This is a genomic window from Curtobacterium herbarum (assembly GCF_016907335.1).
GTDB lineage: Bacteria > Actinomycetota > Actinomycetes > Actinomycetales > Microbacteriaceae > Curtobacterium > Curtobacterium herbarum.
Genome location: NZ_JAFBBT010000001.1, coordinates 3,405,256 through 3,462,368, shown reverse-complemented (window position 1 = coordinate 3,462,368; position 57,113 = coordinate 3,405,256). Strand labels below are relative to the sequence as shown.

Below are 57,113 nucleotides of genomic sequence, written 5' to 3'. Positions count from 1 at the left end.
CGCGCACGCGCTCGACGTGTAGGTGTACTTCAACAGTTCTCCTTTCCGAATCGAAAGGTCGCCGTCTGACTGCTCGCTGGTCAGAGGCCGCCCCCTCCCGCTGTGTCAGGGCCTGTTGCTCCTCTACCTGCTCGACCAGGCGCGGGTCAGTGAGGGTCTCACCGTGCTGATGCACACGAGTCACAATGGAATCGATCGACGGTGAGAGCGACAGATTCGGCAGGAGCGGTCGCGGGATCCAAACGGTGCGCCGGATGTCCGGTACGGGCACCCCGTTCTTGTGCATGCAGGGTGCGGGAGCGGCTTGGGTACCACCCGGACGACCGCAGTGAGCAACTACACCGAGCCAACTCGACACAGGCAAACGTCACGGTCTCGTTCCCAGCCGTAGTAGGAGGGGGCTGAGGTCGCTCGTACCCACGATTCGCTGCGATATCGCCAGAGCAATACCAGATCGTCCGGTCATCAGTCCCTCATTCCAAAGCTCGAGGTTGGTTGCATCAACTGCGCGTCGTCCGCTCAGCGTTGCAACAAGCGCTGCCAACATCCCGTCCGAGAGACTCGCTGGGTAAACCGACTCAGAGTGTTGTTCACCGACGCCCGCGAGTAGAACGTTTAGAGCAGTCATCCGGCCAGCCATCCCGTGGCACAAGCTCGTGTTCGTGACCACCGGCAGGTCTGCGACGAAGCGCAGCGCGTCGATTCGGCGTGACTCTGAATCGAATGCGCCGTAATCGAAACGGGCGAGGACGATGCCTTCCGCTCCATGGCACCATGCTTGCATCGGGGGGTCGCCGGCGACGGCGGCCGATCGGCGGTCGGACCAATGCTGTTTGGCCGAGTCCCACAGCGCGTCTTGGCTTCGCTTCGCGCCGACGAAGAGCTGAGAGGCGTGGGCCTTCCGCTCAGCGGTCTTCGCGACCGACAAGTACCGCGCAGCAGCCCATTCCACGCCAGCCACGCCGTGGCTGGCTCCTCCGAGCCAAGTCTTGGCCCACTCGTTGTCCCAGACGAGTCCTTCGGTGCCCTCGTCGCGACGGGACCTCCGGAGTAGTTCCTCCACGCTGGCATCACAAACGACGACTCCCAGCTCACGTGACACGAGGCCCACCCGGAGGAGCTCCGAGAAAACGAGGAGGCACCCGGCAGCGCCGCCGATGACGTCTGGTTCGACATCCGTGCTCAGTTTGTCGAGGCACATCGATGCAATGCGGTTGATCGCACTTCGTCCAACTGTCTCAGTCATGAGCCCGAGTTGAATACCGGCACCGATAGCGAAAGCGATCCCCGCGATGCCGCCGAAAGCTCCCGAGTCGACTGAAGCGACCTTGTCTTCCGTGCATACAGCGATGATGTCGGCCTGTAGATCCGCAGCGAGCTTGAGTGCCTGCGGAGAGCCGCTGCCTGCTCCATGAACGGCGGCAGCGAGGTAGACGCCCGCCACTCCGCCGTACAGGCCGTGGTCAGACAATGCCACCGACCACCTGTTGTTCATGGCACGGCCCACGTTCATCCAAGCGCTCGGCGCTACGGCAGCTCGCGACTCTCGGATCTCGCCGAAGACATCATCAAGGAGACGAAGGGTCGCGCTGTGATCCACGTCTTCGTCGCGCAGGAGTTCGTGCAGGTCAATGTAACGCCCGACTTCGGTCTGCGCCGCGGATCCAAATGCTGCGATGCACTTGGCAATAGCATCACGGTGACGGTGACTGTTTGCGTTCCAGTCCCGAAGCTCAGCGGTGCGCTCAAGTGCGGTCGCGAGCCCTGAGGCGAGTGGGATGTCTCCGACCGGCCCGGGGAGGGAGTGGTCGCGTGGATCGCAGTAGTAAGCCGGGATCTGCATACGGTAGAGCGCGTCGACTTCCCTCTGGAGGAAAGCGTCATCGCCGTACGGTGCCACAACGTGAAGCTGATCGCCGAGAGTCTGACGAGCCAGTCCCGAGTCCACGAGGCATCGTGGATGAGTGGCCTTGAATTGCGACTCAAAGTAGACCTGCGTCGGGCGAACGACCACGCGTGTGTGGCCGTCGTACTCATACATCGCCGATACAAGCTCAGGTAGATTCGCCCGAAGGTCGGCTGAGCAACGTTCGAACCCGTCGAGCACGGCGTCCAGGTTAGCGGCAACGCCGCTCGCTACATCGGCGGTCCGCTGGTCCTGAGTAACGCCCTCCCGACGGCCGACTCGAACGACGTCAGTGCAGTCATCCGTGACCACCATGCTGAACAACCCTGAGACGTCGCCGTCGATCGCGCCGATTGCGCCGATATTCACCCCTTCTACGTCAGCATTCGAAGCGATACGCTGCGGAAGAATTCCTGTCGTGAGTACAGAACTGAGCTGGTTCGTTCGAAGGCTGTTGTCACCCGGGTTGTTCGCGGGAACCGAGTTGAGGATGCACTCGAGGTCAATCCCTACCAGACAGCCTTGATAGGGCAAAAGGTTCTCCCGGTGGAGGTCCCGCGTGGCCGTGAAGTACGCGAATGCGATCCACGCACCAGCCGCTGTGTAGTGCGCGCGCCCAAAGCCAGTGTTCTTGTCTGCTTCGAGCCAAGGGGACCAGTGGTAGGTCCCGCGATCGAGAACGGTAGCCACTCTGACCAAATCCTGGACGCCTGCACTGAGTAGACTGGTCAAGCGGGTCATGAAGAGTTCAGGTGCCGCAGACCGCGGCTTGTACATCGCCACGTGCCCGTCCGAGAATCGGACACGGCACGCCCGTGCTCCACCGTCATGAGGATCGCCGAGCGGGGTGATATGGCTCACCTCGGGCACGATGTCCGTGCCGAACATTTCCGACAATCCGGCCGCGTCAGCCTCAGCCGCTGCCACGATCCGCTCGAAAAGCGCCGCCGTAGCGGATGTGACAGCCGTGATGCGCTCGTGCAGCACGGGGTACTTGGAATACAGATACTTCCGGTATTCCGGCAGCACTGCGCCCTCGAAGTAGGAGCGGTACCGCTTCTGTGCCGAGTCACCGACGAGCACGCCGGCGATCCGTGCGATGTTGATCTCGACGCAAATCGTTTGTGCGATCCCTGACGCGAGTTCTTCGCCTACGGTCGCCAGCACGCCTTCAACGAGCAAGGGCGTACTCCCCGCTCCGCGGTCCAGTAGTTCGCCAGCGAAGTGTTTCGCGAGACGGTAGCAATCCTCGTAAAGACCAGATGCAGTCTCATGGTCCACCACGGGGTCTGCATCGACGAATATTCCGGGTGGCGTCATCCGCGAACGGACACGCCACCCGGAATCAGTGGTCTGCTGCGAGTGACTCGATGGCTTGCCGGTCAGCACCCGCACACTCTCTGCGTGCCGACGCAAGGCGCGACGGTGCCACAGACAGTGGTCGTTGGATCACATCCGCTCGGATCGGTAATCGCGCTTTCAAAGACGCATCCGCTCGGCATGAACGCGAATTCTTCCAGGCGATCGACAGGGCTGGGCGATTGCCCGTCCTCGATGTCGGCCCCGGAGAGCCATGCTTCGGAAATGGTTGCAGCGTCCATTCCTGTCCCCTTCTTTCAGTTGTCGGGCGACCCCATGCCCGCCCCACGCGCAGGCTATAGGTCTACCGCCTCGTCACTCAACCAAACTGGTAGTGTCCTCAGATTGCGAACGGACGGCATCGACGTACAGAGGAAGTACGGCGAGATGGACGTACGTCGGGTCGGACGGACAGACATATTGACGTGATCGATTGTGACGCCGGAGATCACATGCGTCGGAGATCGCAAGGCTGTGGTCGGGAAGACGTTCGTCGCGCCCGGTCGCGCGCCCGGGAGAAAACCCGCGGCCACTCTCGTCGGTGGCCCGGTGCGCAGCATTGATCGGAGCGGTGTGCATGTACGCCAGGACGCACGCCAGCAAGTGGCCAGCGATGAGGACGAAGGTGATCGAAGGCATGCCCCACGCGAACACCTGCCCACGTCGGATCTGACTCCCACTTCTTGCCTGCCGCAACCGGGGTCAGTCGCCGGGGAGACCGATCTTCGAGCCGCGGGGGTCGTTGTTCCGACGCGGCGGTGCCTCGACGACCGGGGCCGGCTCGAGCGCAAGGGCACGGCGGCGTGCGGCGTCGGACCGCCCGATGTTCGTCACCGCCGTGATGAAGGTGGCCGACTGCAGCAGCATGAGCATCGGGGGCCAGAACAACACGAACGGGGAGTCGAGCGAGCCGAGGCCGGACAGCAGCGCTCCCGCCCAGACCAGCGCCCAGGTGATCGGCAGCAGGACGAACCGGGCCGCGAGGGCGACGGACGGTCCGACGGTGCGCTCGGCCCGGGCCAGGATCTCGTCGCGGTCCTCCGGGAGCATCGCCGGAGCACGGGCGGCGAACTGCCGTGCGATGCGCTCATCGCGGCGCCAGTCGCCGGTCCCGGTCCCGGCGGCGGTGCCTCGGAGGTCGAGATCCCGACGGTGGACCCGGAGGAACACTCCGACCAGGCACCCGAGTGCGGCCGCCAAGCAGACGATCGCCAGGAGGCGTAGGGGCCACGGCCCGTCGAAGATGCCCCAGAGCAGATCGGCGACGACCATGACAGTGCCCGAGACGACGGCGACCGTGCCGGTCACGACGGTCCGGCGTCGGAGCCGGGCCGGGTCGAGGAACTCCGACCGCCGTGTGCGGGCGATGCGCCAGCCGGTCGAGAACGCGTTGCCCATGCGGTCATCCTGCCCGGTCGCCGGGGAACGCGGAACGGCCGACCCTGGAGGAGGGCCGGCCGTTCCGGTGGTGGGGCTGCGGCTACTCTCCGGCGGTCAGGACCGCGGCGGCCGGGTCGAAGTCCTCCGGCAGCGGCGGGATCGCGTCGACGGACGAGGTGATCTCGACTGCCGAGCCCGACTCGGCGGCGTCGCGGATGCCGAGCAGCACGTCCAGGACGTGCAGGGCCACGGCACCGGAGGCGCGTTCCGGTCGGTCCTCGGCGATCGCGCGGGCGAGCTCCACGACTCCGGTGCCACGGCCCCAGGTCGAACCGACGGCGGGCAGGGTCTCGGGCTCGTCGTGCCCGTAGCGCCAGAGGGTCGACTCACCCTCGAACGTGTTCGGGTCCGGCAGCGAGATCGTGCCGAGGGTGCCGTTGATCTCGACGAAGCCCATCCGCGGCAGCGCGTGCTGGAACGAGAACGTCGACTGGGCGGACTGCCCGCCGGCGAACTCGATGAGCGCGGCGTGGTGGGTCGGGACCTCGACGGGGAAGGTCTCGCCGGCACGGTCACCAGACGCGATCGTGCGGCGGTCGAGCGACTTCGATGAAACGGCCTGCACGCGCGAAGCGGTGCCGAACGCGTGCACGAGCGTGGTCACGTAGTACGGGCCCATGTCGAACAGGGGACCGGCACCGGTGGCGAACAGGAAGTCCGGGTTCGGGTGCCACGCCTCGGGTCCGGGCACGTGGAACAGGGTCGTCGCGGTGAGCGGCTCGCCGATGTCCCCGCGCGCGATGGCCCGCAGTGCGGTCTGGATGCCCGCGCCGAGCACGGTGTCCGGAGCGGTCGCGACGCGGAGGCCCTTCGCCTGCGCCGACGCGAGCACGGCCGCTGCCGAGTCGTGGTCGGTGGCGATCGGCTTCTCGCTCCACACGTGCTTGCCGGCGTCGATGATCTGCTGGTCGACCTCGGCGTGCACGGCCGGGATCGTCAGGTTGATGACGATCTGCACGTCGTCACGGGCCAGGAGCTCGTCGACGCTGCCGGAACCGGCGACGCCGTACTTCTCGGCCTGCGCGGCGGCCCGGTAGAGCAGCACGTCGGCGACGAAGCGGACCTCGACGTCGGCGAACTGGGTCAGGTTCTCGAGGTACTGCGTGGAGATGTTCCCCGCGCCGATGATGCCGATGCCGGTGCGGCTCACTTGTCGTTGTCCTTCAGCCAGGTGAGGGACTCGGTGATGCCCTCGAAGACGTCGCCCTTGTACGCGTCGAACTCGACGACGCGGATGGCCTGCGGCGCCGCGGCGAGGATGCCCGCAACGTCGACGTCGCCCTGGCCGGCCGGGGTCTGGTTCTCGAAGGCGCGCTGCAGGGCCTCGGGCACGATGAGGGCGCTCTCGGACGAGGGCAGTGCGGTGCGGATGTCACCGTCGACCTTGCCGTCCTTGACGTGGATGGCGACGACGCGGTCGCCGAGGCCACGGAGCACGGCAGCGGCGTCCGCGCCACCGACGGTCGCCCAGAACGTGTCGACCTCGAGGACGGTCTCCGGCGCGAGCTGCTCGACGAACAGGTCGTAGACGGTGCGGCCGTCGACCTTGTTCGTGAACTCCCACTGGTGGTTGTGGTACCCGAACTGCAGGCCACGGGACGCGGCCTCGGCGGTGAGGACGTTGACGCGCTCGGCGATCTTCGCGACGTCGTCGGCGGTCTGCCAGCGGTCGGTCGGGATGAACGGGTCGATGACGGTGTGGATGCCGAGGCGCTCCGCTGCGTCCCAGATCGGGGCGGTGTCGTCGGCGTCGATCACGGCGACGTGCCCGGAGGGGGCCTTCAGGCCGGTGGACGCGAACGCACGCTCGAGGTCGGTGGCGCGCTCGACGAACGCGTAGGGCTCGACGTTCTCGTAGCCGATCTCGCGGACCCGGGCGATGGCCTGGTCGAGGTCTTCGGCGATCGCATCGCGCAGTGAGTACAGCTGCACAGAGGTGGTGGGCATTGCAGAGGCTCCTTCGATCCTGACGTGGTGTGCGGCCGACGGAGACACTGCTCCACGGCGAGACGATCCGACGCTACCGCAGAAACCACCCGCTGTGTAGTTTTCATCCCTGTGTGACGTGATCCGTGCCTCCAGGACCGTCGTACGGTTGCCTGGTGACCGCCGCGACGACCCGCACCTTCCGCACGCCCGTCGGCCGGATCGTCGGCCACCGCGACGGCGGTGTGGTCCGCGCACTCGGGATCCCGTACGCCCGCGCCGAGCGGTTCGGGCGACCGCAGCCGGTGCCGCCGTTCACGGCGGACTTCGTCGCCGACACCCCCGCGCCGGTGCCGCCGCAGCCGGCGACGCCGGTGCTCGAGGAGCTCATCCACCCGATCGAGGCCCAGGTGTCCGAGGACTGCCAGGCCCTGTCGGTGACGGTGCCCGCGGACCTCGGCGAGGACGAGCTGCTGCCCGTGATGGTGTGGATCCACGGCGGGTCGTACGTCGTCGGCGGCGGGGACATCCCGATCCACGACCCGCGGGCGCTCGCCGAGGAGCAGCGGGTCGTCGTCGTCGCGGTCACGTACCGGCTCGGCGTGCTCGGGTTCCTCGGCGACGGGGAGCGGGTGCCGGCGAACCTCGGGCTGCTCGACCTGGTCGAGGCGGTGCGCTGGGTGCACGCCAACATCGCGGGGCTCGGCGGCGATCCGGAGCGCATCACCCTGTTCGGGCAGTCGGCCGGCGGTGACGCGATCGCGCACCTCATGGTCGCCGAGGGCACGGCCGGGCTGTTCCAGCGGGCCATCGTGCAGAGCGCGCCGCTCGGGCTCTCACGCCGGCGGGCGCGGATGAACCGAGCGATGCTCCGCGCGGTCGGCACCGTCACACCGGGCACCGCGCTGGACGACGTGCTCGAACTGCAGGCGGCCGCCGAGAAGGTGGCGCTGCCGTACGGACTGCGCGGTGGGATGCCGTTCGGCACGCAGTACGGACACGCGCCGCTGCCCGCGGAACGGGACCTGGCGGACGCGTGGCGCCGCGCGGCCCCGCACGTGGAGGTGCTCATCGGGTCCGCCACCGACGAGGCCGCCCTCTACGTGCCGATGATCCCGGGCCTCCCGGCCGTCGCGCGCACCCGGGTCGGGCGGGCGCTGCTCCGCTGGTGGCTCGTCCGCCCGCTCAGCGAGGTCATCTACGGCCGTGACGCCCGGGCCTTCGCCGCCCGACACCGCGCCGCCGGCGGTCGGGCCGTCGTCTACCGGCTGCACCGCGGGGTGACCGTCCGGCCGACGGGGGCGGTGCACATGAGCGACGTGCCACTGCTGCTCGGCGACCGGGCGGCGTGGGCCGGCAGCCGGTTCGTGCCGGAGCAGGACTGGGCGGCGGTGGAACGCCGCGGGCCGGGACACCGGGCGATCTGGGCGGAGTTCGCGCGTACCGGACGCATCACCGCGGCCGACGACGAGACGCTGACGTTCGACCGGGGCTGACGTTCGACCGGAGCCGAGCACTCGCGGCCCGGCGACGGGCTCGGCCCCACCCCTCGAACTGGCGGTCGCGCCACCGGGGCCCGGGCCGGATGATCGTCCTCATGCCCGCGCCCGACGTCGACCTCCGTCCCCGTGTCGTCCGGGCGGCGATCGAGGCCTTCCGCCGGTCCGACTTCCACGCCGTCGGACCCGCCGAGGTCGCCGCGCTCGCCGACCTCACCCCGCAGGACGTCACCGACGCCTACCCGGTGTGGGAACTGCTCGTCGTCGCCGTCATGAACCGCTGGAACAACGGCGACCGTCAGGCACTCTGGCCGATCGCCGAAGAGCAGGGCGCTGCCGCGTACCTGCGCGCCCGGCTGGAGTCCGGGCTCGCGGACCCGGGGCTCGTCCGCATCCGGATCGCGACGCTCAGTGCTGCCTCGGCGCCGACCCACCCCGCGGCCGGCTGGTTCCGGAGTCAGTACGTCCGGTCGTTCGAGGACATCACCCTCGCCCTGGTGCGGGACGTCGTCGCCGGTCGCGAGCCGCACGGCACCTCACCCCGGCACGCGGCGGAGCAGCTGGTCGCCCTGTACGAAGGGCTGCAGATGCAGTCGATGATGCGCGACGACGGCGACCTGCTGTCGGGGTGGGATCGAGCCGTCGCCCGGATGCGCGCCGGGTGGGGCGCGGTCGCACTCGTCTGACACGCGCGTGGACGCGCCGTCGTCCGAGCGCTCCACGACCCGGCGATGCCCCATGATCAGGCTCGTCGCGCTACGGTCGAGGGTCGCCTGGCCACCGCGCGCCCGTGCACCTGACCACTGATCTGGAGGACCCATGTCCGGCAGCACGTTCGGAGAACTGTTCCGCGTCACCAACTTCGGCGAGTCACACGGTCCTGCGGTCGGCTGCGTGGTCGACGGATGCCCTCCGGGCATCCCCCTGACCGAAGCGGACATCCAGCACGACCTGGACCGGCGGCGTCCCGGGACCTCCCGGCACGTCACCCAGCGGCGGGAGCCCGACCGGGTCGAGATCCTGTCCGGCGTCTACGAGGGTCGGACGACGGGCACGCCGATCGCGCTGGTGATCCGGAACGAGGACCAGCGCAGCAAGGACTACGCGGACCTGCTCGACACCTTCCGGCCGGGCCACGCGGACTACACGTACTGGCGCAAGTACGGCCTGCGCGACCCTCGCGGCGGCGGGCGCTCGTCCGCCCGACTGACGGCGCCGATGGTCGCGGCCGGTGCGATCGCCCGCCAGTGGCTCCGCAGCGAGTGCGACCTGCAGATCGTCGGGTGGATGAGCCAGCTCGACGACATCGCGGTGCCGTTCGTCGACGAGTCGCAGATCCCGCTGAACCCGTTCTTCGCCGCCGACGCCGCGGTCGTGCCGCGGCTGGAGCAGCGCATGGACGAGCTCCGTGCCGCCGGTGACTCGTGCGGTGCGCGGATCGACGTCGTCGCGCGGAACGTCCCGGCAGGCCTCGGCGAGCCGCTCTTCGGCAAGCTCGACGCGGACATCGCCAGCGCGATGATGAGCATCAACGCGGTCAAGGGTGTCGAGATCGGTGCCGGCTTCGACAGCGTCAGCCAGCGCGGCAGCGAGCACGGCGACGAACTGACCCCGGACGGCTTCGCGAGCAACAACGCGGGTGGGGTCCTGGGCGGGATCTCGACCGGTCAGGAGCTGCGGGTCTCGATCGCGATCAAGCCGACGAGCTCGATCCGCACGCCTCGTCGGTCGATCGACCGTGACGGAACACCGACCGTCGTGGAGACCAAGGGCCGGCACGACCCGTGCGTCGGGATCCGTGCCACGCCGGTCGTCGAGGCGATGCTGGCGCTCGTGCTGATGGACCACATGCTGCTCCACCGGGCGTACGACGGAGCGGTGTCGTTGCCGGTCCCGCCGATCGAGGGCCCGGTCTGGCCGAGCGCATGACGGACCGATGACGACGACGACGCCCGGGACGGTGCGCAGCTGGAACGCGGACGACGGCTGGGGAGTCGTCGACCTGGACCCGGTCGTCGGCGGTGATCCGGGCCTCCCGGCACCGGTGCGTGACGTCTGGGTGCACTTCGGTGCGATCGTCGGGCGCGACGTCGGGTACCTGGTGCCGGGCGAGCGGGTGAGCGTGACCTGGGACGAGGTCCCGCACCCGCCGTACGGCGGCCAGGCGAGCGCGGTCGTGGTGGCCGACGGCGACTCGGGTGGCGGGCCGATCGAGGCGTCCGACCCCGGCGTCATGAACAGCACCCTGACGATCGAGTGGGACGAGGGCTCCACGAGCTGACCGGCGGTCCGACCGGTCGTCCTCGGACGCATCGACCTGGTTCCAGGTTGGTCACGACCGCCCGCACCACTGCCCCGACCGGCAGCCGATCTGCGAGTATCCGACCATGAGGGGTACTCGAACCGCCGCCGTCGGCATCGCTTCCGCCGCGATCGTGTTCCTGGCGACCGGGTGCGGGGTCTCCACGGCCTCGCCGGGTGCCGGACAGCCGACGGCGTCACCGTCCGCGACGCAGGTCCCGACGCAGGTCCCGACGCGGACGCAGACGACGCCGACGCCGACCGCGGACGCGGCCGAGAAGTCCCCGGCACTCTCGGGGGTCATCGCGACGGGGACGTTGGCCTCGCCGGACGGCAGCACGTCGGGGACGATCGTCCTCACCGCCGCCGACGGTGTGGTGACCGCGACCATCGACGACTTCCGCTCCACCGCGACCGGTCAGCTCGACCTCGACCTGACGCCGTACGCCACGACGGCCACCTGCCCGAGCGACTCGTGGCGGTTCGTCATGAACGGCGTCGACGCCGAGCCCCACACGTGGTCGCTCCCGATCAGCATCGAGGGCGGTCCCTTCGAGGTCGACCCGTCCTACCTCCGCAGCGCCGTCGTCCACGTCGACGCAGCGACCGGCACCGCCGGCCCGGACGGGTGCGTCACCCCGGTCCTGGCGGCCGCACCACTGACGTGGGACGTGCCGGACACCCGCGCGGACCTCGTCGTGGTCGACCACGGCACCCGCGCCGGCGCCACCGGGACGACGACCTCGACGAACGGTGCGCTGTCGACCTACACGGTCACACCGGGCGACACGTTCCCGGCCATCCGGCAACGCTTCGCCCTGACCGTGGACGACGTCGAGTACCTCAACCCGTTCAGGGCGGATGCCTCGGATGCGGCACTGCGGTCCGGCACCGTGTACAACCTGTCGGCGGCGAACCGGGGCGTGCCGCCGGCGTGAGTCCGGACGGTCGCGGTCAGGTCGACGCGGGGTCCCCGCACGGGACGCTGACCGTCGGTGCCGACGCTGCTCGCGCAGCGCACCGGACGGGAGGCGCGTTGCGGGTGAGCGGACCAGGTCACCGGCACCGCGCCTCCCGTCCGTCACCGCGGTCACCCCAGCTGGTCGACCAGCCGCTCGCCCGCCGCCCACGAACGCGCGGCGTTCGCGGTGCTGATCGACGCGGGCAGCGGCACCGTCCGCCCGCGGTCGTCGACCATGCCCCCTGCCGGACCCAGGTCGGCGGTCCGGGACGCCAGGTGCTCGGCGACCGGGCAGGTGGCGCGGGCGAACCGGTTCGCGACGCTGCCGACGAGCCGCAGGGGCAGCGCCTGTCGACCGAGCAGGTCGGACCGGATCAGCCCGGGGTGGAAGACGGCGGCGCTGATGCTCGGTTCGGTCTCGGCGAGGTGCCGCGACAGGAGCAGCTTCCAGGCGACCGCCTGCGTCAGGACCCGGACCCCGGAGGTGTTCGCGTCCACACCGTCGACGGCGAAGTCCCCGAGCCGGCGGACGAGTGCCGGTGCCACGCCGACCGTGAGGACGCGGGCCTCCACTGCCTGACGGAGGAGCGGCAACGCGGCGCGCGTCAGCAGGTGGTGCGTCAGGGCGTTCGTCGCGAAGCTGCGGGGGATGCCGGGCCGCAGGTCACCGTGTTCACCGACGGACCCGGTGGCGTTCACGAGCACGTCGAGCCGGTCGACCGTCTGACCGAGGTCGTCGACCAGGCGGGCGACCGAGGCCGGGGAGGTCAGGTCGGCGACACGCGACTCGACCGCGACGTCGGCGCCGGGCGTCGCGTCCTGGACGGCACGGACCGCGGTGCGAGCACGGTCGGCGTCCCGCGACAGCAGCACCGTCCAGGCACCGAGGCGCGCGAGCCCCTTCGCGACGGCGAGCCCCACGCCGGACGAGCCGCCGGAGACGAGGACGGTCGTGCCCGCCATGCGATGGGTTTCCATGTCGACCTCCGGATCGATGGCACTGCGTGTCGTGAACCTAGCACCCGCGGCTCGCGGCTCGCGGCCCGGAGGACCGGGCGGGCGGGCCGCCGGGACGGGAGGCCCGGCGCGGCGCTCCGGCATCGGTCCGGTCCCTGGGATGGTCGGGTCATGGAGTACACGGACTACGACACCCGGCTGGCGTCCTACGCCGTCGTCACCGACGGGGACCGGGTGCTGCTCGCGCGGTTGAGCTGGCCGGACGCCGGACTCTGGACACTGCCCGGCGGTGGTGTCGACCTGGACGAGACCGTCGAGGAGGGCGCCGTCCGCGAGGTGCTCGAGGAGACCGGGTACGACGTGGTCGTCGAAGAGCTGCTCGGGGTGCGCTCCCACGTCGTCCCGCCCGAGCGTCGGAAGACGCAGAACGGCCGACCGATGAAGGCCGTGCAGGTGGTGCACCGGGCCCGGGTCGTCGGGGTTTCGCTGCGCCACGAGGCCGAGGGGACGACGGACCAGGCGGCATGGGTGCCGATCGCCGAACTTGGGTCGCACCGCCACGGGTTGCTCGTGGCGCTGGCACTGCGGTGGGCGGGCGTCACGGCGGAGTGAGCTGTGCCTCCCGGCCGCCGTGTCAGTGCTGCGTGACGAACGGGTCGAGCACGGCCCAGGTGCGCTCGGGCGCCTCGAGGTGGGGCAGGTGCCCGGCCGCGGCGACCTCGGCGAACACCGCACCGGGGACGGCGGCGGCGACCGCACGACCGTAGCCGGGGGTGATGACGCGGTCGCTGGCGCCCCAGACGACGAGCGTCGGGACGGCCACCGCCGACAGGCGCCCGAGCAGGGTCGGGTCGCTCATCGCCCGGCCGGCGAGTACCGCCATCGTCTGCCCGTTCGCCTGCAGGACCGTGCGCTGTTCCTCGGTCACGAGCGCCGGGTCCTGGTAGCCGCGCTCGGGGTCGTGCCAGGCGACCTCCGCGAGGCCGCGGGCGTCGAGCGCGAAGAAGTCCGCGATCGGTTCCCCCGGGACGACGACCCCGACGGTGTCGATGACGACCACCCCGCCGAGGACCCCGGCGGACCGCTCGTCCGCCGCGGCCTGCACCGCCATCTCGAGGGCGATCCACCCGCCGATCGAGGACCCGACCACCAGCACGTCGCGCTCGCCGTGGTCGCGGAGCCGGGTCAGGTACGCCGACGCCAGGTCGGCGATCGACGCGATCGACTCCGGTCGCTCGGTGCCGTCCCAGCCCGGGTGCGTGGGAGCGTGGACGTGTCGGGATGCGGCGAGGTGCTGGACGATCGGCGCGACCGTCCGGGGCCCACCACCGCCGTGCAGCACGAGGGCGATCGGTGCGGCGGGGTCGCCGGCGCGGAGGACGGGCAGGTCGTCGGGGAGGGTGTTCGGCATGGGTGGAACTCCTGAATCAACATATTGATCTAAATGTGTTGATACCGTAGCACCATGACGACGGACCTCGAACGGCTCGGCCAGGCGGTCAAGCGCGCGCAGTACCGGAACCACCGCACGATGGACCTCGCCCTGCAGGACGTCGGGGTGACCCTGGTGCAGTGGGACGCGCTGCGAGCCGTCGACCGGATGCCGGGCGCGTCCGGGCACGACCTGGCCGTCGCCACGTTCCAGAGCGACCAGGCGTTCGGCACGCTGGCGTCCCGACTCGTCGAGCGCGGGCTCATCGAACGGACGGCGGGACGCGGGCGTCGGCTCGTGCACACCCTCACCCCGACCGGGCGCGAAGCGCTCGACGACGGACACCGGGTGGCCGCCCGAGTGCTCGAGGAGCTGTTCGCCCCGCTCGACGAACCGGGACGGGCGGCGCTGATGGCGGCGTTGACCACCCTCACCGCGGGGGAGTGACGCGGACGACGTGCCACGCGCCTCCCGGCTCGTCGCGGTCGGTCACGACTCGGTCTCGTACCGGTCTCGATACCGCATCGAGCCGTCGACGGCCGCGGCCGGTCCGCCAGGATCGTCCGCATGGGGAACCTCCGAACCGTCCGCACGTCCGTCGTCGTCGTCGCGGTGCTCGCGACGACCGCACTCGCCGGGTGCTCCGCCGGCGACGGAACGGGCACGGCGCCGAGCCCGTCGCGCACCCCCTCCGCTGCTGCGGCCGCGGACCCGGAGCAGGCGACCCCGGAGCCCGTCGACATGGACCAGGACGACAGCGCTGCCGCGACGTGCGGTCAGATCAGCGCGTTGGAGACCGTCGCGCACAACGCGCACGTCGGCCTGTCCCGCGGAGAGCTCACCCAGGCGCAGTTCGATGCGCTGGCGGCGTCGGTGCGGTTCGGGTTCGAGCAACTCGTCACTTCTGACGCGAAGGTGTCGCCGGCCGTGGACTGGGCCCAGCGGTACCTCGAGCAGCACCCCGGGCCGACGATCGACGACACGACGGCGGACTGGGAGCTCCGGGTGCGGACGATCAGGACCGCATGCACCGAGTCCGGATCGAACATCGTCGTGTCGGCGAAGTACGGCGGCTGACCGGCGTCGCCGCCCGGTCATGCAGCAGGATGGGGGCGTGAGCACGCCGGAGCCCCTGTCCGCCGACCAGGCCGTTGCACGCGCGGTGGCGCTCGCCGCAGTCGGCGGTCGGAGCGTGCTCGGCATCGCGGGTGCTCCCGGCGCGGGCAAGTCGACCCTCGCCCGCCGGGTCGTCACCGCGGTCGCCGAGCAGCTCGGCCCGGGCGTGGCCGTGCAGGTCCCGATGGACGGCTTCCACCTGGCGAACGCCGCACTCGACGCCCTGGGCCGGCACGACCGCAAGGGCGCGATCGACACCTTCGACGCGGCCGGGTACGTGGCGCTCGTCCGCCGGCTGGTCGGAGGTCCGGACACGGCGGGTGCCGAGACGATCTGGGCGCCGGACTTCGACCGCCGCGTCGACGAACCCGTCGCCGGCAGCATCGCCGTGCCGTCGGAGACCGTGCTCGTCGTGTCCGAGGGCAACTACCTGCTCGACCAGTCCGCCCCGTGGCATGAGTTGCCCGGGCTGTTCACCGAGACCTGGGCGTGCGTGGTCGACGACGACGTCCGCATCGACCGCCTGGTCGGCCGGCACATGCGCCACGGCCGCGACCACGAGTCCGCCCGGGCCTGGGCCGTGGAGGTGGACGGCGTCAACGCCGCACGCGTCACGGCGGACCTGCACCGGGCCTCCGTCCTGGTCCGGACCTGACACCCGGCCACCGCACCATCCCGCACCACCCGACCGACAGGAGCACGACGTGACCATCGCCATCACCGGAGCGACCGGCAAGATCGGCGGCGCCGTCGCCCGCGCGCTCGCCGCGGACGGCACGCCGTTCCGCATGGTCGTCCGCGACGCCGCCCGTGCCCCCGAACTGCCCGGCACGGAGGTCGCGGTCGCCACCTACGCCGACGCCGACGCAGCCCGCGCCGCCTTCGCGGACGTCGACGTGCTGTTCCTGGTGTCCGGAGCGGAGGCCCGTGACCGGCTCGACCAGCACCGCACCGTCATCCGGGCCGCGGCCGACGCCGGCGTCCGGCACGTCGTCTACACGTCGTTCCAGGGTGCGGCCGCCGACGCCACCTTCACGCTCGGACGCGACCACTTCTGGACCGAGCAGGCGATCCGCGACACCTCGATGGCGCACACGTTCCTGCGCGACTCGTTCTACCTGGACTTCGTCGAGGACCTGGTCGGCGAGGACGGCGTGATCCGCGGTCCGGCGGACGACGGCGCGATGGCCGCGGTCGCCCGGGCCGACGTGGCACGGGTGGCGACGGCGGTCCTCCGCGAGCCGACGCGACACCTCGACCGCACCTACGACCTGACCGGGCCCGCGGCGATCACGCTCACGCAGGCGGCCGCGGTCGTCAGCGAGGTCCGTGGCCGCCCCGTGTCGTACCACCGCGAGTCCCTGGAGGAGGCCTACGCCTCCCGGCAGCGCTGGCAGCCCGAGCCGTGGCAGGCCGACGCCTGGGTCAGCACCTACACGGCGATCGCGGACGGGTCACTCGCGAAGGTGTCCGGCGACGTCGAGCGCGTCACCGGTCGGCCGCCGATGACGCTCCGCCAGGTCCTGGAGGCCCGGGGCGCCTGACCCGCGCCGGTCCCGTCAGCGGCACTGCCAGAGGGTCCAGCCCGTCGGCCGGTCGTGGGCCGAGGCGCCGGACGGGTGGCGGGCCTCCCGGTCGGCCGGCCCGGTGTGACGGCCGGAGCGGAGGCGCGACTGGTCGGACGACCCGGGCCGCACGCCGGGTACGAATCGCCGCACCGATCGGCAGGGGTCGTGCGCCACGTACTGGCGGACCGGGTCGTGCGAGGAGGCACTCGCGCGCTCCACGAGCAGCCGGACCCCGGAACGGACCTGGGCGCGCACCTGACCGACCGTGAAGACCGGGACGCGTCCGGAGTAGCCGCCGTCGGTGAGCACGGCCCGACCGGTGCTGGCGATCACCGGGGCGGAGACCCGCCACGAGTCGGACAGGAACAGCGGCCGCCCGTCGCGTCCGCCGCCGAGCCCGAGCGCGGTCCGGACGAGCACCCGGATGTCGGACGCCGTCGACGTCGTCCCGCCGGTGAACGCGGGCGACGACACGTGGAAGACCTCGCGGTCCCCGTGCGCGCCGCGTGCCGCCAGGCTGTCGACGGTCCCGACGGAGGCGTCCTCGCCGGACCCGTCGCGCTTGGCGTCCAGGGCCTGCAGCGAGAACGCGGCCGGTCCGGCGAGGAGCGCGGCGGCGGTCGCGACGGCGACCAGGCCCCGCAGGCGCCGTCGGCCGGACCGGTCGTCGGCACCGGCACGTCGTGTGGACCAGTGGCCCCGGGGGACCGCGGCGAGGACCAGCGCGACGGCGGCGGCCGCCAGCCCCACCAGGACCGCGGGCCGCGCCAGGACCTCGGGCGTCCCGCCCGTGCGGTCCAGCCACCGCCACCAGACCGTCTCGACCAGCAGCAGGACGGCGAGCGTGTACCGGGGCACCGGCCGGGAGGCGCGGAGCAGCACCACCGCGCCGCGCCACCCCGAGGCGGCCAGCAGGCACAGCTGCACCCCGAGCGCTGCGACGTACGCGGTGTGCGGGATGTGGACGGCCGACAGGACCGCGGCGGCGGTGCCGGTCCAGACGAGCAGGGTGACCGCCGTGGCCCGGGTGGCCCGGGTGGCCTGACGAGCGCGGTCGTCCTGTCGTGCTCCGTCCGGCCCGGTCCGTGCGCGGAGGGACAGCAGCGCGAGCACCGCACCGAGGACCGCGGCGGGCAGCAGCCACTCGACCTGCGTCGCGTACTGCGGGTCGACGAGCTTCGTCAGACCGGTCCCGTCGCCCGCCCCGGCGATCCGGTGGATCCACGGGGACGTGCCGTGTTCGGCGGGCACCGCGCCGGGGAAGAGCCCGGGCAGGAACCGGCCCGAGCCGTTGTACCCGAACACCATGGCGAACGGGTCGTTGTCCGTCGAGCCGTCGATCCACGGCCGCTGCCCCGCGGGCACGAGGGCCAACGCGACCGTCCACGACAGTGACGACACGACCGCGACGGCCGCCAGGACCGACGTCCGCACCAGCCGTCGGCCGTGCGCCGTGCCGAGCCACGTGCCGAGCAGCAGCGCGGGGAGTACCAACCAGGCCTGCAGCATCTTCGCCTGGAACCCGACGCCGACGGCCAGGCCCGCGGCGACGAGCGGCCACCACGTCCCGGTCAGCACCGACCGCTGCCAGCAGCAGAGCGCGACCGCCAGCGCCGCCGTGACCATCGCGTCCTCCATCGGGTGCGCGAACATCGACACGAAGACGGGCGTCGTCGCCGCGGCGGCCGCGGCGACCAGGCCGGTGCCCGGACCCGCCCAGCGCAGTCCGACGAGGGAGCACGCCCAGATGGTGACGAGCCCCTCGACCACCTGGGGGAACGCGAGGGCCGCGGTCGAGTCCCCGAGCAGCCGCAGGCTCAGCGCCTGCGGGACCGCGAAGCCGCTGAGCTTGTCGAGCGTGACCGTCGCGCCCGGGTCGAACGCCCCGGAGGCCAACGCGGCCCAGGACTCGGACATCGACCGGGCGGCCGCCTGGTAGAAGGTGAAGTCACCGCCGCGGGCGAGGTTCCACGAGAACAGCACGGCGGCGCCGACCAGGATGCCGACGAGGGTCCAGCGTGCGCCGGGGTGCTCGTCGCGCCAGCGTGCGGGTCTCGTCATCTCGTCCACATCCGGGACGATGGCGGTCCAGCCGATGGATCAGCCGCAGTGGGGCCGCCAGAGCGCTGCTGATCGTCGGCGGACGCTGAGACGACACCCAGCGGACACCGAGCGGCGCGCCGGATCTCCCAGCCAGGTCAGGCAGATCTCCTGGTCGGCCTGGTCGGCCTGGTCAGCCTGGTCAGCCTGGTCAGCCTGGTCAGCCGACCTTGCGCGCCGACACCGACCCGACGACGCCGAGCAGCAGCACCGCGACCAGGACGGTGAGCAGCGGCGCCGTCCACCCGCTGGTGGCCCCGTGCAACGCGCCCGCGACGAGGGGCCCGGCGGACCCGAGCAGGTACCCGCCACCCTGCACGAACGCGGACATCCGACGGGCGTCGTCGTCGTTCGACACCAGCCGGACGATGACGATGAAGATGATCGTGATGCCGCCACCCTGGGCTGCGCCGCCGAGCACGGACCACAGCAGCCAGAGCTGCGGGGCGGCCAGGAGCCCGAGTGGCATCGCCAGCCAGAAGAACGCGACCAGGACGATGATGGCCCGCGGCCGGAACCGGCTGGCGAGCACGGGGACCCCGAGCGCCCCGACGACCGCGAGGATCTGGAACACCGACGAGCTCGCACCCGAGGACGCCGTGTCGAAGCCGATCTCGTCGTGCAGCAGCGTCGGGATCCACGCGGTGAGCGCGTAGTACGAGAACGCCTGCCCGCCGAACGCGAGCATGAGTCCCCAGGTCACCCAGCGCTTGGCGGGGTGCGGCAGGGTCTCGACGACGGCGGCGTCCCCGCGCGGTGCGACGGTCCGCACCGACCCGGTGTCGAGCACCTGGTCGATCGGCCCGGTGACGGGCAGCGGCTCCGAGTCGTGGTCGGTGCCGCGCCAGGCCGGGCCGGCTCCGACCGTGTAGGTCCACGCGGCCGCGGCGATGAGCGCCAGGACGCCCCACACCGCGATCGCGACGGGCCAGCCCCACGCGGCCGCGATCGGCGCGGTGCCGAGCGAAGTGATCATCGACCCGACGTTGAGCGCCGACGTGTAGACACCGGTGACCAGGCCGACCCGCTCCGGCGAGGTGTCGCGGCGGATCACGACCGGGACCACCACGTTGCCGATCGTGATGCCGATGCCGATCACCGCGGTGCCGATGAGCAGGGCGGCCTCGTGCGGGATCGACCGGACGACGGTCCCCACCAGCACGATGACGAGCGACAGCGACACCGCACGCTCCGCGGTGAAGCGGGCGATCACCCAGCTGGCGAACGGCGTCGCGAGGGCGAAGCAGAGCACCGGGATCGTGGTGAGGAGCCCGGCGACCGTCGCGGTCATGCCGAGGTCGGCGCGGACGTCCCCGATCACCGGCGCCGGGGCGACGATCGGCCCACGGAAGTTCAGCGCGACCAGGACGATCGCGGCCGGCAGCAGCCAGGCGGCGCCGCGCAGGCCGGACCGGACCATGCCGGTGGTCATGCGGACGGCAGCAGGATCGGCAGCAGGTCGAGCGGGGTCGCCGCCTGCGCGATGGTGCCCTGCGCCTCGGCGGGGGAGCCGTAGCCCCACTCCGCGAAGATCGTCGGGACGCCGTGGGCCGCGGCACCCTCGACGTCGTGCAGCCGGTCGCCGACGAGCACCGGGTGGGACACGTCGAACCCCCGGGCGCGCAGGCGACGCAGGGCCTCCTCGACGACGTCGGCCTTGGCGGAGCGGACCTCGTCGTCGCTCGCACCGGTGATGATGTCGATGTCCCCGGTCAGGCCGTAGTGCTCGAGGATGTACGTTGCCGGGGTCTCGGGCTTGCTCGTCGCGGTCGAGATCGGCACGCCGGCCTCGTGCAGGGTGTGCAGGACGACGTCGATCCCCGGGTACATCAGGCTGTCGAGGGCCCCGTGCGACAGGTAGTGCTCGCGGTACACGGCCAGGGTGCGCTCGGTGAGCTCGTCGTCCATGCCCATCGCGATGCGGAAGGTGTCGAGGATCGGCGGCCCGACGAACGACATCAGCGTGGCCTGGTCCGGTACCGGGACGCCGACCTGCTGGAACGTGTGCGTCAGGCTCTCGAGGATGCCCGGAGCCGAGTCGCTGATGGTGCCGTCGAGGTCGAACAGGACGGTGGTGAAGGGACGCTCCGGGCTGTTGGTCATGACCTGTCCAGCCTAGCCGCGACGTGCCTGGCGGTCGGTCCGGGGCCAGGTGGACGGGACGGGGCCGGAGGCGCGGGGCGGGGCCGGGACGGGCCTCCCGTCAGAACAGGCGGGCGTGCCCGCCCTCGATGCCGCGCATCTCGTCGTAGTCGAGGACCAGGCAGCGGATCCCGCGGTCCTCGGCGAGGGTGCGCGCCTGCGGGGCGAACGACTGCGCCGCCAGCACGCCCTGCACCGGACGCAGGTGCGGGTCCCGGTTCATCAGCTCGAGGTAGCGGGTGAGCTGCTCGACGGCGTCGATGTTGGCGTTGCGCTTCATCTCGACCGCGACGCTCGCACCGGCGTCGTCACGCGCCAGGATGTCGACCGGCCCGATGGCGGTCATGTACTCGCGGCGGACCAGCGTGTGCCCGTCGCCCAGGAGTTCGATCTGCTCGGCGAGGAGCTGCTGCAGGTGCGCCTCGACCCCGTCCTTCACCAGGCCCGGGTCGACGCCCAGGTCGTGCGACTCGTCGGCGAACACCTCGTGGATGCTGACGATCAGGCGGTCCTGCGTCTTCTTCTGGGTCACCGTCCACACCTGGGTGATGCCGGCGGCGGCCTGGTCCTCGTCCGGCTCGGCCATCGCGATCGAGCACGGCGGGCTCATCCAGTTCAGCGGCTTGTAGCTGCCGCCGTCGGAGTGGACGAGCAGCGAGCCGTCCGCCTTCAGCATGAGCAGGCGGTTCGCGAGGGGGAGGTGGGCCGACAGGCGACCGGCGTAGTCGACGGAGCAGCGGGCGATGACGAGACGCACCCCGGAAGCCTAACCGGGCGGAGGGCTCGACGCGGCCTGTGCAGCACGCACGGATTCACACGCCTGTAACGACGTTCTGCACATGTTCCACGATCCGAAGCCGTCCTACCGTGGCTCCCACCCCGATCGGCCCACGCCGACACCCCGCACCGAGGAGCCACGATGGCCAGCGAGACCGCAGTGTCAGCACCACGAACCCCCCGTTCCGAGTCGGTCGCCGTCGACGACTACTCGCTCAGCCGAGTCCCGATGTCCGCGCGCTACGGCTGGTTCCAGGTCGCCGTGCAGCGCTTCGGGCAGATCTCGGCGCTGTCCCAGTTCCTGCTCGGTGCGACGCTCGGCTTCGGCATGCGCTTCTGGGACGCCTTCTGGGCGATCACCCTCGGTGCCGTGATCCTGGAGATCGTCTCGGTGCTCGTCGGGGTCATCGGCGTCAAGGAGGGCCTGAACACCTCGGTCATCGCCCGCTGGACCGGGTTCGGCAAGGCCGGTTCGGCGCTGGTCGGGCTGGCGATCGGACTGAGCCTGATCGGCTGGTTCGGCATCCAGTCGGGCGTCTCGGCGGCCGGCCTCGTCTCGATCCTGCCGATCCTGCCCGCCTGGGCGTGGTCGCTCGTGTTCGGGCTGCTCGTCACCGCGATCGTCCTGCGCGGGTTCCACTCGATGCAGTGGCTGGCGAACGTGACCGTGCCGCTGTTCCTGGTGCTCGTCGGCTGGGCGGTCGTCGTCGAGCTGAGCCGGCACTCGATCGCCGAGCTCGCCGCGCGTGCTCCGGCCGGTCCGCAGCTGAGCTTCGTGGCGGGGACCACCCTGGTGGCCGGCGGGTTCATCGTCGGTGCGGTGATCACGCCCGACATGACGCGCTTCAACCGGTCGGTCGGTGACGTCGTGAAGCAGACGCTGCTCGGCGTGACGCTCGGCGAGTACGTCATCGGCCTGGCCGGGGTCCTGCTCGCACACGCCGTCGGCTCCGCGGACATCACCCGCGTGATCACGTCGAGCGTCGGCTGGGTCGGCATCCTCGTGATCCTGCTCGGCACGTTCAAGATCAACGACTGGAACATCTACAGCTCGAGCCTCGGCGTCACGAACTTCATCGACGCGGTGTTCGGCAAGCAGGTGAACCGCGGGCTCGTGACGCTCGTGATGGGCGTCGTCGGGTCGTTGCTCGCCGCGGTCGGGTTCCTCGGGGCCCTCACACCGTTCCTGTCCGTGCTCGGGGTCGTCTTCCCGCCCATCGCCGGGATCATGGTGGCGGAGTACTTCGTCGTGAAGCGCTGGCGCCGCGAGCTGAGCGACGCCGAGTCCATCCCGGCGACCTCGCCCACCTGGGTGCCGGCGACCCTGGTCATCTGGGCGATCGCCTCGCTCTGCGGGTACTTCGTCGCCGTCGGGATCCCGTCGATCAACTCCGTGGTCATCGCCTTCGTGCTCTACGTGGTCGCCGGCAAGGTCGGGCTGATCCGCGGCGTCGGTGTCAGTCGGACCGAGGCGGCACCGGCGGCCGTGGCCCACACGGCAGCGACCGAGCAGGGCACCCCCGCAACCGCCCCGGCCGCCGCAGCCGCCGAGCCGTCCGCCTGACCCCCGCCCCACCGAAGCACCGCACGAACCACCCGCACCACCGAAGGGAACCCCCATGCGCATCGGCATCGACGTCGGCGGCACCAACACGGACGCCGTCCTGATGGACGGCAGCACCGTCCGTGCGGCGGTCAAGCGGTCCACCACCCCCGACGTCACCTCGGGCATCGTCGCCGCGCTCGACGGCCTGCGCGAGCAGCACGCCTTCGGCCCCACGGACATCGACGGCGTGATGATCGGCACCACCCACTTCATCAACGCCCTGGTCGAGGCACGCGGCCTCGCCCCCACCGCCGCCGTCCGCCTGGGTCTGCCGGCGACGGCGTCGCTGCCACCGTTCACAGACTGGCCCGCGCACCTGGTGTCGGCCGTGCACGCGCAACCGTTCCTGGCCCACGGCGGGCACGAGTTCGACGGCCGCGTCATCTCGGAGCTCGACCCCGAGGAACTCAAGCGGCACGCCGGTGCCATCGCGGCCGCGGGCATCCGTTCCGTCGCCATCTCGTCGGTGTTCTCCCCGATCAACGACGAGTTCGAGCAGCGCGCGCAGGAGATCATGGCCGCCGAGCTCGGGCCGGACGTGGCGTTCTCGCTGTCGTCCGAGATCGGTCGCATCGGGCTGCTCGAGCGCGAGAACGCGACGATCATCAACGCGGCACTCCGCGAGCTCGCCGACCGCATCGTCGACGGCCTGTCCGGGTCCGTCACGGGCAGCGGCATCGACGCACCGCTCTTCCTGAGCCAGAACGACGGCACCCTGATGGACGTCGAGTACGCCCGTCGCTACCCGGTCGCGACGTTCGCCTCGGGCCCGACGAACTCGATGCGTGGCGCAGCGGTGCTGTCCGGCTTCGACACCTGCGCCGTCGTCGACGTCGGCGGCACGACGAGCGACGTCGGCGTCCTGACCGCGGGCTTCCCCCGTGAGGCCACGGGCGAGGTCGCCGTCGCCGGCATCCGCACGAACTTCCGGATGCCCGACGTCCTGTCCGTCGGCATCGGCGGCGGCTCCCGCATCCGCGAGGACGGCAGCGTCGTCGGGCCGGACTCCGTCGGGTACCGCCTGACCGAGGAGGGCCTGGTCTTCGGTGGCACCACCCTGACCGCCACCGACGTGGCCGTCCGCGGTGGTCGTGGTGCGATCGGGGACCCGTCGCTCGTCGCAGGGGTACCGGCCGAGGTCGCCGCCCGCGCGCTCGACGTCATCGCGGAGCGCGTCGCCGACATCGTCGAGCGGATGCGCACCTCGTCCGACCCGCTGCCCGTCGTGGCGGTCGGCGGCGGCTCGGTGCTGCTGCCGGACACCCTGCCCGGACTCGGCACCGTGCACCGCCCGGAGCACTACTCGGTCGCCAACGCCATCGGTGCGGCGATCGCGCAGGTCAGCGGTGAGGTCGACAAGGTCTACGCGATCAGCGACGGCCGCCGGTCCGCCGTGGTCGACGAGGCCCGGCAAGAGGCGGTCGACCGAGCGATCGCGGCCGGCGCCGACCCCGGCTCGGTGGACATCGTCGACTTCGACGAGGTCCCGATCCCGTACCTGCCGGGCAACGCGACGCGGATCCGCGCCAAGGCCGTCGGCGACCTGGCACTCGGCGACCTGGCACTCGGGGCGCTGGTCCGATGAGCGCCACGCAGGCCGCGCCCCGCGCCGCCGCCGCCCAAGCAGGGCCCCGCGCCGCCGCGCACGCCGCCGCCGCGCCCCTCCTCGCCGCCATCGGCGCCGACTGCTCCGCCCTCGCCCGCGGCGCCGCGATCCTCGGCACCGGCGGCGGCGGTGACCCCTACATCGGACGCCTGCTCGCCGAGGCCGCCGTCCGCGCCCACGGCCCGGTCGAGATCGTCCAGGTCGAGGACCTGCCCGACGACGCCGTGGTGCTCTCGGTCGCGATGATCGGCGCCCCCACCGTGATGGTCGAGAAGCTGCCGTCGGCCGGCCAGTTCGCCGAGGCCATCCGCAGCCTGTCGGCGTTCCTCGGCGTCACCCCCACCCACCTGGCCTGCATCGAGGTCGGCGGCGTGAACTCGACGACACCGATCGTCGCCGCGGCCGAGCTCGGCCTGCCCCTGGTCGACGGCGACGGCATGGGCCGCGCCTTCCCCGAGGTGCAGATGGTGCTGCCGACCCTGTCCGGGGTCAGCGCGACACCGATGGCCCTGGCCGACGAAAAGGGCAACACCGCCGTCTTCGACACGGTCGACAACCGGTGGGCGGAACGGCTCGCCCGCACGGCGACGGTCGAGATGGGCTGCTCCGCGATCACGGCGCAGTACGCCATGTCCGGCGCGCAGGTGAAGGAGTCGTTCGTCCGCGGCAGCCTGTCGCTGAGCGTCCGGCTCGGCGAGACGCTGGTCCGCGCACGCAGCGAGAACACCGACCCCGTCACGGCGGTCACCGAGGTGCTCGGCGGCACGGTCGTGTTCGAGGGCAAGGTCGCCGACATCGAGCGCAAGACCGTCACCGGGTTCGCCCGTGGCACGGCCCGCATCGCCGGTTCCGGCGGCGACACCGGCCTGGAGGCGGTGCTCCGGTTCCAGAACGAGCACCTGCTGGTCGAGGTGGCCGGCCAGGTCCGCACCACGACTCCCGACCTCGTCATCACGTTGGACGCCGAGACCGGCGAGCCGATCACCACCGAGGCCCTGCGCTTCGGCGCCCGCATCCGGATCGTCACCGCACCGGCCGACGAGCGCTGGCACTCCCCGGACGGCCTGCGCCTGGCCGGCCCGCGGTACTTCGGCTACGACACCCCCGCGGTCCGCCACGACGGCACCACGAGTGCGGGCGAGACGAACACGGGAGCGCACCGATGAGCTGGATCCTCGACGTCGACGACCTGCCCGACCTGGCCCGCGGCGCCGCGCTGCTCGGCACCGGTGGCGGAGGCGACCCCACCATCGGGATGCTCCTGGTCCGAGCCGCGATCGAACAGCACGGCCCCGTCACGATCCTCGACCCGTCCGAGGTGCCCGACGACGCCCTCGTCATCCCCACCGCGCAGATGGGCGCACCGACCGTGGTGCTCGAACGCATCCCCGCCGGCCCGGAACCCCTCGGCGCCCTCCGTCGGCTCGAAGCCCACCTGGGCCGGACGGCGACCGCGACGATGCCCATCGAGTGCGGCGGCATCAACTCGATGATCCCGCTGCTCGTCGGCGCCACCGGCGGCCTGCCCGTCGTCGACGCGGACGGCATGGGCCGCGCGTTCCCCGAGCTGCAGATGGAGACGTTCTCGGTCTACGGCGTCCCGGGCAGTCCACTGGCGATCAGCGACGAGAACGGTCACGGCGTGATCATCGAGACCGGCACCGACAACGAGAAGATGGAGTGGCTCGCCCGCGGGGTCACCATCCGGCTCGGCGGTGTCGCCTACATCGCCGAGTACGCCATGTCCGGCCGTCAGGTGCGGGAGACCGCCGTCCCGCGCACGCTGTCCCTGGCGCTCGCCGTCGGTCGGGCCATCCGGGTCGCCCGCGAAGCCCACCGCGACCCGATCGACGCGCTCGCCGAGGCCCTCGGCACGACGATCTACACGCACCTGCGCGAGCTGTTCGACGGCAAGGTCGTCGACGTCGAGCGCCGCACGGTCGACGGGTTCGCCCGCGGTCGCGCCACCGTGCAGGGGACCGACGGCTCCGCGCTCGAACTCCGGTTCCAGAACGAGAACCTCGTCGCCCGGCGTGACGGGCAACTCGTCGCCGTCGTACCCGACCTGATCTGCGTCCTCGACGCCGAGACCGCCGAGCCGATCACCACCGAGCGCCTGCGCTTCGGCCAGCGCGTCCGGGTGATCGGCATCTCGACGCCCGACCTGATGCGGACCCCGGAGGCGCTCGCCGTGTTCGGGCCGTCGTGCTTCGGGCTCGACGAACCGTTCGTCCCGGTCGAGGACCTGCACGAGCACGTCCGCCCGGCCGCGCCGGCGGTCGGCTGACCGACGACCGGGCGCCGACCCCGGCGCCCGGCCCGTGCACCCGACCCCCGGCCCCGACCCCCGGCCCCGGGATCCGGCCCCGAGACGCGACCACGGCAGCAGAATGGACCCATGGACCAGGGTGAGCGGCGGGGCGGCGGTGTGGCGGGCCTCCAGGCCGACGATGCGGTCGTCTTCGGACGCGGCACCGCCCTGCTCGGCTGCGGCGGTGGCGGCCGCGTCGACCACATGGTCAGCGCGCTCCGCGTCGCGCTCGGTGACCGCAGCGTGCCGGTCGTCGACCTCGACGACCCCGCGCTCGGCTCGGTGGTGGCCGTCGGGCTGATCGGGTCGACCACCGTGCTCGAGGAGAAGATGCCGAGCGGTGAGGAGCTGCCGGCCGCCCTGGCCGCGGTCGAACGCTGGACGGGCACCCGGGCCGACGCCGTCGTCGCCGCGCAGATCGGCGGCGTGACCGGACCGGCCGCGGCCCTCACCGCACACGCCGCCGGACTGCCGCTCGTCGACGCGGACCTGGTCGGCCGCGCGGTCCCGCGCATCGACCAGCTGTCGATCTTCGTCGGCCCGACCACGACGGTCACGGCCGCGGCCACCACCACGAGCGGCCTGCGGATCGTCGTCGACGCCCGGCACCCGCACGACGTCGAGACGGTCTGGCGCGAGGCCGTCTCGCACAGCGGCGGCTGGGCGGCCTTCGCGATCGGCCCGGTCCCGGTCGCGCTGCTGCGCGAGCGGGCCGTCGTCGGCAGCGTGCGGCGCGCGCTCCGGATCGGACGCGCCGCGGGCGGCGCACGCGACGCCGCGGAACTCGCCGCACTGATCGGCGGCCGGGTCGTCGCCCAGGGCCGGGTCATCGACGTGCAGCGCGAGGGGGACGCGCTCGCGTTCGTCCGCAGCAGCCTGGCCATCCGCGACGCCGGCACCGGCGCGGTCACCCGGGTCGAGGCGGGCAGCGAGTACGTGCACTGCCTGGTCGACGGTCTGCCGGTCGCCAGCACCCCGAGCGTCATCACCGTCGTCGACGCGCGCTCGCTCGCGCCGGTGGCGACCGACCGCACGCGGGTCGGCAACGAACTCGCGGTGCTCGTGCTGCCGTCGGCGCCGTGGTGGTGGGCGGACCCCGACCGCACCGCGCGCACGGGACCGCGGGCGTTCGGCATCGACGCGGACGTCGTGCCCGAGGCCGTGCCCGAGGCCGAGGCCGCGGCGGAGGCCGCGGGCGAGGTCGTCGCGTGAACGCCGTCGGCGACCTGCTCCCGCTCCTGCCGTCCGGCACCCGCCTGCTCGTCGGCCCCGGCAGCACCGCGGTCCGGAGCGTCCGCGGTGTGGTGGGGACCCCCGACCAGGTCGGCCGGTCCCTGGCGCCGGGCGACGACGTCGTCGTGCTGCTCACCCCGGTCGACCGCGCGGACGCACGCTTCGACGTGCTGCTGCGCCGGGCGTCCGCGGCCGGCACCACCCTGCTCGTCGTCGACGGGGCACTGGAACTCGGCCCCGGCACCACGACGCTCGCCGACCGGCTCGGCGTCGCCGTGCTCGCCACCCCGGACCCGTGGGCGACCTCGGTCCGCCTGCACGAACTCATCGGCACCGGGATGGGTCCGGCAGCCCGGGCCGCTCTCGACGCCTCCCGCGTCGCGCTCGACGCCGGCCCCGAACTCGACGACCTGTTCGCCCGGCTCGACCGGTCGCTCGGCCACCCGGTGCGGTTCCTCGACGCCTCGGGCCTGGCACTCCGCGGAGCCGCGGTCGACGACGCGGCCCGCGCCGTGCTCGTCCGCCGTGCCGGCACGAGCGACGTGCTGACCGCCGAGGGCGTCGACGAGACGCTCGTGGCGATCCCGGTCGGCACCGGCATCGGACCGCGCGCCTGGCTGGCCGTCGGCCTGTCCGTCCCGATCGCCGCCGAACAGCAGGTGGTCGCGAGTGCCCTGCAGGTCGCCGCCGTCGCCGTCGGGCACCGGCTGCTGCTCACCCGGCTCGACGACGAGCGCGACGCCCGCTACCGGATGGCGATGCTCGACGAACTCCGCGCGGCCGACGGGGTGCCCGCCCCGCAGCTCGTGCAGCGGACCATCGCCGCCGGGTGGCGGCTGGACGCCTGGCACGTCGGCGCGCGCGTGGTGGCGCGGCAGGGCGTCGACCTGGTCGCGCTCCGCCAGCAGGTCGACGCCGCGGTGCGCGCCGAGGGACTCGACGCGGTCGTCGTCGAACAGGCGGACGGCTGGGTGCTGTGGCTGTCGGAACCCGACGAACCCGGCCGGGAGGCAGTGGCCGACATCGCGGGTCGGCTGCGGCGCGCGCAGAACACGCTCCGCACCACCGTGGAGACCAACGTGGGCGTCGGCAGTCTGCAGGCGGGCCCTGCCGGCCTGGTCCGGACGCTCGGCGAGGCCGGGGACGCCGCCCGCCTGGCCGCCAGCCGTCCGGAGTCCGGGCACTTCGTGCACGTCGACCGGCTCGGGCTCGCGCAGCTGCTGCTCGCGTGGACGCAGACGGACACGTTCCTGCCGGCGTCCCGGCAGTTGCTCGCCCCGCTCGAGCGCGGCGGCGGTGCGCTCCTGACGACGCTCGCCGCCTACCTCGACGCGGAGTCGTCGATCGCCGAGACCGCAGCGGTGCTCGGGGTCCACCGGAACACGGTGTCCGACCGCATCGCGCGGGTGGAGCGGCTGCTCGGGGTGGACCTGTCCGACCCCGAGACCCGGCTCGCCCTGCACCTGGCGACGCGGGCGCGTGCCGGGGACGGCGGCTGAGTCAGTTCCTGTTGCTGGCCTGCTCGGTCTCGCGCGTCGTGGTCCCGCTCGTCTCGTCGGTTCCACGGGCGGGCCGGGCGGCGGCGCCGGTCTCGCGAGCCGCACCCGAGGCCAGGCCGGCCGCGATGATGAACACGAAGACGATCAGCAGCGCACCGAGCAGGCCGACCTCCTCGCCGAGGAACCCGATCAGCGGTGGCCCGGCCAGGAACGCCACGTAGCCGATCGTCGCGACGGCGCTGACCTTGGCGGCCGCGGTGCGGGGGTCGTCGGCCGCGGCGGACATGCCCATCGGGAAGCCGAGGCTGGCACCGAGGCCCCAGAGCACGACGCCGACGATCGCGAGCGGCACGTTGTCGATGACGATGAGCATGCCGAGGCCGACCACCGCGACGGCGGCGCTGATGCGCAGGATCGGCACGCGGCCGAACCTGTCGATCAGCGGGCTGCCGGCGACGCGGCCGACGGTCATCGCGGCGAGGAACACCGTCAGCACGGCAGCACCGCCGGCGTTGTCGAGCCCGTGTCCGTCGATCATCGCGAGGGGCAGCCAGTCGTTCGCGGACCCCTCGGCCAGCGCCATGCCGAGCACGATCACGCCGATGAGCAGCGTCGAGGGCTGTGCCCAGACCTGCCAGCGGGTGAGCGGGGTCGCGACCGGGCTGGTGTCGGTCGACACCGGCTGCTCGAAGCGGTGCTCGTCCTGGAACTTCGTGACGGTGACGAGCATGGCGGCGCTCGTGATGACGACGAGCACGATGAAGTGCCACGACACCGGGATCTCGAGCTTCTCGGCCAGCGCACCGAGGCCCGCGCCCGCGAGCGTGCCGAGGCTGAACGCGGCGTGGAACAGCGGCATGATCGTGCGCCCGCCGGCCTTCTCGGCGGCGGCGCCGGAGACGTTCATCGACACGTCGCACAGGCCGTTGCCGAAGCCGAACGCGATGAGCGCGATCCAGATGGCGGCGAAGCCCCACTCGAGCGTGACCGCGACCCCGGCGAAGACCATGCCGATCGCCAGGCACGCCGCAGCCACCTGCACGCCCCGACGCGCACCGAGCTTCGCGACGATGTGCCCGGCGAACGTGAGACCGCCGATCGAGCCGACCGCCATGCCGAGCACGAGCACACCCATCTCGAGCGTCGTCGCCCCGAGGGAGTCGCGGACGCTCGGGATCCGACCCAGCCACGTCGCGATGTCGAGCCCGGACAGGGTGAACACCACGAACACCGCGATGATCCAGGCCTTCGTGGTCGGGACGGTGCGGGTGGACGGCGTCGACATGGTGGTTCCCATCGTGCTGCTGCGCGCTCGGTGCTGCGCGTTCTGGTGCGGGTCGGTGCTGGTCGTCCGCCCTCGGCTGGACTTCCGGCTGTCGAATCGATTCGACCACTGGTTGCGGCTACGCTAACGGGCGATGGACGAACCGGCAACAGGACCCGGCGCGTCGCGGACGAAGCCCTCCCGCGACGGCGCTGCACGTCCGTCGCGCCCCACACTGGCCGCGGTCGCCCGTGCTGCCGGCGTCGCGCCGTCGACCGCGTCCCTGGCCTTCAGCGGCAGCGGCCCGGTGTCCGAGGACACCCGCCAGCGCATCCTCGCCGTCGCCGCCGAACTCGGCTACGACGGTCCGGACCCCCGCGCCCGCTCCCTGCGCCGCGGCCGATCCGGGGTCATCGGCGTCGTCCTCGACGACCGGCTGAGCGACGCCTTCCGCGACCCGGTGAACGTCCTGACCCTCGACGGCATCGCCGAGGTCGCCGGGGCCGCCGGGGTCTCGCTCCTGCTGGTCCGCAGCCCGCTCGACGACGAACGCGGCATGGCCCCGCTCGTCGACGCACCCATGGACGCCGTCATCCTCATCGGCTGCAACGTGCGGATCGACCCGGCGGTCGCGGTCCTCCGGCGGCGGGCGATCCCCGTCGTCGCGATCGAGGCCGACGTCATCGAGGGTGCCGTCCCCATCCACCTCGACAACCGCGACGCCTCACACCGGGCGGCCGCGTACCTCCGCGAGCTCGGCCACCGGGCCGTCACCGTCGTCGCTCTGCCGCTCGACAGCTCGCGGGAGCGTGGACCCGTCGACGCGGCCCGTGAGCGCTCGTCCACCGCCTTCACCACGATGGAGCGCCTCCGCGGCGTCCGCGAGGTCTACCCCTCCGCACCGGCCGTCGTCACCACCGGCAGCTCCGTCGAGGAGGGTCGGATCGCCGGCGCCGCGCTCTTCGCCCCCGGTGTCGCGGCCCCAACCGCCGTCGTCGCGCAGAGCGACCTGCTCGCTGTCGGGGTGATCTCCGCCGCACTCGAGGCCGGACTCCGCGTCCCCGAGGACGTCAGCGTCGTCGGGTTCGACGGCATCCACGTCGACGACAGCCTGCTGCACCGCTCGCCGATCCGGCAGCTGACGACCCTGGTGCAGCCGTTCGTGCCGAAGGGCGAGGCGGCCGCGCGGGCGGCGCTCGCGATGCTCGAGGGGGAGGCGCCGGAGCCGGCGTCGTTCCGCTCCGAGCTGCGCATCGGCGACACGACGGCGCCGCCGCGGGGGTAGCCGCGGCTGCGCCGGCCCGCTCGCGCGGCTCCGCTCGCGCGGCTCCGCTCGCGCGGTTCCGCTCGCGTCGGCCCGCTCGCGCCGGCCCGCTCGCGCGGCCCCGTCGGGCTGCGCCCAACGGAAGCCGGCTCGAACCGTGGGATCCCGCGGTTCGGACGGGACCGGGTCGTGCGCGTCCGCCCCGAACCACGGCCCCGGGGAGCGGACGGCCGGGAGGCGCGGCGCCTGCCGTCGGTAGGCGCGGCTGCGTCGGCCCGCTCGCGCGGCTCCGCTCGCGCGGCTCCGCTCGCGCGGCTCCGCTCGCGCGGCTCCGCTCGCGCGGCTCCGCTCGCGCGGTTCCGCTCGTGCGGTTCCGCTCGCGCGGCTTCCGTCCGGCTGCGCCCAACGGAAGCTGGCTCGAACCGGGGGATCCGGCGGTTCGGACGGGACCGGGTCGTGCGCGTCCGCCCCGAACCGCGGACCCGCGGGAGCGGACGGCCGGGAGGCGCGGCACCGGGCGGCGACGCGCCTCCCGGTCGCTCCGTGGTCGGTTCCCGGCCGGGTCGGTATCGTTCCCCGCGGCCAGACGGCCCAGGAGCCAGCCGGCCCAGGAGCCAGACGACGGAGGGGACCGGACATGGACGTGCAGGCGGCGCTCGGGCGGGCGCGACAGGTGATCGCGGTCGTCATGACCCCGAAGCTCCTGGCGGGGCTGGGGAACGATCGTGCCCACGAGCCCGGGGACGAACGGATCCGGCAGGCAGTGGCCCGCTTCGACTGGGTCGACCCGGACGGAGCCGTGGACGCGGCACTGGTCGGACAGGCGAAGGACGCCGTCGAGCTGCTCCGCTCCGACCGGGCGGTCCTGCACGTCGGCCGGATCACCGACCTGCCGCTCGACGCCGGCGCACGGCAGGAGGTGTCGACCGCCGTCGTCCGACTCGTCTTCGACCGACTCGGCCCGTCACGCCGGGTGCCGGAGAGCACGCTCAACGCGGCGCTGGCGATGCTCGTCGCGGACGTGGCGCTGGTCCGGCGGGACGCGGTCGACGCGGGCGTCCTGACGCGGACGGCCGACGGTTCGGCGTACGCGCTCCGGGCGGAGTGACGGTCAGCGGGCGAGCGCCGCGGCGACCCACCCCGGTCGGTGCGCGCGGACCCCGAGCGTGACCGCGCGGATGCCGATGTAGCCGAACGAGAAGACCGCCCAGAGCGAGGCCAGGCCGTCCCCGAACCACCACAGCAGCGGCAGGTACACCACCAGGTTCACGACACCGGCGAGGGCCAGGTACCGGGCATCTCCGGCACCGATGAGCACGCCGTCGAGCACGAACACGTACCCGGCGACCGGCAGTCCGGCGGCGATGAGGACCAGCACGAGCGGCAGCGCCGACCGGACCGCTCCCGAGTCGGAGAACACCGACCCGAGGACGCCGCTCGCGGCGAGTGTCAGCGCCCCGAGCAGGACGCCACCGGCGATGCCGAGGACCACGAGCCTCCCGGTCACCAGCCGCACCCGCTCCGCGTCCCGCGCGCCGAGGGCGTGGCCGACCAGCGCCTGGCCGGCGATCGCCAGCGCGTCCAGCGCGAACGCCAGCGTGCTGAACACGGTCAGTCCGATCTGGGTCGTCGCGAGCCCGATCGTGCCGAGCCCGGTCGCGGACGCGATCGTGGCGAGCATCGCGATCCGCAGTGACGCGGTGCGGAGGAACAGCCACGCCCCGGAGCGCAGCGCCCGGACGACGCCCGAGGCTCCCGGCCGCAGCGGCGCACCGGAAGCCCGCGCGGCCCGGATCGCGATCACGACGTACACGGCGGCCATCGCCCACTGCACGACGACGGTCCCCGCGGCGGACCCCGCGACACCCCAGCCCAGACCGTAGATGAGCAGTGCGTTGAGCAGTCCGTTCGCGATGAAGCCGACGGTGGCGACGACGAGCGGGGTCCGGGTGTCCTGCAGCCCGCGGAGCAGCCCCGTCGACGCGGTCACGACCAGGATGCCGGGCAGCCCGATCAGTGAGACGAGGAGGTACGAGGTCGCGGCCGCGGACACCTCCGGAGCGGCGCCGAAGAGGCCGATGAGGGGGCCGGCGAGGGGCCAGCCGACCAGCGCCAGGACGACACCGAGGCCGAGGGCGAGCCACATCCCGTCGATGCCGGCGCGCACCGCGCCCCGACGGTCGCCGGACCCGAGGGCCCGTGCGACGGCCGGCGTGGTCGCGTAGGCGAGGAAGACCAGGAGGCCCGTGACCGTCTGCAGGACCGCGCTCGCCACCCCGACGGCGGCCAGTGACGTCGCCCCGAGGTGTCCGACGAGCGCGGTGTCGGTGAGCAGGAACAGCGGCTCGACGACGAGGGCTCCGAGTGCCGGCAGGGCGAGGTGGACGATGTCACGGTCGACCGACCGACGTGCGCGACGGGCATCGGTCGCCGTCACGACGTCGGTCGCGGTCTCGTCCTCGGAGTCAGGGGGCACCAGGACATCCTGCCAATGGCTACGGTCGAGGTGTGGACGTCGTCGCACTGGTCCCCGCCGTGGTGGGCATCGCACTGAGTCCGCTCGTGATCGCCTCGGTCGTGTTCCTGCTCGGCCACCGGGGTGGGTACTCCTCCGCTGCCGCATGTGCCGCGGGGTGGGTGCTCAGCGTCGCTGCCGCGCTCGTCGTCGCCGTCCTGCTCGGCGAACGGCTGCCGACGCCTGCGGCGGGGAAGACCGACGTCCGAGCCGTGATCGAGGTCGTCGCCGGCGTGCTGCTCCTCGGTCTGGCGGTGTGGCAGTGGACCGTGCGTCGGCTGCCCGACGGCCGTCCGCGCAGCGCCGGGTGGTCGGACCTGATGGCGGCGATCGGACCGGCGCGGGCCTTCGTCGTCGGCGTGGCCTGGTTCGTGACGAACCCGAAGGCGCTGGTGCTGTCGTTGACGGCCGGCCTCGTGGTCGGGGACGCGGACCCCTCGGTGGCGGCGATGGTCGTCACGGGGACCGCCTACGTGGTGCTCGCGGGGTCGACCGCCGTGCTGCCGATCGCGGTCGCGGCGGCGCTCGGACGCCGAGCCGAACCGGTCCTCGCGGTCACCAGGCGGTTCATCGCGCAGCGCGGTTCCGTCGCCCTGGTCGTCGTCCTCACGGTGCTCGGCGTGGTGCAGCTCGTCACCGGGGTCGTCGGGCTCCTCTGAGCGGTCGTGCCTGGCCCGTCGCAACTGCGCCGTCGCGTGTGGCCCGTCGCGTCTGGCCCGTCGCGTCTGGCCGGTCAGTCGCGCTTCGCCGTGTCCACCCGCGGCTCGACGGGGACGCCGCCGGTGGCTGCCCGCTCCGCGTCGGTCGCCGCCGGGGTCGCCGGGTCGGTGCCGCGCGCCCGACCGATGAGGTCCATCAGGTGGTAGACGACGATCGCCGCGATGGTGCCGATGATGATGCCGCCGAACGTCGCACCGCCCAGGTGGAACGTGAAGTCGGCGATGCCCATGATGAGTGCGATGCCCGCCGTCAGCTGGTTCTTCGGCTTGGCGAAGTCGACCCGGTTCTCCACCCAGATCCGGATGCCGATCACGCCGATCAGTCCGTAGAGCGCCGTGGTCGCACCGCCGAGGACCCCGGCCGGGACGGTCGAGATGACCGCACCGATCTTCGGGGAGAGCCCGAGCAGCACCGCGGCGATCGCAGCGACCCAGTAGGCGGCCGTGGAGAACACCCGCGTCGCCGCCATCACGCCGATGTTCTCGCCGTAGGTCGTGGTCGCCGAACCACCGCCGACACCCGCCAACACGGTCGAGATGCCGTCGGCGAAGAGCGCACGGCCGGTCAGCGGGGTGAGGTCGCGGCCGGTGAGCTGCCCGACGCCCTTGACGTGGCCGACGTTCTCGGCGACGAGGGCCAGGACCACCGGCAGGAACCCGAGGTACACCGCCATCTGCGACGGGTCGAACGCCGGTGCGGTGAAGGTCGGCAGACCCACCCAGTCCGCCTTCGTGACGGCGCTGAGCTCCACCTGTCCGCCGATCAGTGCCGCGACGTAGCCGACGACCACGCCGACGACGATCGACAGCCGACCGAGCAGCCCCCTGAACAGGACGGTGCACAGGACGATGGCGGCCAGGGTGATCACCGCGACGACCGGGGCGGCGACGAAGTTGTCACGCGCGGCCGGGGCCAGGTTGAAGCCGATCAGGGCGACGATCGCGCCCGAGACCACCGGCGGCATGAGCCGGTCGATCCACCCGGCACCGGCGAGGTGCACGATGAGCCCGACGACGGCGAGCAGCGCCCCGACGACGATGATGCCGGACAGGGCGAGCGGGATGCCGCCGATCTTCGTCGCGGCCCCGATCGGCGCGAGGAAGGCGAACGACGACCCCAGGTAGCTCGGCAGCCGGTTGCCGGTGAGCAGCAGGAACAGGATCGTGCCGATGCCGCTGAACAGCAGCGTCGTCGACGGCGGGAAGCCGGTGATGAGCGGCACCAGGAACGTCGCGCCGAACATCGCGACGACGTGCTGCACCCCGAGCCCGATCGTCCGGGGCCAGGTGAGGCGCTCGTCCGGCGCCACGATCGTCGCAGCGGAGACGGTGCGGCCGTCCCCGTGCAGCTTCCACGGAAGTCCCATGCGATGACCGTAGCGGGCGGGCGACCCCGCGTGACGGGTCACGTCGAACTCCTGTGGAGAACGCCTCCTCGCGACTGGCGTGAGAGATATGGTGTGTGGAACGTCACGAGGAGCACCATGCGAACGAACCACCCTGTCCTGGCCCCGACCGCGGTCGCCGCGGTCCTCGCCCTCGGCATGCTCACCGCACTGCCCGCGCTCACCGCTGAGCCGGCGGCCGCAGCGGGGCAGCGCGCTTCGCGGGCGCCCGGCGTCGAGCAGCACGAGGGGGCCGGCGGCATCACCACCGACTTCACGGCGTCCGTGCACTCGATCGCCCACGGCCCGGGCATCGTCACCCTCCGGGGGACCGTGGACCGGGGCACCAGCGTCGAGGTGGCGGGTGACGTCGTCGAACCGGTGTGGACGGAGGGCGACGCCGACGGGCACTGGGAGGCGCAGGTCCGCGTCCGCCGGGGTGAGCACGTCATCCGGGTCACCTCGGCGGTCTCGGGGCAGGTCCTCGAGATCCCGGTGGACCTGCTCATCCTGTTGCCGCCCGACATGCTGGCGACCATCGACGGCATCGACCGGTCGATCGCGCTCGAGGGGTTCGCCTACCCGGACGCGCACCTCGTCGTCCGGGAGTCCGACACCGTCCTGGCAGAGACCGACGTGGCGGGGGACGGCTCCTGGCAGGTCGTCCTCCGTGACCTGGCTTTCGGCGCGCACCACATCGAGGTGGCGCAGTACTTCGACGGCACCCAGAACGGCGGCGTCGACGACGTCTACCAGGTGTCCGGCGCCGCGGTCGTCGAGAGCACGTCGGCCTCGCGCGAGACCGGGCGCATCACGCTGGCCGGCCGTGCCCCGGTCGGTACCACCCTCACCTTCGCCGACGCCGCCGGCCCGGTGACCGACGAGGACGGCGCACCCCTCGTCGTCGAGCTCGGCCGGGACACCGCGTGGCAGGCCTCGTTGCCGATCCCGGACGATGTCCGCTTCGACCGGATCACCGTCGTCACCGCGGACGGCGACGACGAACTCGGACGCACCGAGACCCGGGTGACCATCCCGATCGCCCTCACCGGCGGCGTCGAGGAACTGCCGGACGGTCGGGTGCGCCTGCACGGCACCGGCGAGCCCGGCGGGACGGTGACGCTCGAGGACCAGGCCGGAACAGCGATCACCGACGACACCGGAGCGCCGATCCGGACCGACATCGCGCGGGCGTGGGAGCTCGTCGTGCCCCGAGCCGAGCTCCCCGCGGGCAGTGTCATCGCGCGCCAGCGGGTCGGGGGAGTCGAACAGGGTGCCCTCCGCCTGGTCCTGCCCGCACTGCCCGAACGCCCCGGGTCCGGGGCAGGCAGCGGGCCGGGCGTCGGCGGGGGCACCGGGGGCGGTGTGGTGACCGGCACGAGTGTCGGCCGGCCCGCCGCTGGCAGGTTGCACGCCGAAGTCCGCAGCGCTGCCGCCGGTCGACTCGCGTACACGGGTGCCGAACTCGTCCGCCCGACGATCACCGCCGGAGCGCTCCTCCTCCTCGGCACGCTCGCGCTGCCGTTCGCCGGGGTGCTCCGGCGACGCACAGCCCGACGCAGATGAGCGCCGGGCGGGTGGCGGACCGGGCCTCGGTGGCTATCGTGGTGAGCATGACCGACGTCGCAGGCACCACCGGAATCCGTACCGACGAACTCGACGAGTCGGTGCGGCCGCAGGACGACCTCTACCGGCACGTCAACGGCAGGTGGATCGACGCCACCCCGATCCCGGACGACAAGGCCCGCTACGGCTCGTTCACCGTCCTGGCCGAGGAAGCCGAAGCCGCCGTGCGCACGATCATCGAGCGCGCACAGTCCGCCGATCCGGGCACCGAACAGCGCAAGGTCGGCGACCTCTTCACCTCGTTCACCGACGAGACCGCGCTCGAGGCACTCGGGTCCGCCCCGATCGAACCGCTCCTCGCCGACATCGCCGCGATCGAGGACAAGGACGACGTCCTGCGCATGGTCGGCCGCTTCGAGCGACTGGGTCTGCCGAGCTTCATCCAGCTCTTCGTCGACAACGACCCGGGCGACCCCGACGCCTACATCGTGTTCCTCGAGCAGTCCGGCCTGGGCCTGCCCGACGAGTCGTACTACCGCGAAGAGCGCTTCGCCGACATCCGCGAGAAGTACCGTGAGTTCGTCGGCTCGATGTTCCCCCTGGCCGGGTACGACGAGAGCGGCGACCGCACCGAGAACGTCATCGCCCTCGAGACCGCCATCGCGTCGGCGCACTGGGACAACGTCGCCACCCGCGACAGCCAGAAGACCTACAACAAGCTGCCGTGGGACGAGGCCTCGGCGCTCGCCGAGGGTGTCGACCTGCGCCTCTGGTGGCAGGCCATCGACGCACCCGCCGGAGCGTTCGACACCGTCGTGGTCCGTCAGCCCTCGTTCCTCACCGGTCTGGCGCAGCTGTTCCGCGAGCAGCCCCTGCCGGTCTGGAAGGACTGGCTGTGCTGGCAGGTCATCCGTGCCTCGGCGCCGTACCTGACCAGTGCGTTCTCGGCGACGAGCTTCTCGTTCTACGGCACCGCACTCACCGGCGCACCGAAGCAGCGCGACCGGTGGAAGCGCGGTGTCTCCCTGGTCGAGGGCGCGATGGGTGAAGCGGTCGGTCGCATCTACGTCGAGGAGCACTTCGACGAGACCTCGAAGGCCACGATGGACGACCTCGTCGCGAACCTGGTCGAGGCGTACCGCCAGAGCATCACCGGCCTGGAGTGGATGACCGACGAGACCCGGGCGCGCGCGCTCGACAAGCTCGAGAAGTTCACCCCGAAGATCGGCTACCCGGTGAAGTGGCGGGACTACAGCGCCCTGCCGATCACCGCCGACGACCTGCTCGGCAACGTCCGGGCGATCGCGTCGTTCCAGGTCGACCGCGAGCTCGGCAAGATCGGCGAGCCGATCGACCGCGACGAGTGGTTCATGACCCCGCAGACGATCAACGCGTACTACAACCCCGGCTTCAACGAGATCGTGTTCCCGGCCGCGATCCTGCAGTTCCCGTTCTTCGAGGCCAGCCGCGACGCCGCCGCCAACTACGGCGCGATCGGAGCCGTCATCGGGCACGAGATCGGGCACGGCTTCGACGACCAGGGTTCGCAGTACGACGGCGACGGTCGCCTGCAGAACTGGTGGACCGAGGCCGACCGGCAGGCGTTCGAGGAGCGCACGAAGGCCCTCATCGCCCAGTACGACGCCCTGGTGCCGACCGAGGTGCCCGACGGCCACGTCAACGGCGCGCTGACGATCGGCGAGAACATCGGCGACCTCGGTGGCCTGTCGATCGCGTGGAAGGCCTACCTGATCTCCCTCGACGGAGCCGAGCCGCCGGTGATCGACGGCCTCACCGGTGCCGAGCGCTTCTTCCTCAGCTGGGCGCAGGCCTGGCGGATGGCGATCCGTCCGGAAGAGGCCGCACGTCTGCTGAGCATCGACCCGCACTCGCCGAACGAGTTCCGCTGCAACCAGATCGTCCGCAACATCGACGTCTACTACGACACCTTCGACGTCTCGGACCGTGACGCGATGTACCTGGCCCCGGCCGAGCGCGTCGCCATCTGGTGATGACGGAGCCGGACGCGCCGCACTCGTCGCGCCGGCGCCGCCCCGGACGCCCCGCTGACGACGGCTCAGCGGGGCACGGCCCCGTCGGCGGTGGTCGTGCCGGTGGTGGCGGTCGGAGCCGCGGCAAGCACCGCGGTGGGGCGGACGAGCGCTTCACCGCCACGACGGAGGCACTCGGCACCATCGCGCAGGACGGTGCCGGGGTCAGCGCCTCGATCATCGACACCTCGACGGGCCGTGCCCTGCTGGCGATCGACGACCGGCTCGTGCAACCCGTGTCCGGGCTCGGGCGGGTGCTGCTCCTGATCGAGGTGGCGGCCCAGCTCGAGGACGGCCGGCTGCACGGCGACCGGCTCCAGCGCATGGCCCGGGACACCGCGACCGGTGCCGGGTTGTGGCAGTTCCTGCAGGAACCGACGATGCAGGTGCCGGACCTCGCGACCCTCGTGGGTGCGACCGCGGACGCCTGGGCGACGAACGCGCTGCTCACCACGGTGGGGATCGACGCCGTGCGGGCGCGTGCCGAGTCCCTCGGTGTCGAGCGGTCTGCGCTGATCGACCGGGTGCGGGACCGCCGCGGCCCGGACGACGCCCCGGACGTCTCGGTCGCGGCGTCGGGGGAGCTCAGCTGGCTCTTCCGTGGGTTGGCCCTCGGCGAGGTCGTGGACCAGACGGTGTCGAACCGGGTGCTCGGGTGGCTGTCGTTGGCGGCTGACCTGTCGCTCGTCGCCGGGTCGTTCGGTCTCGATCCGCTGGCGCACCGGGCACTCGACCACGGCCTCCAGTCCGTCGCGGTCACGGGCTCCGGGCCGGGCATCCGGGCCGAGGCGGGCGTGCTCCGGGGGCCGGCGTCGTCGGTCTGCTACGCCGTCACCGTCCGGTTCGAGGACGACTCACTGCAGCGGCGGTTGGCGGTCGTCGACGCACTCCGCACGATGGGCACCGAGGTGCTCGAGGTCGTGCACGCCCCCGCTGAGCGCTGAACCCCCGAGCACCGCACCGCGGAACACCAGCGCTGAACCCCCGAGCACCGCACCGCTCAGGACGCCGCGTCCCTGCGCTGCCGGTCGTGGTCCCCGCGCATCCGCCACCCGGCCATCGCGCGGGTGACCTTGCCGTGCGGAGACCGGGTCAGCACGGACCAGAGCGCGAGGGCGACCAGCACGATCGGGACGGTCGCGACGGCGAACACGATGCGCCGGCGGACCTCGCCACCGTCGTCGAGCCAGCCGACGTGCACGAGGTGCAGGAGCAGGAAGGCGAGCGTCGAGACGACGAGGACGATGCTGGTCCGCCAGTACCGTCGGACGGCGTCGCGGAACCCGAGGTCCAGGACGGCGCCCTCGGCGACTTCGACCGTCTCCCCGACGGTGAAGGTGTGGGCACCGGCGCGGAGCACCGTGCGTTCGGCGTCGGGGACGGCCGGCTGCCCGCGACGGGGGCGCTGCCACGCGACGTCCTCCAGGTGCTCGACCTCGTCGTCGATGACGAACCAGCCGCCCTCGAGGTCCTCGGGTCCGGTGACGATGCGGTGGCTGCTCACCTGCCCATGATGGCCGACCGCGCGCCACCCCACCGACCGCGGCCATCCCACCCGACCGCGCGCCACCCCACCGACCCGGCTACTGCTACTGCTGCTGCCCCTCCGGCACGAACGCCCGCACGGACAGCAGCTCAGCCGACTGCTGCCGGCACGCGGTGTACGCGGTGGACGCGATGAACAGCGACTGCTTCGACCCGGGCGGGTAGACGCGGAACCCGTCGGGCTGCCGCGTCGTGCAGTTCCCCGGCTCGAGGTTCCCGGCCTGCACGATCCGCAGCGGCGCGTCGGCCGTCTGCCCGGCGGCCAGGGTCACGGTCGGGTCCGCCCCGCTGCGGTCGAGCTTCGCGGGCGCCCCGATCTGCGTGCCGTTCCCGTCGCCGACGAAGGACACCCCCGGCCAACCCTGCAGCGTGCACGGTGTGCTGCCGGTGTTCCGCAGCGCCAGGTTCAGGTACACGCTGCCGGCCCCGCCACCGCCGCCGTCGACGATCGACCCGGTCAGCGACGACACCGTGCAGGTCCCCGCTCCGGAGGCCGTGCCACCGTCCGCCGGACCGGCCGCGGCGGCACCCGACCCACCGGTCGCACCCGATCCACCGGTCGCACCCGACGCCGACGGCGTGGACGACGGCGCCGCGGACGCCGGCGCAGCCGACGAGGCAGACGTCGGCGCGGCGGTCGTCGGCACAGCCGTCGGCGGCACCGAGGAGGCCCCACCACCGCCCGACCCACCCGTGCACCCGGTCAACGCGAGCACGACCGCCCCGACCGTGCCCGCCGTCCCGACCGCGGCGCGCAGCGTCCGCCGTCGGGTCACCTGTCCGCTGGATCCTCCGTCGCTCTGTCGCATGCCCGCCACACAACCACTTCCACAGTGGAACTGTCTCGCACGTCCTCCCATCCGCGCACCGACGTCCAGCGTCTTCGGGCAGGATCGGCACCGTGCACGTCGACGACGACGTGCGGACACGGAAGGCACAGACCGATGGCAGCAGGCAAGCACGAGGCAGCACGCGGCGACGACGACCGAGCGGACGGTGTGGACGCACGCGCCGGCCAGTTCGTGGACAGCGACATCCCCGGTGAGCACCGCGTCACCGACGACGAGCCGGTCGGCGAGTTCGTGTCGAGCGACATCCCCGGCGAGACCCGTCCGGAGCCCGAGGGCGAGTCGGGCGAGTACGTCGAGTCGGACATCCCCGGCGAGCCGCAGCCGGCCGGTCCCGAGGAGACCGGGCAGTACACCGACCGCGACCAGTAACGGCCCACCGCCCGCCCGGTCGGTCAGTCGACGAGGCCCGCCTGCGTCAGCAGGCGGAGCGTCTCGACCCCGGCCGGCGGGCAGCGTCCGGCGTCCGCAGCGGTGACCCACTCCACCTCGTCCACCTCGGCGGAGGCGACGGGCGTGGCGGCGTCGAGCGTGCCTCCCGGCCGGGCCAGGAACAGCGTCATCGCGACGATCGTCCCGGGAGCCTGCCCGTGGGCGGGCTCGGTGACGACGGCGAACTCGTCGACGTCGTCGGCGGTCAGGCGCAGGCCGGTCTCCTCGTCCGCCTCGCGCACCACGGCGTCGACCGCGGACTCGCCGGGCTCGACCTTGCCGCCCGGCAGGTAGAGGACGTCGCGCCCGCGGGCGCGGACCATCAGGACGCGGCGGTCGCGCACCAGCAGGAGGGCGCTGACCTCGAGGACCGGCACGGCCGGGAGGCCCGCACCACCCGAGCCGGTCAGCTCGCGTCCGCCTCGTCGTCGCGCACGCGCGCGGCCAGCGGGACCACCGCGGACGGCGCGTCCGAGACCTTCTCCGGGCGCACCCCGAAGAGGGCGTCGAGCGCCCCGGTGAAGTCGTCGCCGCGACCGGCGCGGCCGAGTTCCCGTGCCCGCACGGAGGGGCGGTGCAGCAGCACGCCGACCAGGTGCCGGAGCGCCCGCTCGGTCTGTTCCGCGGACTCGGGGGTGGTGTCGCCGCGGCGCTTCACGCGGTCGATCTCGTCGTCCAGGATGTCGAACACGTGCTTGCGCAGGGCGACGAGCGCCGGGGTCGTGGACTGCTCGAGTGCCTGCGCGCGGAACCGGGAGACGGCGTCGTCGACGATCGCGCGGGCTTCGGTCTCGGCGTTCAGCTCGGCGATCGGGGCGTGGATGCTGATCGTCTCGAGGTCGAGCAGCTCGACGCCCTCGACGTCGGCGGCGTCGGGGTGCACGTTGCGTGGGAGTCCGAGGTCGATGACGATCCGCCGGGCGCCGTCGTCGAGGTCGCACGCCTCGACGACCGGGACCTCGCTCGAGGTGCAGGTGATGACGACGTCGCTCGTGCTGATCGCGGTGCGGAGGTCGGTGGCGGCGACGAGGTCGTGCTTCGCGGCGAACCAGGGGGCGCGGCCGGACGGCGAGAAGACCTGGATCTGCTCGGCACCACGGTCGCGGAGGGCGGCGATGGTGGTCGCGGCGTAGCTGCCGGTGCCGACGAGCAGGACCCGGGTCGCGGCCCAGTCGGTGAGACGTGACGAGGCGAGCTCGAGTCCGAGGCGGACGAGCGACCGGCCGGCGGCGCCGATGCGGGTGCGGGTCTTGACCCCGCGGGAGGTGTGCGCCGCTTCCTGGAAGAGGCGTTCGAGCTCCGAGGTGGTGGTGCCGTTGCGGCGGGCGTCCTCGAGGGCGCGTCGGACCTGCCCGGAGATCTCGGTCTCGCCGACGACGACGGACTCGAGCCCGCTCGACACGGCGAACAGGTGCTGCACGACGTCGCCGCCGCCCAGGACCTGCACGGAGTCGAGGACCTCGTCCGTCTGCAGCTCGCTCGCCGCCGAGACGGCCTCGACCGTGGCGCGGACGGCGGCCTCGTCGTCGCCGGCGATGTCGAGGTAGGCCTCGAACCGGTTGCACGTGGCGAGGACGACGGCACCGTCCAGGACATCCGAGTCCGTGACGAGGTGGCTGGCGGCCGCGGGTGCTCCGATGCTCAGACGCTCCAGGAGGTCGAAGCTGGCGTTGCGATGCGACGCCGTGAGACAGATGAGCACGTCTTCAATCGTAACCCCGCCGTCCCGAGTGCCAGATCGGAGATCCGCCCTGTTCGCGGTGGGAGAATCAGCGGGTGACCGACGCGCTCCCGACCACCCATCCGCTCGCCGACGGCCGCACCGCGGGCTCCCGGCTCGTCCGGGCACTCCGGGGCGACCGACCGGAGACGCTGCCGGTCTGGTTCATGCGCCAGGCGGGTCGCTCGCTGCCCGAGTACCGCGACCTGCGGGTCGGTACAGCCATGCTCGACGCGTGCCTCGACCCGGCCCTGGCGTCCGAGATCACCCTGCAGCCGGTCCGTCGGCACGGGGTCGACGCCGGCATCTTCTTCAGCGACATCGTCGTGCCCATCAAGCTCGCGGGCGTGGACGTCGAGATCGTCCCCGGTCGCGGCCCGGTCCTCGGTTCCCCGGTCCGGACCGCGGCGGACGTCGACGCCCTCGGCCGGCTCGAGCCGGAGGCCCTGGCACCGATCTCCGAGGCCGTCGCCCGCACGGTCGCCGAGCTGGGCAGCACGCCCCTCATCGGGTTCGCCGGCGCACCCTTCACCCTGGCCGCCTACCTGGTCGAGGGCGGCCCGTCGAAGGACCACATCCGTGCCCGCACGATGATGCACGCCGACCCGGAGACCTGGTCGCGCCTGCTGGACTGGGCCGCCGACGTGTCGGGGGCGTTCCTCCGTGCCCAGGTGCTCGCCGGCGCCTCGGCCGCGCAGCTGTTCGACTCGTGGGTCGGCTCCCTGTCCCGGGCCGACTACGTCGAGCGGGTCGCACCGCACTCGGCGACCGCGCTGTCCCACGTCGCCGACCTCGGCGTCCCGCGCATCCACTTCGGTGTCGGCAGCGGCGAGGTCCTGGCCGACATGGCGACGGTCGGCGGCCACGCGGACGCGGTCGACGCGGTCGGCGTGGACTGGCGCCTGCCGCTCGACGAGGCCGTGCGGCGCGTCGGCACCGACGTCACCGTGCAGGGCAACATCGACCCGGCGATGCTCGCGGCCCCGTGGGACGTCCTCGAGGCCCACGTGCGCTCGGTCGTCCGGCGCGGTGGCGTGGCCCGGGCACACGTGGTGAACCTCGGCCACGGGGTGCCGCCGGAGACCGACCCGGACGTGCTGACCCGCGTCGTGGAACTCGTGCACTCGCTCGGCGACGGGACGGACGAGGCCGGGAGCGCCGCCGCATGACCGACGTCGTCGTGGTCGGGGGCGGGGTCGCCGGGCTCGTCGCCGCGCGGGACCTGGCGAAGGGCGGCGCGCACGTCGTGCTGCTCGAGGCGTCGGGGGAACTCGGCGGCATGATCCGTCGGCACACCGTCGCCGGGCTCGACCTCGACATGGCCGCGGACTCCTTCGCCACCCGGACGGACGCCGTGTCCTCGCTGGCGATCGAGCTCGGCCTGGGCAACGACATCGTCTCGCCGGATCCGCGCGGTGCGTGGCTGATGACCCGCGACGGCCGCACCGCCCCGATCCCCTCGACCGGACTGCTCGGGATCCCGGGGACCCCGATGGCCGCGGACGTCATCGCCGTCGTCGGCGGTCCCGCGGCACTCCGCGCGCAGATGGACGCGCTGCTGCCCTCGCCGGTCGGTGCGCGGGCGACGTCGCTCGGTGCGATGGTCCGGAGCCGGATGGGTGCGAAGGTCCTCGACGACCTGGTCGTGCCGGTCGTCGCGGGCGTGCACTCCACCCACCCGGACGACCTGGACCCGGACCGGGTCGCGCCCGGGCTGCGTGCGGCGCTGCAGCGCGAGGGCTCGCTGGCGCGTGCGGTGCTCGCCCTCCGGAAGCGTGCCGTGGCGGGCTCCGCGGTGCAGGGCCTCCGCGGCGGGATCGCCCGCCTGGTCGACGAGCTCGTCGCCGACCTCGACACCTACCGCGTCGACGTCCGGCTGCACACCCGGGTGACGCGCGTCGAACGGGCCGCGGTCGAGGCCACCTCCGCCGACGGTCGGACCGAACGACTGGCGGCGGACCACGTGGTCGCCACGGTCGCCGACCCCGCCCGGACGGCGGCGCCCCGGCGGTCCGGCATCGAGCTGCTCACCCTGGTGGTCGACCGGCCGGAGCTGGACGCCGCCCCCCGCGGCACCGGCATGCTCGTGCACCCCGCAGCGACGGGCGTCGCCGCGAAGGCGCTGACGCACGCGAGTGTCAAGTGGCCGTGGCTGGCCGAACGTGCAGCCGGGAGGCACGTCCTCCGTCTCAGCTACGCCCTGCCCCCGGCAGGTGCCGGCCAGGCGACCGGCGCTGCCGACGCGACGGGCGCGGACCCGGTCGCCACGAGCCTCCCGGTCGACCCCACCGGACCGGTGAGCACGCGCGCCACCGGCGACGCGTCCGCGCTGCTCGGTCTGCGCGTCGGACCGGAGCACGTCGTCGGCGCCGCGCGGGTGCTGTGGCACGGACCGGACGCCGAGGCGGCCGGGCTCGCGGAGGGGGTCGTCGGCATCGGTGAGGCCTCGTCCGGACGGGGGCTGTCCGGCATCGTGACGGCTGCCCGGCGGGCGGCTGAGCGCATCCTGGATTCCTGAGCGGACCGCTGACGCGCCGAGGGCTACTGTTGGGGGAACCGTCGGACACATGCCGATCGGTGCATGACCCCGCAACGGTGCATCACCAAAGCACACTGACCCCACGGAGGAATCGCTCATGCGAGGAAAGCTCCTTTTCATCACCGGCGCAGCACTCGGGTACGTCCTGGGATCGCGAGCCGGACGTGCCCGCTACGAGCAGATCAAGTCCGTCAGCGGCAAGGTCTGGAACAGCAACGGCGTCCAGAAGAGCGTCCACGACGTCGAGGGCTTCGTGCAGGACCGCACGCCCGACGTCGCCGACTTCATCGGTGAGCAGACCAAGAAGGTCGTCCGCAAGGTGAGCTCGAAGGCGTCGTCCAACAAGGGCTCGCAGATCTCATGACCGACATACGCGACCGGAAGTCGCGGTCGCTGTTCGGCCTCGTCAAGGACCTGCCCGACCTCGTCAAGGACCTGGTGAAGGGCGAGATCTCGCTCCTCAAGGCCGAGATGATCGGCAAGGCGAAGGTCTTCGGCATCGCGGCGGGCATCCTGGTGGCCGCCCTCGTCATCGTGCTGTACGCGATCGGCGTGCTCCTCACCGCAGCGGTGATGGGCCTGGCCACCGTGATGCCCGCGTGGCTGGCGGCACTGCTGCTCGGCGTGCTGATGCTCATCGTCGCCGGGATCCTGGGTCTCGTCGGCTGGAAGCGCCTGAAGAAGGGGCTGCCGATCACGCCGAAGCGCACGATCGCCAGCGTCAAGAACGACGTCAACGCCGTCAAGGGCCTGGGCAAGAAGCCGACCCCCGAGACGCAGCGCGGCTCCCGCAAGCCCGACGTCGACGGCCGGTTCTGACCCCGTCGTCCCGCTGACCCCCGACATCCCCACGACTCCACCGGAGGACCAGTGACCGACCCCAAGGACGAGCACGGCGACATCGCCGACCGTGTCGCCGCCACCCGTGCCCAGCTCTTCGACACGCTCGACGCGATCGAGGACAAGCTCAACGTCCCGAAGCAGCTCGGCATCGCGGCGTCGAAGGTGAAGCGCGGCGTCGACGAGAACCCGGTGCCGTACCTGGCCGGGCTCGCAGCGGGAGTGGCAGTGGTCGGGGGTATCGTCGTAGCGGCGCTCCGACGACGGTGAGCCACAGGCGGCGAGCCACCGCGAGCCACTGTGGAACCCCGCCCCGGACGCCCGCTCGGCGACGGGGACGGGCGACCCACACCCCTGGCAACCGTGCCGCTGGCGATCGTGCTCGCGGCCACCGTGGAGGACGACCGATCCATGAGCACTGACGTGCCCACACCAGCAGCCCACGCTGCCGCAGCCACCACTGCGGCAGTCGACACCAGCGCAGCGCACGAGACGGATCCCGCGTCCGGGATCGACCCGAACCTGCTCACCGCCTACGCCCTGTGGGCGGTGTTCCGCCGTCCGGTCGGCGCGGTCGCCCGTGGCGGTGACGACTCCGTCGCCGAACTCGACGCCGTCGTCGCCGCCGGTGCCGAGCGCGGTGTCACCATCCGCGGCTTCTACGACGTCTCCGGCTTCCGCGCCGACGCCGACGTCATGATCTGGCTGCACGGTGACGACGCGCAGGCGATCCAGGCGGTGCTGCGCGAGATCCGTCGAACGGCGCTGTTCCAGGACGCCGAGCCGGTCTGGCACGCGATGGCCATGCACCGCGAAGCCGAGTTCAACAAGCGGCACACGCCGGCCTTCCTCCGCGGCAAGGACCCCGAGGCCTGGATCACGGTGTACCCGTTCGTCCGGTCCTACGAGTGGTACCTGCTGCCCGAGGACGAGCGCTCGAAGATGCTGCGCGACCACGGTGTCGCCGGCGCCAAGTACCGCCGCGTGCTCACGAACACCATCGCCTCCTTCGCCCTCGGCGACTACGAGTGGATCCTGCCGCTCGAGAGCCCCGACCTGGTCGACCTCGTCGACCTGATGCGCGACCTCCGCTACACCGAGGCCCGCATGCACGTCCGCGAAGAAGTGCCCTTCTACACGGGTCGTCGCGTGACGACCGCCGAACTCCCGGAGGTGCTGTCATGACCGACACCAGCATGATCACGAACGGCCAACCCGTCCTCGCCGCCACCGCAGCGGCCGCGTCCGGACCCGAGCACGTCGAGCAGCCGACCGCGTACGACGCGATCCTGCTCGCCGGCTTCGGCGGACCCGAAGGTCAGGACGACGTCATCCCGTTCCTCCGCAACGTCACCCGTGGCCGCGGCATCCCCGACGAGCGTCTCGAAGAGGTCGCGCACCACTACCGGCACTTCGGCGGCATCAGCCCGATCAACGCGCAGAACCGTGCGCTCAAGGCCGCGCTCGAGACCGAGCTCGCCGCACGGGGCATCGACATGCCCGTCCTCTGGGGCAACCGCAACTGGGCGCCCTACCTCGAAGAGGCGTTCACCGAGGCGGCCGACAAGGGCTACACCAAGCTCGTCGCGATCGCCACGAGTGCGTACTCGTCGTTCTCCAGCTGCCGTCAGTACCGCGAGGACTACGCCCGCGTGCTGAACGAGACCGGTCTGATCGACACGATCCAGATCGACAAGATCCGCCAGTTCTTCGACCACCCGGGCTTCGTCCGGCCGTTCATCGACGGCGTCCGTGACGGCATGGCCCGTGCGATCGCCGAGAACGACGGCCTCGACGTCGCGACCGAGCTGCAGGTGCTGTTCTCCACCCACTCGATCCCGTCGACCGACGCCGCCCGCTCCGGCCCCGACTTCCGCGGGTTCGACGAGCACGGCGCGTACGAGGCACAGCACCTCGCCGTCGGTCAGGTCGTCCTCGACCAGGCGTGGGCGGAACTGCTCGAGCAGCCCGAGCACGCGCACCTGCAGGGCACGTCGAAGCCCGGCTGGAAGCTCGTCTACCAGTCCCGCTCCGGCCCCCCGACGCAGCCCTGGCTCGAGCCGGACATCAACGACTACATGAACGAGGAGCTCAAGGGCGGCCCGACCCGCGCCGTGCTCATCGTCCCGCTCGGCTTCGTGAGCGACCACATGGAGGTCATGTGGGACCTCGACGAGGAAGCCACCGAGACCGCCGGCGAGCTCGGGTACTGGTCGCTGCGCACGCAGACGCCCGGTGTCGACCCCGCCTACGTCTCCGGCCTGGTGGACCTGGTGCTCGAGCGGGTCAACGGCACGCCGAAGACCGAGCGTCCGCACATGACGGACATCGGGCCCTGGTACGACGTCTGCCGTCCCGGGTGCTGCGAGAACGTGCGAGCGGGGTTCAAGCCCGCCGCCGCCGGCGTCGCCCCGTGACCGGCGGCTCCACACCGAAGGACCCAGCACCGAAGGACCGCGCTTCCCGGACGGCGTCGGGCGCGCAGACCGCGATCCGGCTCGGCACCCGTGCCAGTCGGCTCGCGGTCGCCCAGTCGCAGGACATCGCCGACCGGCTGGCGAAGGTGTCCGGCCGGCCGGTGGAACTCGTCACCGTGACCAGCGAGGGCGACACGAACCGTGCCTCCCTGGCGTCGCTCGGTGGCACCGGCGTGTTCGCGTCGGCGCTCCGTGAGGCCCTCGTCGCGCACGAGGTCGACGTCCTCGTGCACTCCCTCAAGGACCTGCCGACCGCGCCGTACCCGGGCCTGACGATCGGGGCGGTGCCGAAGCGCGCCGACGCCCGCGACGTCCTGGTCGCGCGGAACGGTGCGACCGTCGAGACCCTGCCCGAGGGCGCGACCGTCGGCACCGGGTCGCCCCGCCGCGCCGCACAGCTCCGCGCCGACCGACCGGACCTCGACGTCGTCGACATCCGCGGCAACATCGACACCCGGCTCGCCCGCGTCGAGGACGACCTCGACGCGATCGTGCTCGCCGCCGCCGGACTCGGCCGCATCGGTCGACTCGACGCCGCGACCGAGCTGCTCGACCTGGGCTTCTGGCCGAGCGCACCCGGACAGGGTGCCCTGGCCGTGGAGATCCGCGCCGACGAGGACGACCGGAACCTGCTCGCCGCCCTGCGGAAGATCGAGCACGCTCCGACCCGACTCACCGTCACGGCGGAGCGCGAGATCCTGGCGAAGCTCGAGGCCGGCTGCTCCGCCCCGATCGGTGCGACCGCGGTCATCGACGCCGAGATGCTCCTGGTGTCCGCGACGGTGTACAGCCCGGACGGGTCCGAGTACCGGACGGCCTCGCACGCGGCGATGCTCGACGGCTCCGCGCAGGACCGTCTCGACGAAGCGCTGTCGGTCGCCGGCCGGGTCGCCGACGAACTCCTCGAGAACGGTGCTGCCGAGCTCGCCGACCTGCCCGCCACGAGCGGGCCCGGAACCGACGAACCGGACACCGGGCACACCGCCGGCCCCGGGCTGGCGACCCCGGCCGAGTAGGGCGGGCACCACGGACGACACCCGGAGCTCCACGCACACCAGCGCGGCGGACGGCGCACCGACCGCGGCTGCCGAGCCGGCCGACGACCGGTCCACCCGGCGCCCGGTCGTGCTCGTGCCGCGCGGTGGTGCGTGGGGCGACCGGGTCGCCGAGTCCGCCCGGGCACGGGGGCTCGACCCGGTGGTGGTGCCGCTCATCACGGACGAGCCGCCGGCTGACACCGGCGCGCTCGACGCGGCGATCGCCGAGCTGGCAGCAGCAGCCGCAGCAGCAAGCGCAGCCGCCGCAGTAGCCGGAGCCGGCGCCCCCGGCGCTGCCCGCCCCGCCGCCCCCTGGCTCGTGGTGACCAGCGCGACCACCGTGCGGGTGCTCGTCGGACGCATGGCGGGCCTCCCGTCCGGCGTCCGCGTCGCCGCCGTCGGCACCGCGACCGCACGGGCGGCCCGCGCGGCCGGCTGGCCCGTCGACCTGGTGCCGGACGACGCCTCGGCCGCCGGACTGGTGGCGGCCCTGCCCGACACCGTCGGACTCGTGGTGCACCCACGCTCGGACCTCGCCGCACCGACCCTGGCGGACGGCCTGCGGGAGCGGGACATCCCGGTCGTCGACGTCGTCGCGTACCGTACCGTGGGGACCGGCGACGAGCCGCTCACCCTCGACCCGGCGCCGGACGTCGTCCTCGTGACGAGCGGCAGCGTCGCTCGCGAAGTCGCCCGCCGACTCACCCCCCTGGCCCCGCGGACCCGGATCGCCTGCATCGGCCCCGGCACCGCCACCGAGACCCGCGCCGCCGGACTGCCCGTGCACGTCGTCGCGGCCGAGCGGTCCGCCGAAGCCCTCCTCGACGCCGTCGTCGAGTCCCTCGCCCCACACCCCGAACAGGAAGGTCACTCGTGACTGGACGCTTCCCCCAGGTCCGCCCCCGACGTCTCCGGGCCACCCCCGCGATGCGTCGACTCGTCGCCGAGACCCGGCTCCACCCCGCCGAGCTCGTGCTGCCGATGTTCATCCGCGAAGGCGCCACCGACGCCGTCGACATCACGAGCATGCCCGGGGTCCAGCAGCACTCCCTCGACTCGTTCCGCCGTGCCCTCAACCAGGCCGCGTCCGTCGGCATCGGGGGTGTGAACCTGTTCGGGGTGCCCGAGCACAAGGACGCCGTCGGGTCCGGCGCGACCGACCCGGACGGCATCCTCAACGTCGCGATCCGGGTGGCGAAGGAAGAGGTCGGGGACGCACTCGTCGTGCAGTCCGACCTGTGCCTCGACGAGTTCACCGACCACGGCCACTGCGGGGTACTCGCGACCGACGGCTCGGTCGACAACGACGCCACGCTCCTCCGGTACCGGGACATGGCGGTCGCGCAGGCCGACGCCGGTGCCGAGCTCGTCTGCATGAGCGGGATGATGGACGGCCAGATCGCCGCCGCACGCGACGCCCTCGACACCGCGGGTCACTCCGGCACGGCGCTCCTCGCCTACGCGGCGAAGTACGCCTCCGCCTTCTACGGGCCGTTCCGGGAGGCCGTGGCCTCCACCCTGCAGGGCGACCGCCGCACGTACCAGCTCGACTCCGGCAACGGGCGCGAGGGGCTCCGCGAGGTCGAGCAGGACATCGAGGAGGGCGCCGACATCGTCATGGTGAAGCCCGCCATGAGCTACCTCGACGTCCTCGCCCGCACCGCGGACACGTCCCCCGTGCCGGTCTGGGCGTACCAGATCTCCGGCGAGTACGCGATGATCACCGCTGCTGCCCAGAACGGCTGGATCGACCGGGACGCGAGCGCGATGGAGGCCCTCGTCGGCATCAAGCGCGCCGGTGCGGACGCGATCCTCACCTACTTCGCGGTCGACATCGCCCGCAAGCTGAACGACGAAGCGGGCCTGCGCACCTCCGGCAGCACCGCGGACGTCGCCGGCATCGCCACGACCGGGAAGGCACCCGAATGACCCCGACGACGACCACGAACGACCAGCTGTTCGGCCGTGCGAAGAACAGCATCCCGGGCGGCGTGAACTCCCCGGTCCGCGCCTACGGGTCGGTCGGCGGCACGCCCCGGTTCCTCGTGGACGCGAAGGGCGCCTACGTGACCGACGCCGAGGGGCGCGAGTACGTCGACCTCGTCGCGTCGTGGGGCCCCGCGATCCTCGGGCACGCCCACCCCGGCACGGTCGAGGCCGTGCAGCAGGCGGCGGCCCGCGGGCTGTCGTTCGGCGCCTCCACCCCGGGCGAGACCGAGCTGGCCGAGCTCGTCAAGCAGCGGGTGCAGGTCGACGGCGACGGTCCGATCGAGAAGATCCGGATGGTGTCCACCGGCACCGAGGCCACGATGACCGCGATCCGCCTGGCCCGCGGCTACACCGGCCGGGACCTCCTCGTGAAGTTCGCCGGGCACTACCACGGCCACTCCGACTCGTTGCTGGCCGAGGCCGGCTCGGGTGTCGCGACGCTCGCCCTCCCCGGCAGCGCGGGCATCACCGCCGAGACCGCCGCGCAGACCCTGGTGCTGCCGTACAACGACCTGGACGCCGTTCGTCGCGCGTTCGAGGAGCACTCCGAGCGCATCGCCGCCGTGATCGTCGAGGCCGCCGCGGCGAACATGGGCGTCCTGGCGCCCGAGCGCGGCTTCAACCGGGCGCTGTCGCAGATCACCAGCGCGAACGGTGCGCTGCTCATCGTCGACGAGGTCCTCACCGGCTTCCGGGTCGGACCCGCCGGCTGGTGGGGTCTCGAGGCGTCGAACACCGTCCCCGACGGCGCCGGGTGGAAGCCCGACCTGGTCACCTACGGCAAGGTCATCGGCGGCGGCATGCCCCTGGCCGCACTCGGTGGTCGGCGCGAGGTCATGGACTTCCTCGCCCCGCTCGGACCGGTGTACCAGGCTGGCACGCTGTCCGGGAACCCGCTGGCGGTCGCCGCCGGCATCGCCACGCTCCGTGCCGCGACGCCGGACGTGTACGCGCACCTCGACCGGACCGCCGACGTCGTGTCGCGGGCGACGAGCGAGGCGCTGTCCGCCGAGGGGGTCGCCCACACCGTGCAGCACGCCGGCAACCTGTTCTCGTTCGCGTTCACGGACACCCCGCCGCGGAACTACGACGACGTCCGCGCGCAGGACGTCTTCCGGTACGCGCCGTTCTTCCACAGCATGCTCGACTCCGGCATCACCCTGCCGCCGAGCGTGTTCGAGGCGTGGTTCCTCACCGCGGCCCACGACGAGCGTGCGGTCTCGCAGATCCTCGACGCCCTGCCCGCCGCGGCGAAGGCGGCGGCCGCCGCCTGACCCCCCGCGAAACGCAACGTCGGCGTCGTCGTGCAGCGCAGTACCGCTGCGAGATGGCGCCGACATTGCGTTTCGCGAGACGGACGGACGGGAGGCGCGGGGCGGCTAGTCGGCGCGGCGTGCGTGCCAGCGTCCACCGCTGCGCTCGACCGCCAGCGGGAAGTCGAACGCCGCCGACACCCGCGCCGAGGTGATGACCTCGTCCGCGTGCCCCTGCGCCACGACCGCCCCGTCCCGCAGCAGCATCGCGTGCGAGGTCGACGCCGGCAGGTCCTCGAGGTGGTGGGTGACCATCACGCTGCCGAGCTCCGGCCGCCCGACGCGCAGTGCGTCGACGGTCTCGAGCAGGTGCTCCCGCGCTGCGACGTCGAGCCCGGTGGCGGGTTCGTCGAGCAGCAGCAGCCGCGGTTCGGCCATCAGCGCCCGGGCGATCAGCGCCCGACCCCGTTCCCCCTGGGACAGCACCGGCCAGCGGGCGTCCCGGCGCGCGGACAGCCCGACGTCGGCGACGTGCTGCTCGGCACGGGCGACCTGCTCGACGGTCGGCTCCCACCGCACCATGAGGTCGGTCGTGCCGGTCAGCCCGGTGAGCACGGTCTCCAGGACGGTGAGCGGCGAGAGCATCCGGTGCCGCGGGTCGACGTGTCCGATGTGTTCGCGGAGCTGCCGGACGTCGACGCGACCCAGGCGGTGCCCGAGCAGGTCGACGGTGCCCGCGGAGGGGTGCCCGGTCGCACCGAGGACGGCGAGGAGAGTGGACTTGCCCGCGCCGTTCGGGCCGAGCAGTGCCCAGTGCTCGCCGGCGCGGACGGTCAGCTCGACGTCGTGCAGCAGGTCGCGGCCGCTGCGGGTGACGCGGAGTCCGGCGGTGCGGAGGAGGACGTCGCTCATCCCGTCATCCTCCCGCACCTCGGTGGACCCGACCGCGGTCAGGCCTTCGCGGCCCGGGCGGTGGCGAGGTGCTCGGCCATCGCACGACCGAGTCCGCGGACGAGGGCTCCACCGGCCTCGCCGTCGCGGCCCTTCGCGGCGGCGCGGAAGCCGTCGAGGGCCTGTTCCACGTCCCAGAAGACGAACTCGGGCTCGCCGATCCGGACGAACTTCGCCCGGTTCAACAGGGACTCGCTCGTCTTCAGCAGCAGTTCGTTGCCGGACTTCTGCACCATGAACGCGATCGCTCGGTCGATGTCGTCGTTGAGGGCGCGGTCCTCGGCCTTCGCGTGGGCGCGCATGTCGTCGAGGATGGCGCCGAACGCCTTCACGTCGGCGTCCTCGAAGCGGGGGAAGGACCAGCGCGCAGCGAGTTCCCCGAAGCCGAAGAGCATCTGGAACGCGTCGTCGTACGCCTCGCGGGTCGGGGAGGCGACGCGGGTGTACCGGTTCGCCTCCATCTCGACCAGGCCGTAGTCGACGAGCTTCGCGATCGCCTCGCGGATCGGGGTGCGACTGACACCGAGCCAGGCGACGAGCTCGTCGTCGTTGAGCCGCTCGCCGGCCTGCAGCGTGCCGTCCTGGATGGCCGCGAGCATCTTCTCGAGGACGACGTCCCGGAGCAGCTTGCGCGGCGAGTTCTCGACGGTCGACTTGGGTACCGGCATCCGGGTCTCCTTCAGAAGGTGTTCGGTATTCAAATCCTAACGTGACATTGCGCAAACGGTTGCTAAGTACGAACCGGAGGCGCGGATCACCGCGTCACGTCGACCACCGTCCGGCCGTGCACCCGCCCGGCCACGACCTCCGCCCCGACCGCGATCGCCTCGGCGAGCCCGACCGTCCGCGTCACCGCCCGGAGCAGCGCCGGGTCGAGGTCCGTCGCCAGCCGCGCCCACGCCCGCTGCCGCAGGTCGAGCGGCGCCGAGACCGAGTCGACGCCGAGCAGGGACACCCCGCGCAGGATGAACGGCAGCAC

Annotated in this window: 54 protein-coding genes (1 of these 54 running past the window's edge); 34 read left to right on the top strand and 20 right to left on the bottom strand. The window is 72.5% G+C overall.

Going from position 1 to position 57,113, the window contains the following annotated elements; genetic code table 11:
- Positions 1-367 precede the first annotated feature (367 nt).
- From lanM to JOD51_RS16505, 4 genes are all read right to left on the bottom strand, one after another.
- A complete protein-coding gene (lanM, locus tag JOD51_RS16520; RefSeq protein WP_204610525.1) occupies positions 368-3,295 on the bottom strand; it encodes a type 2 lanthipeptide synthetase LanM in 2,928 nt (975 codons plus the stop codon).
- A gap of 672 nt (positions 3,296-3,967) precedes the next feature.
- On the bottom strand, positions 3,968-4,663 hold the full coding sequence (locus JOD51_RS16515; protein WP_204610523.1) for a hypothetical protein: 696 nt from the start codon (positions 4,661-4,663) through the stop codon (positions 3,968-3,970).
- Between the two features lie 82 nt (positions 4,664-4,745).
- On the bottom strand, positions 4,746-5,855 hold the full coding sequence (locus tag JOD51_RS16510; protein ID WP_204610521.1) for a Gfo/Idh/MocA family protein: 1,110 nt from the start codon (positions 5,853-5,855) through the stop codon (positions 4,746-4,748).
- Complete coding sequence (locus JOD51_RS16505) at positions 5,852-6,652, bottom strand: sugar phosphate isomerase/epimerase family protein (RefSeq protein WP_204610519.1); 801 nt, start codon at positions 6,650-6,652, stop codon at positions 5,852-5,854. Before JOD51_RS16505 ends, JOD51_RS16510 begins: the two co-directional genes overlap by 4 nt.
- Positions 6,653-6,807: 155 nt before the next feature.
- Between JOD51_RS16505 and JOD51_RS16500 the strand changes: the two genes are divergently transcribed.
- From JOD51_RS16500 to JOD51_RS16480, 5 genes are all read left to right on the top strand, one after another.
- Positions 6,808-8,127, top strand: a complete 1,320-nt coding sequence (locus JOD51_RS16500; protein WP_259558321.1) for a carboxylesterase family protein — start codon at positions 6,808-6,810, stop codon at positions 8,125-8,127.
- 101 nt (positions 8,128-8,228) lie between these two features.
- Positions 8,229-8,816 (top strand): TetR/AcrR family transcriptional regulator, encoded by a 588-nt coding sequence (locus tag JOD51_RS16495; RefSeq protein WP_204610517.1) that lies wholly within the window; start codon positions 8,229-8,231, stop codon positions 8,814-8,816.
- Positions 8,817-8,949: 133 nt separating this feature from the next.
- Positions 8,950-10,059, top strand: coding sequence for a chorismate synthase (gene aroC, locus JOD51_RS16490; RefSeq protein WP_204610515.1), 1,110 nt, complete (start codon positions 8,950-8,952; stop codon positions 10,057-10,059).
- A gap of 7 nt (positions 10,060-10,066) precedes the next feature.
- A complete protein-coding gene (locus JOD51_RS16485; RefSeq protein ID WP_204610508.1) occupies positions 10,067-10,411 on the top strand; it encodes a cold-shock protein in 345 nt (114 codons plus the stop codon).
- 106 nt (positions 10,412-10,517) lie between these two features.
- Positions 10,518-11,369: a LysM peptidoglycan-binding domain-containing protein gene (locus JOD51_RS16480; protein WP_204610506.1), complete on the top strand. Its 852-nt coding sequence runs from the start codon at positions 10,518-10,520 to the stop codon at positions 11,367-11,369.
- Positions 11,370-11,521: 152 nt separating this feature from the next.
- Here the strand turns inward: JOD51_RS16480 and JOD51_RS16475 are convergent, their stop codons facing one another.
- Entirely contained in the window at positions 11,522-12,370 is an 849-nt protein-coding gene (locus JOD51_RS16475) for an SDR family NAD(P)-dependent oxidoreductase (protein WP_204610504.1), read from the bottom strand.
- A 150-nt stretch (positions 12,371-12,520) separates the two neighbouring features.
- On the opposite strand from JOD51_RS16475, the gene JOD51_RS16470 reads away from it, so the two are divergent.
- Positions 12,521-12,961, top strand: coding sequence for an NUDIX hydrolase (locus JOD51_RS16470; RefSeq protein WP_204610496.1), 441 nt, complete (start codon positions 12,521-12,523; stop codon positions 12,959-12,961).
- Between the two features lie 22 nt (positions 12,962-12,983).
- Here JOD51_RS16470 and JOD51_RS16465 read toward each other — a convergent pair whose 3' ends face one another.
- Positions 12,984-13,760, bottom strand: a complete 777-nt coding sequence (locus tag JOD51_RS16465) for an alpha/beta fold hydrolase (protein ID WP_204610494.1) — start codon at positions 13,758-13,760, stop codon at positions 12,984-12,986.
- Positions 13,761-13,814: 54 nt separating this feature from the next.
- On the opposite strand from JOD51_RS16465, the gene JOD51_RS16460 reads away from it, so the two are divergent.
- The 4 genes from JOD51_RS16460 to JOD51_RS16445 all read left to right on the top strand — a co-directional run bounded on the left by JOD51_RS16460 (position 13,815) and on the right by JOD51_RS16445 (position 16,441).
- Entirely contained in the window at positions 13,815-14,228 is a 414-nt protein-coding gene (locus tag JOD51_RS16460; RefSeq protein ID WP_204610492.1) for a MarR family winged helix-turn-helix transcriptional regulator, read from the top strand.
- Between the two features lie 120 nt (positions 14,229-14,348).
- Entirely contained in the window at positions 14,349-14,858 is a 510-nt protein-coding gene (locus JOD51_RS16455; RefSeq protein WP_204610490.1) for a hypothetical protein, read from the top strand.
- A 37-nt stretch (positions 14,859-14,895) separates the two neighbouring features.
- Positions 14,896-15,552, top strand: coding sequence for a nucleoside/nucleotide kinase family protein (locus tag JOD51_RS16450; protein ID WP_259558329.1), 657 nt, complete (start codon positions 14,896-14,898; stop codon positions 15,550-15,552).
- Positions 15,553-15,601: 49 nt separating this feature from the next.
- Positions 15,602-16,441, top strand: a complete 840-nt coding sequence (locus tag JOD51_RS16445; protein WP_204610486.1) for an NmrA family NAD(P)-binding protein — start codon at positions 15,602-15,604, stop codon at positions 16,439-16,441.
- A gap of 15 nt (positions 16,442-16,456) precedes the next feature.
- Here JOD51_RS16445 and JOD51_RS16440 read toward each other — a convergent pair whose 3' ends face one another.
- The 4 genes from JOD51_RS16440 to nucS all read right to left on the bottom strand — a co-directional run bounded on the left by JOD51_RS16440 (position 16,457) and on the right by nucS (position 21,464).
- Entirely contained in the window at positions 16,457-18,526 is a 2,070-nt protein-coding gene (locus JOD51_RS16440; RefSeq protein WP_204610478.1) for an ArnT family glycosyltransferase, read from the bottom strand.
- A gap of 199 nt (positions 18,527-18,725) precedes the next feature.
- Positions 18,726-19,997 (bottom strand): MFS transporter, encoded by a 1,272-nt coding sequence (locus JOD51_RS16435; RefSeq protein ID WP_204610476.1) that lies wholly within the window; start codon positions 19,995-19,997, stop codon positions 18,726-18,728.
- A complete protein-coding gene (locus JOD51_RS16430) occupies positions 19,994-20,668 on the bottom strand; it encodes an HAD hydrolase-like protein (RefSeq protein WP_204610474.1) in 675 nt (224 codons plus the stop codon). Before JOD51_RS16430 ends, JOD51_RS16435 begins: the two co-directional genes overlap by 4 nt.
- 100 nt (positions 20,669-20,768) lie before the next feature.
- Complete coding sequence (gene nucS / locus JOD51_RS16425) at positions 20,769-21,464, bottom strand: endonuclease NucS (protein ID WP_204610468.1); 696 nt, start codon at positions 21,462-21,464, stop codon at positions 20,769-20,771.
- A gap of 162 nt (positions 21,465-21,626) precedes the next feature.
- Here nucS and JOD51_RS16420 point away from each other — a divergent pair, with 162 nt between their 5' ends.
- The 6 genes from JOD51_RS16420 (at position 21,627) to JOD51_RS17635 (ending at position 29,739) form a co-directional block, all read left to right on the top strand.
- Positions 21,627-23,048: a purine-cytosine permease family protein gene (locus tag JOD51_RS16420; protein WP_204610466.1), complete on the top strand. Its 1,422-nt coding sequence runs from the start codon at positions 21,627-21,629 to the stop codon at positions 23,046-23,048.
- Between the two features lie 55 nt (positions 23,049-23,103).
- Positions 23,104-24,675: a hydantoinase/oxoprolinase N-terminal domain-containing protein gene (locus JOD51_RS16415; protein WP_204610464.1), complete on the top strand. Its 1,572-nt coding sequence runs from the start codon at positions 23,104-23,106 to the stop codon at positions 24,673-24,675.
- Complete coding sequence (locus JOD51_RS16410) at positions 24,672-25,862, top strand: S-methyl thiohydantoin desulfurase family protein (protein ID WP_239539905.1); 1,191 nt, start codon at positions 24,672-24,674, stop codon at positions 25,860-25,862. Before JOD51_RS16415 ends, JOD51_RS16410 begins: the two co-directional genes overlap by 4 nt.
- Positions 25,859-26,983, top strand: coding sequence for an S-methyl thiohydantoin desulfurase family protein (locus JOD51_RS16405; RefSeq protein WP_204610462.1), 1,125 nt, complete (start codon positions 25,859-25,861; stop codon positions 26,981-26,983). The genes JOD51_RS16410 and JOD51_RS16405 overlap by 4 nt, the downstream gene beginning before the upstream one ends.
- Positions 26,984-27,094: 111 nt before the next feature.
- A complete protein-coding gene (locus tag JOD51_RS16400) occupies positions 27,095-28,219 on the top strand; it encodes a DUF917 domain-containing protein (protein ID WP_204610460.1) in 1,125 nt (374 codons plus the stop codon).
- Entirely contained in the window at positions 28,216-29,739 is a 1,524-nt protein-coding gene (locus tag JOD51_RS17635; protein ID WP_204610458.1) for a helix-turn-helix domain-containing protein, read from the top strand. Before JOD51_RS16400 ends, JOD51_RS17635 begins: the two co-directional genes overlap by 4 nt.
- Position 29,740: 1 nt before the next feature.
- Here the strand turns inward: JOD51_RS17635 and JOD51_RS16390 are convergent, their stop codons facing one another.
- Positions 29,741-31,036 carry an MFS transporter gene (locus JOD51_RS16390; RefSeq protein ID WP_239539904.1) on the bottom strand — a complete coding sequence of 432 codons (1,296 nt, stop codon included), beginning with the start codon at positions 31,034-31,036 and terminating at the stop codon, positions 29,741-29,743.
- 121 nt (positions 31,037-31,157) lie between these two features.
- On the opposite strand from JOD51_RS16390, the gene JOD51_RS16385 reads away from it, so the two are divergent.
- Positions 31,158-32,288, top strand: a complete 1,131-nt coding sequence (locus JOD51_RS16385; RefSeq protein ID WP_204610456.1) for a LacI family DNA-binding transcriptional regulator — start codon at positions 31,158-31,160, stop codon at positions 32,286-32,288.
- A 616-nt stretch (positions 32,289-32,904) separates the two neighbouring features.
- Positions 32,905-33,375, top strand: a complete 471-nt coding sequence (locus JOD51_RS16380) for a DUF2087 domain-containing protein (RefSeq protein ID WP_204610454.1) — start codon at positions 32,905-32,907, stop codon at positions 33,373-33,375.
- A gap of 3 nt (positions 33,376-33,378) precedes the next feature.
- Here JOD51_RS16380 and JOD51_RS16375 read toward each other — a convergent pair whose 3' ends face one another.
- Positions 33,379-34,704, bottom strand: a complete 1,326-nt coding sequence (locus JOD51_RS16375) for an MATE family efflux transporter (protein ID WP_372378328.1) — start codon at positions 34,702-34,704, stop codon at positions 33,379-33,381.
- A gap of 71 nt (positions 34,705-34,775) precedes the next feature.
- On the opposite strand from JOD51_RS16375, the gene JOD51_RS16370 reads away from it, so the two are divergent.
- Complete coding sequence (locus tag JOD51_RS16370) at positions 34,776-35,441, top strand: GAP family protein (RefSeq protein WP_204610452.1); 666 nt, start codon at positions 34,776-34,778, stop codon at positions 35,439-35,441.
- 74 nt (positions 35,442-35,515) lie between these two features.
- Here the strand turns inward: JOD51_RS16370 and JOD51_RS16365 are convergent, their stop codons facing one another.
- A complete protein-coding gene (locus tag JOD51_RS16365; protein ID WP_204610450.1) occupies positions 35,516-36,868 on the bottom strand; it encodes a uracil-xanthine permease family protein in 1,353 nt (450 codons plus the stop codon).
- A 117-nt stretch (positions 36,869-36,985) separates the two neighbouring features.
- Between JOD51_RS16365 and JOD51_RS16360 the strand changes: the two genes are divergently transcribed.
- From JOD51_RS16360 to JOD51_RS16350, 3 genes are read left to right on the top strand one after another with little or no spacing between them, the layout of a single operon-like run.
- On the top strand, positions 36,986-38,452 hold the full coding sequence (locus tag JOD51_RS16360) for a hypothetical protein (protein WP_204610448.1): 1,467 nt from the start codon (positions 36,986-36,988) through the stop codon (positions 38,450-38,452).
- A gap of 47 nt (positions 38,453-38,499) precedes the next feature.
- Positions 38,500-40,464, top strand: a complete 1,965-nt coding sequence (locus tag JOD51_RS16355; RefSeq protein WP_204610446.1) for a M13 family metallopeptidase — start codon at positions 38,500-38,502, stop codon at positions 40,462-40,464.
- The gene (locus tag JOD51_RS16350; RefSeq protein ID WP_204610444.1) at positions 40,464-41,447 is read left to right on the top strand and encodes a serine hydrolase; all 984 of its coding nucleotides are present in this window, start codon (positions 40,464-40,466) and stop codon (positions 41,445-41,447) included. The genes JOD51_RS16355 and JOD51_RS16350 overlap by 1 nt, the downstream gene beginning before the upstream one ends.
- Before the next feature lie 56 nt (positions 41,448-41,503).
- On the opposite strand, the gene JOD51_RS16345 is transcribed toward JOD51_RS16350, so the two are convergent.
- Positions 41,504-42,007, bottom strand: coding sequence for a hypothetical protein (locus JOD51_RS16345; RefSeq protein ID WP_204610442.1), 504 nt, complete (start codon positions 42,005-42,007; stop codon positions 41,504-41,506).
- Between the two features lie 85 nt (positions 42,008-42,092).
- Entirely contained in the window at positions 42,093-42,824 is a 732-nt protein-coding gene (locus tag JOD51_RS16340) for a DUF4232 domain-containing protein (protein WP_259558337.1), read from the bottom strand.
- 168 nt (positions 42,825-42,992) lie between these two features.
- Between JOD51_RS16340 and JOD51_RS16335 the strand changes: the two genes are divergently transcribed.
- Complete coding sequence (locus tag JOD51_RS16335; RefSeq protein ID WP_204610438.1) at positions 42,993-43,268, top strand: hypothetical protein; 276 nt, start codon at positions 42,993-42,995, stop codon at positions 43,266-43,268.
- Between the two features lie 23 nt (positions 43,269-43,291).
- Here JOD51_RS16335 and JOD51_RS16330 read toward each other — a convergent pair whose 3' ends face one another.
- Complete coding sequence (locus JOD51_RS16330) at positions 43,292-43,705, bottom strand: NUDIX hydrolase (RefSeq protein WP_259558353.1); 414 nt, start codon at positions 43,703-43,705, stop codon at positions 43,292-43,294.
- Positions 43,706-43,734: 29 nt separating this feature from the next.
- On the bottom strand, positions 43,735-45,030 hold the full coding sequence (locus tag JOD51_RS16325; protein WP_204610436.1) for a glutamyl-tRNA reductase: 1,296 nt from the start codon (positions 45,028-45,030) through the stop codon (positions 43,735-43,737).
- Positions 45,031-45,104: 74 nt separating this feature from the next.
- Here JOD51_RS16325 and hemE point away from each other — a divergent pair, with 74 nt between their 5' ends.
- The 11 genes from hemE (at position 45,105) to hemL (ending at position 55,204) form a co-directional block, all read left to right on the top strand.
- Positions 45,105-46,217 carry a uroporphyrinogen decarboxylase gene (gene hemE, locus JOD51_RS16320; RefSeq protein ID WP_204610434.1) on the top strand — a complete coding sequence of 371 codons (1,113 nt, stop codon included), beginning with the start codon at positions 45,105-45,107 and terminating at the stop codon, positions 46,215-46,217.
- A complete protein-coding gene (locus JOD51_RS16315) occupies positions 46,214-47,566 on the top strand; it encodes a protoporphyrinogen/coproporphyrinogen oxidase (RefSeq protein ID WP_204610426.1) in 1,353 nt (450 codons plus the stop codon). The genes hemE and JOD51_RS16315 overlap by 4 nt, the downstream gene beginning before the upstream one ends.
- Positions 47,567-47,684: 118 nt before the next feature.
- On the top strand, positions 47,685-47,951 hold the full coding sequence (locus JOD51_RS16310) for a hypothetical protein (protein WP_204610417.1): 267 nt from the start codon (positions 47,685-47,687) through the stop codon (positions 47,949-47,951).
- Positions 47,948-48,406 carry a phage holin family protein gene (locus tag JOD51_RS16305; protein ID WP_204610415.1) on the top strand — a complete coding sequence of 153 codons (459 nt, stop codon included), beginning with the start codon at positions 47,948-47,950 and terminating at the stop codon, positions 48,404-48,406. The genes JOD51_RS16310 and JOD51_RS16305 overlap by 4 nt, the downstream gene beginning before the upstream one ends.
- A gap of 51 nt (positions 48,407-48,457) precedes the next feature.
- Positions 48,458-48,697: a DUF3618 domain-containing protein gene (locus JOD51_RS16300; RefSeq protein WP_239539903.1), complete on the top strand. Its 240-nt coding sequence runs from the start codon at positions 48,458-48,460 to the stop codon at positions 48,695-48,697.
- A 141-nt stretch (positions 48,698-48,838) separates the two neighbouring features.
- On the top strand, positions 48,839-49,612 hold the full coding sequence (gene hemQ / locus JOD51_RS16295) for a hydrogen peroxide-dependent heme synthase (protein WP_204610413.1): 774 nt from the start codon (positions 48,839-48,841) through the stop codon (positions 49,610-49,612).
- On the top strand, positions 49,609-50,844 hold the full coding sequence (locus JOD51_RS16290) for a ferrochelatase (RefSeq protein ID WP_204610411.1): 1,236 nt from the start codon (positions 49,609-49,611) through the stop codon (positions 50,842-50,844). Before hemQ ends, JOD51_RS16290 begins: the two co-directional genes overlap by 4 nt.
- Positions 50,841-51,920 carry a hydroxymethylbilane synthase gene (gene hemC / locus JOD51_RS16285; RefSeq protein ID WP_372378274.1) on the top strand — a complete coding sequence of 360 codons (1,080 nt, stop codon included), beginning with the start codon at positions 50,841-50,843 and terminating at the stop codon, positions 51,918-51,920. The genes JOD51_RS16290 and hemC overlap by 4 nt, the downstream gene beginning before the upstream one ends.
- A 109-nt stretch (positions 51,921-52,029) precedes the next feature.
- Positions 52,030-52,818: a uroporphyrinogen-III synthase gene (locus JOD51_RS16280; protein WP_204610409.1), complete on the top strand. Its 789-nt coding sequence runs from the start codon at positions 52,030-52,032 to the stop codon at positions 52,816-52,818.
- Positions 52,815-53,870, top strand: a complete 1,056-nt coding sequence (gene hemB / locus JOD51_RS16275) for a porphobilinogen synthase (RefSeq protein WP_259558357.1) — start codon at positions 52,815-52,817, stop codon at positions 53,868-53,870. Before JOD51_RS16280 ends, hemB begins: the two co-directional genes overlap by 4 nt.
- Positions 53,867-55,204 (top strand): glutamate-1-semialdehyde 2,1-aminomutase, encoded by a 1,338-nt coding sequence (gene hemL / locus JOD51_RS16270; protein ID WP_204610407.1) that lies wholly within the window; start codon positions 53,867-53,869, stop codon positions 55,202-55,204. Before hemB ends, hemL begins: the two co-directional genes overlap by 4 nt.
- A 105-nt stretch (positions 55,205-55,309) precedes the next feature.
- Here the strand turns inward: hemL and JOD51_RS16265 are convergent, their stop codons facing one another.
- The 3 genes from JOD51_RS16265 to JOD51_RS16255 form a co-directional block, all read right to left on the bottom strand.
- Entirely contained in the window at positions 55,310-56,095 is a 786-nt protein-coding gene (locus tag JOD51_RS16265; RefSeq protein ID WP_204610400.1) for an ABC transporter ATP-binding protein, read from the bottom strand.
- Between the two features lie 38 nt (positions 56,096-56,133).
- A complete protein-coding gene (locus tag JOD51_RS16260) occupies positions 56,134-56,802 on the bottom strand; it encodes a GntR family transcriptional regulator (RefSeq protein ID WP_204610388.1) in 669 nt (222 codons plus the stop codon).
- 86 nt (positions 56,803-56,888) lie between these two features.
- A protein-coding gene (locus tag JOD51_RS16255; protein ID WP_204610386.1) for an MDR family oxidoreductase crosses the window boundary here: on the bottom strand, positions 56,889-57,113 show its end. It continues 753 nt past the right edge of the window; only the last 225 of its 978 coding nucleotides appear in the window; the start codon falls outside the window, past its right edge; the stop codon is at positions 56,889-56,891.

Coding starts and splice junctions, on each gene's coding strand:
- JOD51_RS16515 (WP_204610523.1), bottom strand. CDS start 4,663: ATGGGCAACGCGTTCTCGACCGGCTGGCGCATCGCCCGCACACGGCGG.
- JOD51_RS16505 (WP_204610519.1), bottom strand. CDS start 6,652: ATGCCCACCACCTCTGTGCAGCTGTACTCACTGCGCGATGCGATCGCC.
- JOD51_RS16495 (WP_204610517.1), top strand. CDS start 8,229: ATGCCCGCGCCCGACGTCGACCTCCGTCCCCGTGTCGTCCGGGCGGCG.
- aroC (WP_204610515.1), top strand. CDS start 8,950: ATGTCCGGCAGCACGTTCGGAGAACTGTTCCGCGTCACCAACTTCGGC.
- JOD51_RS16485 (WP_204610508.1), top strand. CDS start 10,067: ATGACGACGACGACGCCCGGGACGGTGCGCAGCTGGAACGCGGACGAC.
- JOD51_RS16480 (WP_204610506.1), top strand. CDS start 10,518: ATGAGGGGTACTCGAACCGCCGCCGTCGGCATCGCTTCCGCCGCGATC.
- JOD51_RS16475 (WP_204610504.1), bottom strand. CDS start 12,370: ATGGAAACCCATCGCATGGCGGGCACGACCGTCCTCGTCTCCGGCGGC.
- JOD51_RS16470 (WP_204610496.1), top strand. CDS start 12,521: ATGGAGTACACGGACTACGACACCCGGCTGGCGTCCTACGCCGTCGTC.
- JOD51_RS16465 (WP_204610494.1), bottom strand. CDS start 13,760: ATGCCGAACACCCTCCCCGACGACCTGCCCGTCCTCCGCGCCGGCGAC.
- JOD51_RS16460 (WP_204610492.1), top strand. CDS start 13,815: ATGACGACGGACCTCGAACGGCTCGGCCAGGCGGTCAAGCGCGCGCAG.
- JOD51_RS16455 (WP_204610490.1), top strand. CDS start 14,349: ATGGGGAACCTCCGAACCGTCCGCACGTCCGTCGTCGTCGTCGCGGTG.
- JOD51_RS16440 (WP_204610478.1), bottom strand. CDS start 18,526: ATGACGAGACCCGCACGCTGGCGCGACGAGCACCCCGGCGCACGCTGG.
- JOD51_RS16435 (WP_204610476.1), bottom strand. CDS start 19,997: ATGACCACCGGCATGGTCCGGTCCGGCCTGCGCGGCGCCGCCTGGCTG.
- JOD51_RS16430 (WP_204610474.1), bottom strand. CDS start 20,668: ATGACCAACAGCCCGGAGCGTCCCTTCACCACCGTCCTGTTCGACCTC.
- JOD51_RS16420 (WP_204610466.1), top strand. CDS start 21,627: ATGGCCAGCGAGACCGCAGTGTCAGCACCACGAACCCCCCGTTCCGAG.
- JOD51_RS16415 (WP_204610464.1), top strand. CDS start 23,104: ATGCGCATCGGCATCGACGTCGGCGGCACCAACACGGACGCCGTCCTG.
- JOD51_RS16410 (WP_239539905.1), top strand. CDS start 24,672: ATGAGCGCCACGCAGGCCGCGCCCCGCGCCGCCGCCGCCCAAGCAGGG.
- JOD51_RS16405 (WP_204610462.1), top strand. CDS start 25,859: ATGAGCTGGATCCTCGACGTCGACGACCTGCCCGACCTGGCCCGCGGC.
- JOD51_RS16400 (WP_204610460.1), top strand. CDS start 27,095: ATGGACCAGGGTGAGCGGCGGGGCGGCGGTGTGGCGGGCCTCCAGGCC.
- JOD51_RS16390 (WP_239539904.1), bottom strand. CDS start 31,036: ATGGGAACCACCATGTCGACGCCGTCCACCCGCACCGTCCCGACCACG.
- JOD51_RS16385 (WP_204610456.1), top strand. CDS start 31,158: ATGGACGAACCGGCAACAGGACCCGGCGCGTCGCGGACGAAGCCCTCC.
- JOD51_RS16380 (WP_204610454.1), top strand. CDS start 32,905: ATGGACGTGCAGGCGGCGCTCGGGCGGGCGCGACAGGTGATCGCGGTC.
- JOD51_RS16365 (WP_204610450.1), bottom strand. CDS start 36,868: ATGGGACTTCCGTGGAAGCTGCACGGGGACGGCCGCACCGTCTCCGCT.
- JOD51_RS16360 (WP_204610448.1), top strand. CDS start 36,986: ATGCGAACGAACCACCCTGTCCTGGCCCCGACCGCGGTCGCCGCGGTC.
- JOD51_RS16355 (WP_204610446.1), top strand. CDS start 38,500: ATGACCGACGTCGCAGGCACCACCGGAATCCGTACCGACGAACTCGAC.
- JOD51_RS16350 (WP_204610444.1), top strand. CDS start 40,464: ATGACGGAGCCGGACGCGCCGCACTCGTCGCGCCGGCGCCGCCCCGGA.
- JOD51_RS16335 (WP_204610438.1), top strand. CDS start 42,993: ATGGCAGCAGGCAAGCACGAGGCAGCACGCGGCGACGACGACCGAGCG.
- JOD51_RS16315 (WP_204610426.1), top strand. CDS start 46,214: ATGACCGACGTCGTCGTGGTCGGGGGCGGGGTCGCCGGGCTCGTCGCC.
- JOD51_RS16310 (WP_204610417.1), top strand. CDS start 47,685: ATGCGAGGAAAGCTCCTTTTCATCACCGGCGCAGCACTCGGGTACGTC.
- JOD51_RS16305 (WP_204610415.1), top strand. CDS start 47,948: ATGACCGACATACGCGACCGGAAGTCGCGGTCGCTGTTCGGCCTCGTC.
- hemQ (WP_204610413.1), top strand. CDS start 48,839: ATGAGCACTGACGTGCCCACACCAGCAGCCCACGCTGCCGCAGCCACC.
- JOD51_RS16290 (WP_204610411.1), top strand. CDS start 49,609: ATGACCGACACCAGCATGATCACGAACGGCCAACCCGTCCTCGCCGCC.
- hemL (WP_204610407.1), top strand. CDS start 53,867: ATGACCCCGACGACGACCACGAACGACCAGCTGTTCGGCCGTGCGAAG.
- JOD51_RS16265 (WP_204610400.1), bottom strand. CDS start 56,095: ATGAGCGACGTCCTCCTCCGCACCGCCGGACTCCGCGTCACCCGCAGC.
- JOD51_RS16260 (WP_204610388.1), bottom strand. CDS start 56,802: ATGCCGGTACCCAAGTCGACCGTCGAGAACTCGCCGCGCAAGCTGCTC.